We start from the raw sequence: 57,066 nt of genomic DNA on the forward strand, positions 1-57,066 counted from the left end.
CGCCCTTGGCGGAGCCGCCGGCCGAGTCACCCTCGACGATGAAGATTTCGGATTTCGCCGGGTCGCGTTCCTGGCAGTCGGCAAGCTTGCCGGGCAGAGAGGTGACGCCGAGCGAGCTTTTGCGGGTGATGTCGCGGGCCTTGCGCGCGGCTTCACGCGCCGCGGCCGCCTGGATCACCTTGTCGATGACCACCTTGCCCTCGGTCGGGTGTTCTTCCAGCCATGTGCCAAGCGCCTCGTTGACCAGGCCTTCGACCACGGGCCGCACCTCTGACGAGACCAGCTTGTCCTTGGTCTGCGAGGAGAATTTCGGGTCGGGCACTTTGACCGACAGCACCGCCGTCAGGCCTTCGCGGCAGTCGTCGCCGATCAGCGCCACCTTTTCCTTCTTGGTCAGGCCCGACGATTCGCCATAGCCGGTGATCTGGCGCGTCAGCGCGCCACGGAAGCCGGCCAGATGGGTGCCGCCATCGCGCTGCGGGATGTTGTTGGTGAAGGCCAGCACGTTCTCGTGGTAGCTGTCGTTCCACCACATCGCCACTTCGACGGTGATGCCGTCGCGCTCGGCCTTGATGGCGATCGGCTTGTCGATCAGCGGTTTCTTGACCCGGTCGAGATATTTGACGAACTCTTCCAGGCCGCCATCATAGTGCAGTTCGTGGCGCACGAGATCGGCATGGCGGGCATCGGTCAAAATGATGCGCACCCCGGAATTCAGGAAGGCGAGCTCGCGCAGCCGGTGCTCCAGCGTGCCGAAGTCGAATTCGACCATGGTGAAGGTTTCGGACGACGGAAAGAAGGTGATCTCGGAACCGCTGCGGCCCTCATAGGTGCCGGGCTGCTTGTTCTGCTCATAGCTGCCGGTGGCCTTGAGCGGCGCATCGGCATTGCCATGCGTGAAGCTCATCTCGAAAATCTGGCCGTTGCGGCGGATTTTCAGCTTCAGCCAGGCCGACAACGCATTGACCACCGAGACGCCGACGCCGTGCAGACCACCAGACACCTTGTAGGAATTCTGGTCGAATTTGCCGCCGGCATGCAGCTGCGTCATGATCACTTCGGCCGCCGAAATGCCTTCGCCAGTGTGAATATCGGTCGGAATGCCGCGGCCATTGTCGATAACGGTGACCGAACCGTCGGGATTTAGCGTCACCGTGACGAGGTCGGCATGGCCGGCCAGCGCCTCGTCGATGGCGTTGTCGACCACCTCATAGACCATGTGATGCAGGCCCGAGCCGTCGTCGGTATCGCCGATATACATGCCCGGCCGCTTGCGGACAGCGTCCAACCCCTTCAAAACCTTGATGGAATCGGCGCCGTATTCGGCCTCAGCGCCGTTGGCGTTGTCGCTTTGATCGCTCATGAAAACCTGTCTGATTGATGCCGCATGCTCAGCGCGAAAAAATGGCTTCGAATCACGCCGCTTTGATGTCCTAGATATAGGCGCCAAAGGCGGTTTTTCCAAGGTTTGCGGGCATTTCAGGGCTGAATCCCGAGCTGGCAGCCGGCTATTTTTTCGCGGCTTTCAATTTGGCCAGAAGACCGCGCAGATATTTGATCGTGGGTTTGTCCCTCGGCGCCAGTTTGCCTGTGCGGTCAAGCTCCAGCGTCAGGTCTAGCGCCTGCGACAACACAGCCTTCGGATTCTTCGCCACATAGGCATAGTTGATATAGGCCTGTACCAGATCGAATTGCCAGATCGCATTGTCCGGATCGGACAGGGCCAACCGCTGGCGGATGGCCAGGCTGGCTTCGAAGGCCTTCTTCGAGCCCTCATAGTGGCGCTGCTTGGTCTCCAGCAGGCCTATTTCCTCGAACGTGATCGACAGGTCGCGCTGCCAGTCGGAATTGCCCGGGTCGAGATTTGCCAACCGGTCGGCAATGACGAGACTGTCCTGGTAGTTCTGCAAAGCACCGGCGATATCGCCCTGGGCATCAAACACGCCGGCAATTTTTTCCAGACAGACCGACAGGTCGCGCTGCCAATCGGTGTTGCCTGGGTCGCTGGCGGCAAGGTCTCGCGCCGTGGCCAGCGCCTGCTGGTAGGCCTCCAACGCGAATGGCCAGTCCTTCTGGTCGCCGTAAGCATTGCCGATCTTGGCGTAACCGACCGACAGGTCGCGCTTCAAATCGGTGTCGTTTGAGTCGCGGCGCACCAGCGCTTCGGCGATTATTTGGCTCTTGTTGTAGGCGTCGAGCGCGCCCGCAGCGTCGCCACGCTCGCGCAGGACGTCGCCGATCCTGGTGTAGCTGACGGAGACGGCGCGCTGATGCCTGGGGTCGTCGGGGTTGTTCTGCGCCAGCGCCAGCCGAATTCTCAGGCTCTCTTCGAATGCAGTCTGGGCGCCATCCAGCTGGCCGGCGGTACGGGCAAGACCGCCGATTTCGTCGTAGGTAATGGTCAGGTCGCGCAGCAGATAGACGCTGTTCGGCTCGGCATCGGCCAATTGCTGCTTGATGGACAGGCTTTGCTGGTAGGCCTGGGCTGCCGCACCCAGGTCGCCTTGCGTGGCCAGCACATTGCCGATCTTGTCATTGGCCATGGCGAGATCGCCGAGCCAGTCCTTCTTGTCCGGCACGTCTGTGGTCAGGCCCTGCAACATGTCCCTGGCCGCCTCATAGTTTTGCAGGGAGGCCGGCAGATCGCCTTGCGCCATCTTGATGTTGGCGAACTTGATATGGCCGATGGCGAGGTCGCGCTTGACGCTCGGATCGGTTTCCTGGCGCGCTCGCTGCTCAAGATTGGCGACCAGCGCCGCAAAGGCGCGGCCGGCGGCGTCGGTGTTGCCGACCGTTGTGTAGAGGATGCCGAGCTCTTCCAGCGTGCGGCTTTGGCGGTCGGCCTGTTCCAGGCTGAGCGAGGTCTGCCCGGCTTCGCCATAGAGCGCCAGCACCGTTTCATAGTCCTTGATGGCGGTTGCATAGTCCAGGGTGGCACGCGCCGCGCCGCCCGAGAGAAATCGCGTCGCGGCTTCGGACAGGGTGCGGCTGACGAAATTGGCCTTCAACGCCTGGCGCGAGACATTGTCGACGTCGGCGGCCTTGGCGAGGATCACGCGTGCACCATCGAAAGCGCCGAGCGCCAACTGTTCCTCGGCCTGGCGGCGCAGTTCGGTCACCTGCGGGTCGTCGGCGGCCAGCGTCTTCATCTCGCCGCGCACCTTGACGAAGGCGTCGGCCGCCTCGCGCAGCTTGGCGTCCAGGCTTTCGCCGGAGAGATGGCTGGTGTCGGAACTGATCAGTGCGCCATAGAGCGGCGCCAGCGGCATGTCGGCATCGCTGGCGACCCGTTCGACCGCGCCGCGCATTTCCGGCGTCACATCGGCCATGGCAAGCAACAGCCGCTCGCGCTCCGGCAGTTGTTCCTTGGCCGCCGAGGCGAAGAACAGCTTCGGCAGCCCGCTCTCGACGTAGGGCAGCTGTTTTCCGCGCGAAAGGTCGTAGACCTCCTGCTGCACCAGCGTCAGCACCGAGCGGATTTCGAGCCCGTCGGTGCCGAGGTATTTGATCAGCGCCGCTGTAAAGGGCGAATTCGCACCGGTACCGTCGGCAGCCGTCTCGCCGGGCGCCGCCGAAAAGGCGAACAGGATGTTTTCCGCCTTGCCGACGCGTCCGAGGCCCGGCTTGATCTTGTCCACCAGGTCCTTGATCAGCGATGTGGCGCCACGCCCGTCGCCGTTGCCGCCTGTGAACGGATCGCTGCGGCAGGCGTCGAGCACGATCAGCCCGACCTTCGCCGTGGCGGCAACCGCATCGCGCACTTCCTCCAACGGCAGGCTGGTCTTCTCCAGCTGGTCGAGCGAGGAGGCATCGGCATCGACCGGCAGAAGACGGTTGTCGCCGGAGATTTCGACGCCATGGCCGGAGAAATACACCAGCGCCACGTCGGCGCCCATGGCGTCCTCGCGAAAATCGTCGAGAGCCCGGCGCATGCGCCTGAGATCACGATTGGTCTCGACCACGACCTCGAAGCCGAGCTTCTTCAGCGCCACTTCCATCACCTCGCCGTCATTGACAGGATTGGCCAGCGGCCGCACCAGCCGGTAGTCGTCCTCGGCAATGACCAACGCCACGCGCCGCTCCGCCACCGCTGTGGCGGTGGTCGCAAGCATCAACAGCAAGGCAAACAACAGGCGCAAATCGAACCGCCCCCGGCTCAGTCACCTGCCGACCATTCCACCTCTTTATGGCATGAGCAAGCCGGGGCCGGCTGCGTTACGCAGCCCGCATCGGCTTCAGCGCCTCGTTCCAGCGCGAGAGCTCGTCCAGCATGGTCTTGGTCCCACCCTCTACCTGCTCACTAGCCTGGAAGGAGCCGTCGCTCTCCAGCAGTTTCTGATACATCGGCAGCGCGACGCCTTCCGAGATGGGCATGACGCCCACCGCGGTCAGCAGCGGCTTCAGCGCCTGCGCGGCGCGCAGGCCTCCGGAAACCCCGCCATAGCTGAAGATGGCGGCAGGTTTGTATTTCCACTCGCGCGATAGATAATCGATCGCGTTGACGATCGCCGGAGCGACGAAATAATTGTATTCCGGCGCCACGAAGACAAAGGCGTCGGCGGCGTCGATTGCCTTCGACCAGGCCTTCGTATGGTCCTTCTCGTATTTGCCGAGTTTCGGATGGTGCGGTTCGTCCAGAACCGGCAGCTGGAATGCGGCAATGTCGGTCAGCACCGGTTCGAATTTGCCGTGCTCGCGGGCAAAATCCTCCAGCCAGTGGGCGAAGACCGGCCCGGCGCGGCCCGGCCGCGTGCTGCCGATTATGATGTTCAGCTTGTGCTTCAAGCGGACTCTCCTGGGCGATTGGCAGTAGCTGTTGGTAACTGTCACCTATGGCAGAGTGTCCAACCGGACAAGCCGCAACCGTTTCACCGGCGGTCACGATCCGATGAACACACCGTCTGTCGGGCACACCGGGCGCTGCAGCGTTTCAGTTTGCCGTTCGGTCACATGGACGCCCGGATTGCCAGCCACTACGTCTGAGCTATCAGCGGAGCACCTCATGGACACGCAGCCCGTCCCCTTCGTGCCGCCGGCGCCCAGGCCGCGCACGACGCCGCCTTCGACGCTGGAGATGATGCGGATCGTCTACCGCAATCCGCTCGAACTGTGGGGCGAGCACACCTACAACGAGCCCTGGATTTCGGCGAATGGCGTCGGCGGGCATCTGATCGTCGCCAACGATCCCGGCCTTATCCGCCACGTGCTGATCGACAACGCCAAGAACTACAAGATGGCGACGGTGCGCCAGATGATCCTGCGACCGATCTTGCGCGACGGACTGTTGACCGCCGAAGGCGAGGTGTGGAAGCGCTCGCGCAAGGCGATGGCGCCGGTGTTCACGCCGCGGCATATCTTCGGCTTCGCCGAGCCGATGCTGCGCCGCACGATGCAGTTCGTCGCCCGCTATGACGAAGGCGGCATGACCGATGTCGCCCATGACATGACGCTGCTCACCTACGATATCCTGGCCGAGACGCTGTTTTCGGGCGAGATTGCGGGCGAGCCCGGCAGTTTCGCGCAGGAGATCGACCGCCTGTTCGAAACCATGGGCCGTGTCGATCCGCTCGACCTGTTGCGCGCGCCCGAATGGCTGCCGCGGCTGACCCGCATCCGCGGCCGCAAGACCATGGCCTATTTCCGCAAGATCGTCACCGATACGGTCAAGATGCGCGAGGAGCGGCTGAAGCGCGACCCCGACACCGCGCCGCAGGATTTCCTGACGCTTCTGCTGCGCGCCGAAGGCCCCGACGGGCTGACGCGGGCGGAAGTCGAGGACAACATCATCACCTTCATCGGCGCCGGCCACGAGACCACCGCGCGGGCACTGGGCTGGACGATCTACTGCCTCGCCGAAGCGCCGTGGGAGCGTGAAAAGGTCGAGCGCGAGATCGAGGCCGTGCTGGCGCGCGAACCCGACCCAACGAAATGGCTCGACGCAATGCCGTTCACCCGCGCCGCCTTCGAGGAGGCGCTGCGGCTTTATCCGCCGGCGCCGTCCATCAACCGCGAGCCGATCGAGACGGAGACCTGGAACGATCTGGTGCTCCCCAAGCGCGCGGCCGTACTGGTGATGCCTTGGGTCGTCCACCGCCACAGAAAACTGTGGGACATGCCCGACGCCTTCATGCCCGAACGCTTCCATCCGGGAAACCGCGAGAAGATCGACCGCTTCCAGTATCTGCCGTTCGGCGCCGGTCCGCGCATCTGCATCGGCGCCAGCTTCGCCATGCAGGAGGCGATCATTGCGCTGGCCATCATGCTGTCGCGCTTCCGCTTCGACGTGACGGCCGAGACCAAGCCGTGGCCGGTGCAGAAACTGACGACACAGCCGCAGGGCGGCCTGCCGATGCAGGTCACGCGGCGCGTTTAACGGCCCAACGCCATGTTACGCGATGCCGGCGGGCTTGCGCTGGAACTGGCCTGCGGCGCGGAAGCGCCAGAGATAGCTGGGCAGGATGGTGCCGATAGACTGCGGCTGGATATCGAGGCCGGCAAGGTTCCGGTTGGCCTTGTTGGCCTCCTCCGACACGATGTTGGGCTGGCGCAGCAGCAGCACCTGGTCCTTGGTCAGCAACGGGTTGGGCAGCAGGCCGAGGATCGAGGCCTGCAGATTGGCCATCCACCACGGCACCGGTACCAGGAGCCGCTTGCGCTCGATGACGGTCAGCAGCTCTTCCATGCACTGCTTGAAGGTGAGCACTTGCGGCCCGCCGAGTTCATAGATCTGGCCGCCCTTGATCTTGCCCTCGACCGAACGCGCCACCGCTTCGGCGACATCGCCGACATAGACCGGCTGGAACTTGGTCTGGCCGCCGCCGATCAGCGGCAGCACCGGCGAATAGCGCGCCATGTCGGCGAAGCGGTTGAAGAAACTGTCCTCGGGTCCGAAATTGATCGACGGACGGAAGATGACGGCGTCCGGGATCGTCTCCAGGACGGCCTTTTCGCCGAGCGCCTTGGTGCGGGCATAGTCGGATTCGGCGTTGAGGTCGGCGCCCAGCGCCGAGATGTGGGTGAGCCCTGCGCCGACCGAGCGTGCGGCTTCGGCGACGGCGCGGGCGCCGAATTCGTGCACGGTGTTGAATTTCTGCCGGCCGCTTTCATGCGGGATGGCGACCAGATTGATGACATGGTCGGCGCCCTGCACGGCGCGGTCGACCGACCAGCGCACGCGCACATTAGCCTGCACCGGCTGGATCTGGCCGACATTGCCGAGCGGCTGCAGATGTCCCGCCAGATCGGGCCGGCGCACCGCCACCCTGATGCGGTAGCCGCGCTTGGCCAGCGCCCGCACGATGTGGCGGCCGACGAAGCCGGAGCCGCCGAAGACGACCACGAGCTTGGGGATCTGCAGGATTTCGGTCATGGCTGGCTCCGGCGCTCGAAAGCTTGGCTGAAGCCGTTTCATAGTCCGTTTTGGGCCAAAGGCAAAGGGTGACGCGTCGTCGCTGCCACCCTCTTATAGACCCTTCAGAACGCCTTGCCGATGCGCGCGTCGACCGACTGGCGGTTGCCGCCGCGGATAACGAAGAACAGCAGGATCGCCGCCCATAGAAGCGACTTTTCAGCGCCGGAAAAGCCCTGGCCGACAGTGATCCAGTGGAACCAGACGGTGACCAGCAGCACGATCATGCCGGCAAAGGCGGCGGGCCGAGTCAACAGGCCGATGGCGATCAGAATGCCGCCGAAGAATTCGGTGCAGGACAAAAGCAGCGACCAGAACGCGCCGGGATAGAAGCCGAGGCCTTCGACCATCTCGGCGGCGCCGAAAGGGTTGGTGATCTTCTGCGAGCCGTGAATGGTGAGAAACCCGCCGGCGACGACGCGCAGAAGGGTTTCGGCGCCATCATGCAGCGACGAATACAGGCGGCCAAACACCGGAACGATAAGTTTGCCGCGGGAAGCGTCGGTGGTTGCGGACATCGTAGCTCCTGTTGTTGTGACGATCCCTTGCAAACGCCCGATGGTTCCCGGCAAGTCAAGTTGACAAAAGTTAACTTCCGCCATCATGTTTTAGCACACAGAGCACGAACGCAGAAAACCCCGCCGAAGCGGGGTTTTCCGGGTGACGCAACGGTCGAGACAGAGCGCAACGGGGCGGATAAGCTGAGACGGCATACGCCCGCCCGGGCCCTAAACGCATCCGACAGAAGACACCGACCGGGCAAACCCGACCCGGCAGCTATTGGTCGTTGCGATCGGTAGAAAGGTTCAGCCAGGTCGCGTAAAATTCGTTGTCGCAGGACTGCTTCAGCCCGAGTAGCGCTCGGCGAATTCGGAAATGCGCTGCACCACGGCTTTGGAGGCATTGATGCCGCGCGCCTGCGCCTTCTCGGCCGCTTCGGCCCGCGCCCGGCCCGGCACGTGCACGCCAAAGCGCCGGCGCAGCCGGTCGAGCTGGTCCTTCATGCGCTGCTCGAAATCCGGGTCGAGCAGCTTGGGCTCGACAGCGAGCACGAACAGGCCGGTTCCGGGGCTGTCCGGTCCGCCGCTGAACCATGGCGCGTCGAGCGACCAGTTGGCGCCCGACAGGCCAGCCGCCAGCACTTCGACCATCAGCGCGATGTTGGCGCCACGCTGGCCGCCGAAGGCCAGCATGGCGCCCTTCATGGCAGCGGCCGGATCGGTGGTCGGGTTGCCGCTGGCGTCCAGCGCCCAGCCTTCGGGGATCTTCTTGCCGTCCTCGGCCGCCTTGCGGATGTTGACGAACGCGGTGGCGCTCGACGACTGGTCGATGACCAGCGGCGCGCCATCGGCGGCGGGTGCCGCAAACGACATCGGGTTGGTGCAATAGACCGGCTTGACCGAGCCCGAGCCTGCCAGCACCGCCGGCCCGTTGGTGGCGGCGAAGGAGACCAATCCCAGCTGCGCCAGACGCCCGGTGAAATAGCCTAGTGCGCCGCACGTATAGGCGTTCTTCTGCGAGAAGATGGCGACGCCGAACAGCTTTGCCGCCTTGGCGAGGTCGTCGATGGTGCGGTCGAAGCCGGTATGGGCGAGGCCGCCACGCGCATCGGAGAGATAGACGGCGAGCGCCGGCCTGGTGATCACCGGATCGGCATTGCCGTCGATGCGGCCGGCTTCCAGCGCTTCGAGGTAATCGATGAAATGGGTCAGCCCGACGGTCGAAAGCCCTTCCGCCTCGGCGGCAATGATCGAGGCGGTGAGCGACCTCGCCGCCTCCTCATTGGCGCCGGCGCCGAGCGCCGCCATCCGGCACAGCCCTGTTGCCTGGTCGAGAGAGAGTTGCATGGTGCGGACCCGATTGGTGGTGAGTGAGTAGGGAGTAGTCAGTAGGGAGTAGCGAAAGCAAGCAGTTTCCCGGTCATATGCTGACTACTCACCACTGCCTACTCACTATTCCCTAGCCCACCTTGTTCGGAATCCGCGCCTCGATCTTGCTGAATGCAAACACCAGTATGCCGGTGATGATCATGTAGATCAGCGCCAAAAGCAGCAAGGGTTCGTAGGTGAGGTAGGTGTCCTGCCGGACCTTGGACGAGACGGCGAAGATGTCGATGACGCTGATCGTCGCTACCAGCGGCGTCGACTTCAGCTGCAGCACGGTTTCGCCGGTCAGCGTCGGCAGCGCCCGGTAGATGGCCTGCGGCAGCCAGATGCGGCGGAAAATCTTCCAGCGGCTCATGCCGAAGGCGCGGGCTGCCTCGAGCTGCCCCTTGGGCACGCCGGCAAAGGCGCCGCGCATCACTTCACCCTCATAGCCGGCGAATGACAAGGTCAACGCCAGCACGCCATAGGGCCAGGCTTGCCTGAGATACGGCCACATCCAGGACTCGCGGATCCAGGGAAATTGCGGAAACAGCGAGCCCAGCCCGTAATAGAGCAGCCATAGCTGGATCAGCAGCGGCGTGCCCCTGATGACGGTGCAGAATGTCCTGGCGGGCGCGGAAAACCAGAAAGGGCCGGCGGCCTGCGCGAGCCCGAGCGGCACGGCGAGCAGGAAGCCGAGAAAGCAGGTGACGGCCAGGATCCACAGCGACCGCCAGATGCCGAGAAGCCCCATTTCGTAATATTGCGGCAGCCAATCCCAGCGCATGAAGAAGGCTGCGCCGAAAACCAGCGCGATCGCGACCAGGATCAGCACGATGCGATGCGGCTGCAGCCACAGCGACGTGCGCGCGGCAGCGTTGATGATGGTCGCTTCTCCGGCCATCAGCGCGCATCCTTGAGCGACGGCATACCGCGCCGCGACCAGGCCTCGAGGCGGCCGATGAGCAGGTTGGAGACCAGCGACAAGATGAGATAGAGCACGCCCGCGGCGAAAAAGAAGGTGAAATAGGCTTTGGTGACCCCCGCAGCCTGCCGCGTCGCCAGCGCCAGTTCGTAAAAGCCGACGACCGCCAGAAGGGCCGTATCCTTGGTGGCGATCAGCCACAGATTGGCGAGCCCGGGTATGGCGAAGGGCAGCATCGCCGGCAAGGTGATGCGCCGCAGCATGAGCCCGGGTGACATGCCATAGGCGCGGGCGGCTTCGATCTGGCCCTGCGGTATGGCTAGGATGGCGCCGCGGATCACTTCGGTCGAATAGGCACCCTGGACAAAGCCGAGCACGGCGATGCCCGCGGCAAGGCCGCTGATGTCGACGCGCTGGTAGCCCATTGCCGTCAGCGCCTGGTTGATCAGGTCCGTCCCGGCATAATAGAGCAGCAGGATCAGCACCAGTTCGGGCACGGCGCGCACGATGGTGGTGTAAACCGCCAGCAGGTCGCGCACGACCGGACCGCCGTAAAGCTTGCCAAAGGCGCCACCGGTGCCGATCAGGAGACCGAGGACCGTGGCGCCGAGCGCGATCTCGATCGAATGGAGCAGTCCAAGCAAGAGCGTGCCGCCCCAGCCCGGCGGATTGGGCGAAAGGAGCTCTATGATGCCGGCCGCCGAGGCCGAAAGAAGTGCGTCGATCAGCGTCGCCCCCGGATGCTGGCTCTAACCGCCGACGGCAGCGCCGGCGGCAAGCATGTCTGGGAAAGATCGGGCAGGGAGGCATGGCGCTAACGCCATGCCCCCTAGCTCATGCGAGGATCGTCAGTTCGACTGCGCGCCGCCACCACCGTAAATGTCGAAATCGAAGTATTTCTTCGATATCTCGTCATATTTGCCGTTCGAGCGGATCGCCTTGATGCCGGCGTTGATCTTGGCCTTAAGGTCGGTGTCTTCCTTGCGCACGCCGGCGCCCACGCCCGGTCCGAGCACTTCATCGTCCGGAGCCACCATGCCCTTCAGATCGCAGCAGGCCTTGCCCTGGTCCGACTTCAGAAATGCGTCGAGCGCGATCGAATCCGCCTGGACGGCGTCGAGGCGGCCTGCGGCCAGATCGTTGTTGGCTTCGTCCTGCGTCTGGTATTCCTTGATCTCGGCAGCCGTGGGCCCGAAATGCTTCTTCGCATAGGCCGAATGGGTGGTCGACACCTGCACGCCGAGCACTTTGCCCTTGAGATCGTCCGGCGTGGCGCCGAATTTCTGGTCCTTCGGCCCGATGATGGCGGTCGGCGTGTTGTAGTACTTATCCGAGAAGTCGATGGTCTTCTCGCGTTCGGCGGTGATCGACATCGAACTGGCGATGACGTCGATCTTCTTGGTCGTCAGCGCCGGGATGATGCCGTCCCAGGCGACAGGCGTGATGACGCAGTCGAGCTTCTCCTCGGCGCAGACGGCGTCGATGAACTCGATTTCCCAGCCAACCCATTTGCCGGAAGCGTCCGGCGAGGTGAAGGGCGGATAGGGCTCGGCGGCGACACCGATCTTGACCGGATCGGCCTTGGCCACGCCCATGGCGGCAACGCCGAGCAGCAGCGCTGCGGCGAATGTTTTCAGAACAGTCTTCATGTCACGACTCCCAGTTTGTTGTTGGTTCCCGGTTTTCTTCCGTCCCGGCTTGTCCTAGCCGATGTTGCGGATGAACTGCTTCAGCCTTTCGGATTTCGGTGCGCCGAATATCTGCTCCGGCGGCCCCTCTTCCTCGACCAGCCCGTTGCAGAGGTAGACGACATGGGTCGCGACCTCGCGGGCGAATTTCATTTCATGCGTGACCAGCACCATGGTGCGGCCCTCGCGCGCCAGGTCGCCGATCACCTTCAGCACCTCGCCGACCAGCTCCGGGTCGAGCGCCGAGGTCGGCTCGTCGAACAGCATGACGCGCGGGTTGATGGCCAGGGCGCGGGCGATCGCCGCGCGCTGCTGCTGGCCGCCCGAGAGATAGGCCGGATAGACGTCGCGCTTTTCGGCCAGGCCGACGCGCGCCAAAAGCTTTTCGGCTTCCCTGATCGCCACGTCGCGCCTGACGCCCAGAACATGCACCGGAACCTCGATGACGTTCTCGATCAGCGTCATGTGGCTCCACAGGTTGAAGTTCTGGAACACCATGCCGAGCTTGGCGCGGATGCGTTCGATCTGCCGGCGGTCGGCGGGCACGGTGTGGCCGTGGCTGTCGGCCTTGAGTTTGATCTCCTCGCCATTGACGCGGATGATGCCGCTGGTCGGGTTTTCCAGGCAGTTGATGCAGCGCAGCAGCGTCGACTTGCCGGAACCCGAGCCGCCGATAATGGCGATCACCTCGCCGTCGCGCGCCGACAGCGAAACGCCTTTCAGCACATGCAGATGGCCGAATTTCTTGTGCAGGTTCTCGACATGGATGGCTTCGGCGGCGCCGTCCTGCGCCTTGCCGGATTGGACTGCGGCGGTTCCCGCCGCGCTCACCGGGGAACCTCTGCCACAGGGTCCACGGCAGATCGTCGAACGTCTATCCGGCTAATCAACATACGCTGTAATGCCCACTCCAGACTTCAGCATGGACCCAACAGCGCGAGCCCGTCAATCCCGCTCATTACGGCACTTGCGGCCTTATTGTGCAAGTGTATAAATAGCCTCCGATGAAAATTTTTCCATTTTTTTCACCTTGAACACGGCATTGAAAAGGGCACTGATGAGCGCTTTCGGATCACAATCCATGGCGGCGCCGTTGCGGCGCGTGCTGATGCGGTCGGCGGCCAATGCCATGCGCGGTGCCGACCGGGCTACCTGGCACTATGGCCCGGGTTTCGACCCGGCGAAAGCGGCGGCGCAGCACGCGGCTCTCGCTGAGCTGGTGACGGCGTCCGGCGCCGAAATCGAATGGATCGATGACAAGGCCGACGGGCTGTCGGATTCCGTATTCACCCACGACCCGTCGCTGATGACCGACCGCGGCGCGCTGATCCTGTCCATGGGCAAGCCATTGCGCGCCCGGGAGCCATCGCTGCATGAGGAAACCTACACACGCCTGGGTATTCCCATCCTCGGCCGCGTCCAGGCTCCCGGCCAGGTCGAAGGCGGCGATTGCGTATGGCTGGATGCCAGCACGCTGGTGATCGGGCGCGGGGTGCGCTCCAACCAGGAAGGCATACAGCAGGTTTCCAACCTGCTGACGCCGCTCGGCATTTCCGTCTACGGCTTCGATCTGCCGCTGTGGCAGGGCGAGGAGGCGTGCCTGCATCTGATGTCGGTGATCAGCCCGCTGGCCGACGACCTGGCCCTGGTCTATTCACCGCTTTTGCCGGCGCCGTTCTATCAGTTGCTGAAGGCGCGCGGCATCCGGCTGGTGGAAGGCGACGCCGAAGAGTTTGCCGCGTCCAACGGCCTCAGCCTGAACGTGCTGCCGACCAGCCCGCACAAAGTCATTGCCGTCGCCGGCTTTCCCAAGACCAAGGCCGCGATGGAAGCCGCCGGCTGCACGGTTCAAATCTTCGAGGCGGATGCCCTCTGCATCGCCTGCGAAGGTGGGCCGACATGCCTGACGCGGCCCATCCTGCGGCAATGAATGAGCGCCGCAAGTTCCGCCGCGAGGGCGAGGAGCGGCGGCGGCAGGATTTGATCGACGCGACCCTGGACAGCGTGGCCGAACATGGGCTGGAGGGCGCCAGCCTGCGCACCATCGCACTGCGCGCCGGCGTCACCGCGGGGCTGATCCGGCACTATTTCCCCGGCAAGGAAGACTTGCTGCAGGAAGCGTACGCGGCGCTGATGGGCCGTATGACCGAGCAGGCGAAGGCAGCATTGCTCATGGAAGACGCCGCGCCGCGCCAGCGCCTTGCGGCCTTCGTTACCGCCAACCTCAACGCCCCGATCATCGATGCACGCGTGTTTTCGCTCTGGGCAACCTTCATCGGCCGCGCCGGCGCGGATCCGAGCCTGGCTCGCGCCCACCGCGAAGGCTATCTTGGCTTTCGCAACGAGGTGGAAGCAGTCGTTGCTGAAGTGCTCGGCGCCGAGCAGCGCAGGCCAAACGCAAATGAACTGCGCCGCCATGCCATTGCCATCAACGCGATCATCGACGGGCTCTGGATCGAAGGCTGTATGGCCGCAGAGATGTTCTCGCCTGGCGAATTGGCGGCGATCGGCGTCAAAGCCATAGAGGCCGAGCTCGGCCTCGCACCGCAAAAGGGAGAGAAGCCATGACCACCATCGGCGAAGCGCTGATCACGCTGCTCGAAGCGCATGGCGTCGACACCGTTTTCGGCATTCCTGGCGTCCACACTGTCGAGCTTTACCGCGGGCTGGCGCGTTCAAAGATACGCCATGTCACGCCGCGTCACGAACAGGGCGCCGGCTTCATGGCCGACGGCTATGCCCGTGCCAGCGGCCGGCCGGGCGTTGCCTTTGTCATCACCGGACCGGGGCTGACCAACACCATCACCGCAATGGGCCAGGCGCGCGCCGATTCGGTGCCGATGCTGGTGATTTCGGGCGTCAACGCGATGCCGACGCTGGGAAAGGGGCTGGGCTTCCTGCACGAACTGCCGGACCAGCGCGGCATGATGGAGAAGGTGGCGCTGTTTTCGCAGCGTGTCACCGAGGCCAGCGAATTGCCTGGCGCTTTGGCGCGGGCCTTCGCGCTGTTTTCGTCGTCGCGGCCGGGCCCCGTCCATATCGAGATCCCGACCGACGTCATGGTCAAACCGGCCGACGGCATCGCTGCTTCGCTCACCAATGCAGCGCCGCCGGCGCCGGATGGCGCAGCCATTGCCGAGGCAGCCAAACTGATCGCAGCCGCGCGCCGGCCGCTGATCCTTGCCGGTGGCGGCGCCAAGCGCGCCGAACAGCCACTGCAGCGCCTGGCCGAGCGGCTCGGCGCACCTGTCGTCCAGACCGCCAATGCGCGCGGTCTGCTGCACGCGCATCCGCTTTGCGTGCCGGCCAGCCCCAGCCTGAAGGCGGTGCGTGCGCTGATGGCAGACGCCGATCTGGTCATCGCCGCCGGCACCGAATTCGGCCCGACCGACTATGACGGTTACAGCGACGGCGGCTTCGTGCTGCCCGCCAATCTGATCCGCATCGATATCGGCGCCGACCAGCTCGCCCGCCGCCCGGTGAGCGTCGGCATCCAGGCCGATTGCGCGGAGGCGCTTGGTGCACTGCTAGGCGCGCTCCACCCTGATCATGCCGCAGCGAAGGACGGCGAGAGCCGCGCAGCCGCGTCGAGAAAGGCGGCCTTTGCCGAGCTCAGCCCGGCCTATGCCGCGCAGGTGCGTGCGGTGGAAACCATCCGCGACGCCCTGCCGGGCGCCATCATCGTCGGCGATTCCACGCAGCCGATCTACGCCGCCAATCTCTATTACGACCATGACCGGCCAGGCGGCTGGTTCAACGCCGCCACCGGTTTCGGCGCGCTCGGCTACGGGCCGCCGGCGGCGATCGGCGCAGCGCTCGCCATGCCCGGCGTGCCGGTGGTTTGCCTGACCGGCGACGGCGGCTTCCAGTTCACCTTGCCGGAGCTAGGCGCGGCGCTCGATGCACCCGCACCGGTCATCTTCGTCGTCTGGAACAACAGAGGCTATCGCGAGATCGAAACGTCGATGCTCGATGTCGGCGTCGAGCCGGTCGGCGTGTCCCCGGCGCCGCCGGATTTCTGCAAGCTGGCCGAGGCCTACGGCATATCAGCCGAGCGGCTTGCCGGTACTGCCGGTCTCGCCGATGCGCTCAAACGCGCACGCGCAACCAGACTGCCGCACGTCATCGAAATCACCATCGACTGACGCTTGACCGCGCGCTTTACGTCAATGCGCGGGTCAGAAGGGGGCGGTCGGCGACTTCGAGCGATGCAAAGACGCAACAACTGCCATGTCGAGATGTCGGTTGAGTGATCGTGCAAAAGGCGCGACGCTCTGCGTCGGCGCGGCACGACAAGCGACATAATCATAAGAAACGACAGGAGCGTCCAGGATGACGGAAACAGTTCAGGGCAAGCATATCGTGGTGACCGGTGGCACCGGGGCGCTGGGTGCCGCGGTCGTCGGCAAATTGCTGGGGGACGGCGCGATCTGCCATGTGCCGAATGCCCACGCGTCGGCCCCCTCGCATTTCCCCTTCGCGGCCCATGATCGCGTCCGGCTGGCGCACAATGTCGATCTCGCCGATCCTGCCAAGGTCGATGCCTTCTATGACAGCGTCCCCGAATTGTGGGCCTCCATCCATCTGGCCGGCGGCTTTGCCGCAGCCCCGGTCGAGAAGATCGAATCCGCATCCTTTGCCGAAATGATGGACACCAACGCCCGCACCGCCTTTCTGTGCTGCCGCGCGGCAGTGCGCTCCATGCTGGGCTCGAACACAGCGGGCCGCATCGTCAATGTCACGGCACGCGCCGGGCTCGACCCGCGCAGAGGCGCGGGCATGGTCGCCTATACCGCGAGCAAAGCGGCGGTGGCGGCGATGACCGTGGCGATGGCGGAAGAGCTGAAGCACAAAGGCATACTGGTCAACGCGGTGGCGCCCTCGACGCTCGATACGCCGGCCAACCGCGCCGACATGCCGGATTCCGATTTCGGCAAATGGGTCAGCCTCGAAGCCGCCGCCGAGGCAATCGCCTATCTGGCATCACCGGCCAATCTGGCAATGAGCGGAACGCTGGCGCCACTTTACGGCCGCGCCTGAAGTTCCGCCGCGCAGGCGACTCATTTGGTTTGGCTTCCGATGGCGGCCTTTGCCGACCTCGCCTGATCTACAGCGGAGGTTGGCCATTCAATCATGGCGACCGCCGACGCCTCCACGGCATTAGAAGACCTGCGACTACGTCAGGTTCGAGACGCCTGCCTCCACGACCTCGACTGCGTCGCCGATGGCGATCGCGCCGGCGTTGTTGGGAATCGCATTCTGGCCGAAGATGATGCCGCCCTTGGCGGAGCGGTGGAGTTTGCCAAGCGTCTGCAACGGCTCGCGCGGGTCCGGCTGCTCGCCGCTCAACGGATCTCGGGTGGTGATGACGCAGCGCGAGCAGGGCTTTGCGATCCGCAACTCCACCGTGCCGATGCGGATCGTCTTCCAGCTGTCTTCAGGCCATGCGCCTTCTGCGTCGACGACGATGTTTGGCCGGTACCGCGCCATTTCGATGGGCCTGGCAAGATGGCTGTTCAGATGGTTCAGCGAGCCCGTCGTGGCGATCAGCAGCGGAAAACCATCGGCAAAGCCGACGAAATCGCCGGGCTGGCCGAATTCCGCATCGACCGGCCGGTTTTGCGGATCGTCGAAATAAACGAGGCCGACGGGCCGGCCAAGAATAGCCGAGAGATAGGCGCCGGCGGCCGGATCGCCCGGCCGCGCGGCAACCATATCCTTCCAGATCTTGACTTGCCGGAGCGCGGTGCCGGGAGCCGGTGCCTCGACGAAGTGCGAGCCATGCCTGTCATGTTTCAACAGGATGCCCGTCCCGCGATGCTCGACGTCGATCGTCGTCATATCAGGTATCTGGCGAATGGTGAGGAACTGCCCATCCTTGTCGACGACCATCCAGCGGCGGTCGCCTTCCATGCCCATTGTCTCGATGTCGGCGCTCGGCACGGCATGGCCGCGCAGGCTCTTGACCGGATAGCGATAGAGTTCGACGACCTTCATCGCGCATGCTTCTCCGTTGCCCGAAGGGCCGGACTTCCGTGTTTACGTCTGCAACGACAGCCGAGCCTACAGCCGCGCATGCGGAATTGAAGGGGTGCCGCCGTCTTTGTCTTGTGCCAACCGCGTCGCCGAGCATGAAAAAACCCGCGAGCCTTGCGGCCCGCGGGTCTTCTTGTTCAAGCCGCGCGTGAGGCGCAGCCGAGGTTTACGCTTGCGCGAAGCGGCTTACGCGCTGCGCGCGAAGCGGCTTAGCTGCCCTGCTTCTTCAGCGCGGCGCCAAGGATGTCGCCCAGCGAAGCGCCGGAGTCGGTCGAGCCGTACTGTGCGACGGCTTCCTTCTCTTCGGCGATTTCCAGCGCCTTGATCGAGACCTGCAGCTTGCGGGTCTTCTTGTCGAAGGCGATGACGCGGGCGTCCAGCTTCTGGCCGACCGAGAAGCGCTCGGGGCGCTGCTCGTCACGGTCCCGGCTGAGGTCGTTGCGCTTGATGAAGGTCTCGATGCCGCTGTCGACCAGCCGCACTTCCAGACCGCCATCCTTGATGCCGGTGACTTCGCAGGTGACGACAGCGTTCTTGCGCAGTTCGCCTGAAGTCGCGGCTTCGCCGACCGTGTCCTTGGCCAGCTGCTTGATGCCGAGCGAGATGCGCTCCTTGTCGATGTCGACGTCGAGCACCTGCGCCTTGACCATGTCGCCGCGATTGTACTCTTCGATGACCTGCTCGCCCGGACGGGTCCAGTCGAGGTCGGAAAGGTGCACCATGCCGTCCACGTCGCCTTCGAGGCCGATGAACAGGCCGAACTCGGTCTTGTTCTTGACCTCGCCCTCGACCTGGCTGCCGACCGGATGGCTCGCGGCAAAAGCCTGCCACGGGTTTTCCAGCGTCTGCTTGAGGCCGAGCGAGATGCGGCGCTTGGCCGGATCGACCTCGAGCACGACAACGTCGACTTCCTGTGTCGTCGACAGGATCTTGCCGGGGTGCACGTTCTTCTTGGTCCACGACATTTCCGAAACGTGGATGAGGCCTTCGATGCCCGGCTCCAGCTCGACGAACGCGCCGTAGTCGGTGATGTTGGTGACGGTACCCTTGATCTTCTTGCCGATCGGGAACTTGGTGCCGATCTCGGACCACGGATCGCTCTCGAGCTGCTTCATGCCGAGCGAGATGCGGTGGGTTTCCTGGTTGATGCGGATGATCTGCACCTTGACCGTCTGACCGATGTTGAGGATCTCGGTCGGGTGGTTGACGCGGCGCCATGCCATGTCGGTGACATGCAGCAGGCCATCGATGCCGCCGAGGTCGACGAACGCACCGTAATCGGTGATGTTCTTGACGACGCCTTCGACAACCTGGCCTTCTTCGAGGTTCTGCACGATTTCCGAACGCTGTTCGGCGCGGCTTTCCTCGAGCACGGTGCGGCGCGACACCACGATGTTGCCGCGGCGGCGATCCATCTTGAGGATCTCGAAGGGCTGCGGGTTGTGCATCAGCGGAGAGACATCGCGGATCGGGCGGATATCGACCTGGCTGCGCGGCAGGAAGGCCACGGCGCCGTCGAGGTCGACAGTGAAGCCGCCCTTGACCTGGTTGAAGATGACGCCTTCGACGCGCTCACCCTTGGTGAACTTCTCTTCGAGCTTGACCCAGCTCTCTTCGCGGCGGGCCTTGTCGCGCGACAGGACGGCTTCGCCCAGCGCGTTTTCGATGCGCTCGACCATGACCTCGACCGTGTCGCCGACCTTGAGCGTCGAGTCCTTGCCCTTGACGCCGAATTCCTTCAGCGGCACGCGGCCTTCGACCTTGAGGCCGACATCGATGATGGCCATGTCTTTTTCGATCGCCAGGATCGTGCCCTTGACGACCTGACCTTCGCCGGAGTGGCCGGCGGTAAATGATTCTTCGAGCAGGCTCGCGAAATCGTCGCGAGTGGGATTTGCAGCTGACATATTTTCTCCTGGAGTGCCCCGCATCTCTTGCGGGACGGGCGCCGTGGGTTAGCGTTGCGTTGGCCTGCCGGCGTTCCGGGCTACAAAAGCCCTGGGCCGCCTAAGCGGCAATTCCGGCGCATGAAGAATGCTGGCAGGCTGGTTCGTGCCCGATATGGGTATTTTCTTCGCTTCCGGCAATCGGTGGCAGCGGGAAAACCCTGGATCAGGCTTTATCTCTCTTGGCCAAGGCGTCGTCGATGATCGCTTTGGCCGCCAGAAACGCGGCCTCTATAGCCATTTCGGAGGTATCAAGCAAGTGCGCGTCGGCGGCGGGCTTCAGCGGCGAGTCGGCCCTGCCCATGTCGCGCTCGTCGCGGCGCATGATATCGGCAAGGATTTCGGCGAAATTGGCAGTGCCGCCGATGCTCTCGATTTCCGCCAGCCGGCGCTGCGCCCGCACCTGCGCACTCGCCGTCACATAGAGTTTTACGTCGGCGTCAGGGCACACGACCGTGCCGATGTCGCGCCCGTCGAGCACCGCGCCCGGCGGCGTTTTGGCGAAATCGCGCTGCTTTTCGACCAGGATGCGCCGAACGGTAGGGTAAACCGCTACCTTCGAAGCCGCTTCGCCGACAGCATGCGCCGACAAGACCGCCCGGTCGAGCTTGGCTAGATTGACCTGGCGGGCAGCGGTTTCGGCGGCCGAGACATTGTCGAGCGGCAGCGCGTGCCGGATCAACGCATGGGCGACCGCGCGATAAGTGAGGCCGGTGTCGAGCAGGTTGAGACGGTAGTGGTCGGCCAGCCGGCGGGCCAGCGTGCCCTTGCCGGCGCCGGCCGGGCCGTCGATGGCGATGGTGAACGGCAATTCGCGACCTCGAAGATTTGCTGCTATCAGGATCGAAACTGGAACCCGCATCTTTCAGCTTCAGAGCTTCATTTCCAGCGTAAAAGCCACTGTGCAGATGATTTAGATTTTTCCGCACCAGGCGTAGCAGCGCGTCGCCAATCTTGGTGAATGCCGCATGCTTCTCTATCAACTGCCCAAAATCGTCGAAGTCGCGCGCTTGGAAATAAAATCGGCCCTGAAAAATTGAACTGCCTTCGGTCCGGGATGGGTTGTACTGTATCACAGATGAGCGGCTGAGATCGGGATCATACGTATCGTTGTATGGATTGTGCTTCCAAACAATTTCCTCCCTCAGTGCCTTGGGAACGAGATGAAAGCCCTCGACCTTACGGCCCGGGTGCACTCGTTCAAATTTTTCTTTCAGCGAGGGTGCGGGGGTCTTCGACTGGCTGTTGATCACCGCGAATACCCCCTTTGAAAGCACGATGGACTGAAGCTCAGTTTGATCTTTGTCTGACAACCAGAAATTGACCTGCCTGCCCATCATTGCCGCGATTCCGACATGCACTCTCATGCACGAATACTGCACATTGAGACAGGGAAAATCACCCAATCTCCGCGCCCAGCCCCGTCATCAGCCCCATGAACTCCGGGAAGCTCGTCGCGATCATTGCGGCGTCGTCGATGGTTACCGGCTTTTCCGTTGCCAGCCCCATCACCAGGAAGCTCATGGCGATACGATGGTCGAGATGCGTCTGCACCGTCGTGTCCTGGCCATTGGGATGGCCGCCCAGCCCCTTGCCGCCGGGCTTTCCGCGCACCGCGAGCGAAGCTTCGCCTTCGGTGCAGTCGACGCCGTTGAGCTTCAGCCCATTGGCAACCGCTGCCAGTCGGTCGGATTCCTTCACCCGCAGCTCTTCCAGCCCCTGCATCAACGTCTCGCCCTCGGCGAAGCTCGCGGCAACCGCCAGCACCGGATATTCGTCGATCATCGACGGCGCCCGCTCGGGCGGCACGGTGACGCCCTTGAGCTCGGAGTAGCGCACGCGCAGATCGGCAACATCCTCGCCGCCGGCATTGCGCGGGTTCAAGATGTCGATCTGGCCGCCCATTTCCTGCAACGTTAGAAGCAGGCCGGTGCGGGTGGGATTCATCAGCACGTTCTCGATGACGATGTCCGAATCCGGCACGATCAGTGCCGCGACCAGCGGGAAGCCGGCCGAGGAGGGGTCGCCGGGCACGGCGATGGTCTGCCCCGTCAATTTGCCCTGGCCCTCGATGAAGATGTGGCGCACGCCGCGCTCGTCGGTCTCGACCGAGAGATTGGCGCCAAATCCCCTAAGCATCTTTTCGGTATGATCGCGCGTCATCACCGGTTCGATCACGGTGGTGATGCCGGGCGTGTTGAGGCCTGCCAGCAGCACGGCCGACTTCACCTGCGCCGAGGCCATCGGCACGCGGTAGGTAATGGGTGCGGCGTGTTTCGGCCCATGCAGCGTGATCGGCATGCGGTCGCCCGGCGTCGCCTTCAGCACCTGCACGCCCATCTGGCGCAAGGGTTCGAGCACGCGGCCCATCGGCCGTCCCGACAGCGATGCGTCGCCGATGAAGGTCGTTTCCATGTCGTAAGTGCCGACGAGGCCCATTGTGAGGCGGGAGCCGGTACCGGCATTGCCGAAATCGAGCGGGCCTTCCGGCTGCAGCAGCGCGCCATTGCCGGTGCCGCGGATCACCCACTCGGCGCCGCGCTTCTCGATATGCGCGCCCATCGCCTTCATGGCGGCCGCCGTGCGCATCACATCCTCGCCTTCGAGCAGGCCGGTGACGCGGGTTTCGCCGGACGCGAGCCCGCCGAACATCATGGAGCGGTGCGAAATCGACTTGTCGCCCGGCACGCGAGCGGTGCCGGAAAGGGCAGATGATTTGCGGGCGGTGGCCGGCTTGGCAGCGGCGGCGTGAGACATGGAATTTCCCTGGACGGAATGCCGGCGCACCGGCGCTTTTCATTTGTTGCGGCGGTCTCGTATCACGGCGGGGGGAAATGGTCATCCCCATGGTCGCCGCTTGGCGCGAGGCCTTTCAGTGCTTGGTTTTGTGACGCCGGCTTTTCGCTTTGACAGCGCGGTAAACTGTGGTTAAGGGGACCACTCTTTTACTGACGAGGCTTGACGTGGCAAAAAACGAACTTGGCACAAAGCGTGTCGACCCTGAAACGGGCCGAAAATTCTACGACCTGAACAAGGACCCTATCGTCTCGCCCTATACGGGCAAGACGTATCCGCGTTCCTATTTCGAGGACGGCAAGATCGCCGCCCTCGAAGAGGAAGAGGAAGTGGCCGAGAAGGAAGTGGACGCCGAGGAAGAAGAAGGCGTTGAAGTCGTCTCGCTTGAAGAGGCCGACGAAGACGTCAAGGCCGGCGACGAGCTTCCCGACCTGGGCGACGACGAGGACGATGTCGATCTAGGCGACGATGAGGACGATACTTTCCTTGCGGACGAAGAGGAAGAAGACGACGATGTCGCCGACATGATCGGCGTCGGCGACGACGACGACGAAGTCTAAGAACGCTTCGAACGCATGCATTTAGCGGCGTTCACGGGCTATGACGAAAAAGCGGCCCTCGAAGGCTTGATCTTCAGGGAAGGCGGGGTTAGAAGCCGCCTGCACTAAACGGCGCGGTCCTGAAACCCGCGCCGGACCTCTCGCCGGCAACGGCGACGGCTGACTGCCGGAGTGGGGCCATAGCTCAGTTGGGAGAGCGCTTGAATGGCATTCAAGAGGTCGTCGGTTCGATCCCGATTGGCTCCACCAAACAGTCTGCAATGTTTCCATGCATTTAGCATCGCGGCTTGCTTAACGCTGTTACTGTGATTAGTTCCGGGGCACCGCAGTGTTTCACGTCGACGGATTCCACTGCGGGCACACTTTGCCGACAGGTGTGGCTTCCTAGCTACATACAAAGTTGCAGGCATATTCTACTAGTTGCCTGACATTCTGCTGGGGATTCCGATGAAAGCCTTTCTTTTCGCTTCACTTATCGCGCTTTCGGTGACCGCGCCGGCAATCGCCGCCGACACCATTACTGCTCCTGTGGACACCCCTGAATGGACCTGGCAAGGACCTTACGCTGGTATCTTCGGCGCGGGAACGCTGGAGCACTACAAGATCCATGAGCCGAACATTGGCGCCGGAGCTACCCACAGCCCCGGCTCGGCAACAATCGGCGGCTTTGCGGGCTATAACTTCCAGTCGGGCAAGATTGTCTACGGCGTCGAAGGCGAGCTTGGGTATCGCTTCAAGAAGAACACCTTCAACGACATTCCTGGCCCAGGCGTCCTCGACGCTTCCACCGGGTTGTTTGGCTCTGTAAAGGGTCGAGTCGGAATGGACATGGGAGCGTACATGCCGTTCGTCACGGCGGGGGTAACCGCCGCAAAGTTGAAGACGTTCTATCCAGGTGGTGACGCGGAGCGCGATGCCACCTTGGTAGGCGGCATCGTTGGAGCAGGTTTAGACGTCGCACTCACCCACAACGTGTTTTTGCGCGGAGAGTATGATTTCTCCTTCTTTGGCAAGAAATCGCTAGAATATTGCGGTGGCGGGTGCACACTCGAACACACGGTTCAGACGCACGACTTCCGCGTCGGCGTCGCGATGAAATTCTAGCTGTTAGCAGCACGAGCCTTGCTGAACTGGTCGCGTGTGCGACTTGCCGCAAAGGTCGACCTTAGCGGAATGGCGATCAGCGGTCTCGAGAACGGATTCAGGAAATCGCGTCCTCACGATATCGCGGCAGTCCGCAAAGCGTTTGAAGAGGCCGGAATCGTCTTCACCGTCGAAGGCACTCCCTCGCTAGCCCGCTCAGAAGGTGATAGCGGCCTCGCCACCGACAACAGACAGTGGCGCCGGCGGCAGAGCAAATAATAAGGGCGAAAAGCACGGGCGACCGATGAAGAACGTCCGGGTGCGACTGAACATCCTCGCTCCAAGGATGTTCTTGGGCCGCACGAAAAAGCCCGCCAGCTTGAGCTGGGGGCAATCGGTCTGGAGTAGCTGGAATGAGCCAGCATAGACGAACGAGCGGCGGGTTGGATGGTCCCTTTACCTGCCTGGCTTACCAGCCACCGCTCTCCAAGGCTCCCATAGACCTACGCCTGCTAAGTCGTCACGTCGAGCGCGTGAGTGGCCGTCACCTTGCCAACCTTGGCAATTGTCACGCAGATCGCCCGGACCAGGCTCGGTAGCGCAAGATAACACGAAATGCCGCCGGTGGCGCGAACGCGAAGGCCAAACCCGATCCGCTCGCTGTCGAATACAGAAGTCCGTGCCGTTCGGCTTCGTAGCGCCCACCACGCGCTTTGTGATTTTGACTGATTTGGCGCCTTCGGACATACTGTGGCACCGCTTGGAGGGTCGGGGCACCGCCAGGGCACCATAAAATAGACAACCCGGCGACACTCACGGAAGCACCGTAGCTGATTTGCGTTGAAACTAATAACTTCCCGGACACTGGCTGCAACGCACGGAAACAGAACGAAAGAAAGGCCCTATGAATGGCATTCAAGAGGTCGTCGGTTCGATCCCGATTGGCTCCACCAAACAGTCTCTTTCCGACGCTCGGTTTCGCGGCATTCATGCTTGTCGCCTGCCAGTCGGCGCCTGAACCATCATCGCCGCCGCCAGCGCCCGCACCTCAGCCCATGGCGCCTGCCGCGATCTCTGCTCCTGATGGTGCGGCGGTCCTCGATCCATCCGTGCGGGTTATGCCGCCCGGCGAAGGCGTCCCGGCCAAATATGTCGCGTTTTCCGGCATATGGGGCGGACAGCTGGACGGGATGTATGACGGCAAGCTCGCCGTGCTGACGATTACGCGCGGCGGCAATGTCACCGCCACCTATGCCTGGGGCGATGTCGCCGACAACAAACCGGGCGTGGCCGATGGCGAAGGCAAGATTTTCGGCAACACGTTGAAACTGCGGCGCCTTCCCAATGGCGCGGACGTCAGCGCGGTCATTCAGGCGGACGGAACGCTGGCCGTCACCTATGGGCTTGCCGACCGAACCTATACGGGCACGTTCACCAAGCAATAATCGCGAGAGCTAATCTTCCGGGGGAGCCACGGCTGGCCCCTTCCCTTGATCAGTGCAATCCGAATTCGCGCAGCAATTCTTCACGGTAGCGCACGAAGCGGCTCTCGCTGCGCTCGCGCGGGCGTGGCAGGTCGATGTCGATCAACCGCGCCGCGCCGCCTTTCTCCTTGGGCAGGATCAGCACCCGGTCAGCCAGATAGATCGCCTCCTCCAGATCGTGGGTGACCATCACCATGGTGACGTTCTCCTCGCTCCAGATGCGCGCCAGTTCCTCCTGCATGCCGATCTTGGTCATGGCGTCCAGGGCCCCCAGCGGCTCGTCGAGCAGGAGGATCTCGGGCTGCACGGTGAGCGCCCGGGCGATGCCGACGCGCTGCGCCATGCCGCCGGAAAGCTGGCTCGGAAAAGCATCGGCGAATTCGGCAAGGCCGACCAGGGCGACGTAGAAGCGGGCGCGTTCCTCGGCCTGCCTCTTGGGAACACCGCGCACTTCGAGGCCGAACGCGACATTGCCGAGCACGCTCAGCCACGGCAGCAGCCGCGGCTCCTGGAAGATCACGGCACGCTCGGCGCCGACGCCATGCACCGGCTGGCCGTCGATCGCGACACCGCCGCTGTCGGCCGCCTCCAGCCCGGCCAGAATACGCAGCAGCGTGGTCTTGCCGGAGCCGCTGGCGCCGACAATGACCAGGCATTCCCCCGAACGAATGTCGAGGTTGAGCGTCCGCAGCACGGCAAGCTGGCGCCCGCCGAGGCTGAAGGATTTGGACAGGTCGCGGATCGAGACCTCTCCGCCACGGTTGGAACCGGCCATCTTGTCTCTCAGCTATTTCAAAGCTCAGTTGATCTTGGTTTCGCCGGGCCGGTACAGGATGTCGGCGGCTTTCAGCTTGCCCTTGGCCAGACGGCCGTCGCGCTCCAGCACGGCGACCCAGAAGTCGATGTCGCGATCGGTCGCCTGCGCACCTTCGCGCAGACCAAAGCCGGTCCAGTAGCGGGCGAGATCGCCGTTTTCACCGCGCTTGTCGAGGATAGTGGCCAGCACCTTGCGGGCTTCGTCCGGGTTCTGGCGCGACCAGTCCGAGGCGCGCGCCGACTGTTCGACGAAGTTGCGCGCCGCATCCGGGTTGGCGGCAATGAAGTCGCGCCTGAGTACGACGAAGCCGCCGGCGAGTTCGCCGAGCACCTGCGTGTCGTCGAACACGCCGCGCACGCCGCCATTGGCGACCAGCGCGCCGGCAAAGGTCGCCTGCCAGTAGCCGAGGCCGGCAATGTCGACCTGGCGCGAGCGCAGCGTCTGCTCAAGCTGCGGGCCGGGCACGACAATGAGGTTGGCGGCGGTCGGCGGCAGGCCGACGCTGTGCAGGGCCTCACGCACCGTATAGTCGAGATGAGCGCCGAGCGTGTTGACCGAGATGGTCTTGCCGGCAATGTCGGCGATCGATTTGATCGGGCTGTCTTCCAGCACGTAGAAGACGCTCTTCACATCCTTGTTGATACCGTTGCTCGGATACGCCGCGACGAAGTCGTTGCCGCCCGAGATCGAGTTGATCACCGCCGCGGTGGCGGCCGAGCCGATGTCGACGCTGCCGGAAGACAGCGCAAACAGCGATTCCGGTCCACCCGAGGAATAGCCGACATTCTCCAGCTCGACGCCGAGCCCTTTGAAGTAGCCGAGCTCGTCGGCCAGCTCATGCGGGGAGATGCTGCCACGGCTGGCGAGGTAGCGGAACTTGACGGCTGCGGCTTGCGCAAAGGCCAGGCGCGGCAGGCCGGCGGCGATGAGGCCGGCGGCAAGCGGCGCGCCGGCAAGCAGCGAACGGCGGGTGATTTTCATGATCGGGTCCTTGTGAGGTAAACGGTGAGGGGCGGACTGCTCAGTTGACAGGATTGCTCCAGCGACAGAGCCGCCGCTGCAGGGTGACCAATGCCTGGTTGGCGATCAGGCCAAGCCCGGCGAGGATGACGATTGCCGCAAACATCAGCGGGATCTGGAAATTGTACTGCGCGTTCATCACCTGGAAGCCGATGCCCTTGTTGGCACCGATCATCTCGGACGCGATCAGCAGCAGCAGCGCCGTGGTGGCGCTCAGCCGCAAGCCGACGAAGATCGACGGCACGGCGCCCGGCAGTACGACGCGGCGAAACACGGTGAGCCGGCTCGCACCATAGACGCGCGCCATTTCAAGCAGCTTGGGATCGACTTCCTTGACGCCGCTGGTGGTGTTGAGCAGCAGCGGAAACAGCGTCGCCCAGAAGATGACGAAGATCTTCGAGGTCTCGCCAAGTCCCAAGAGCAGGATGAACACCGGATAGAGCGCCAGTGCAGAGGTCTGCCGGAACACCTGCAGGATCGGATCGAGCGCGGTTTCGACCGGGCGCACCTGGCCCATGAACAGGCCAAGCGGAATGGCGACGGCGACGGCTGCGGCAAAGGCGATGCCGGCGCGCTGCAGGCTGATGGCGATGTCGCCGAGCAGGCTGCCGCCGGCAAGCCCCTTCCAGAGCGCTTCGACGATCATGTCGATCGGCGGCAGCACCGCCGCGTTGACCCATCCGACGCTGCTCGCCACCTGCCAGAGCGCCAGGAAGCCGGCAAGCACGCCGTAGCGCTTCAGGAAGCGAACAGCAGCCCGGCCGCCGAGGCGCAGGAAGTCGGTGCCGAGCCCGGTTTCGCCACCACTGCGGCGAACCGTGATTTGCCGATCGATGTGCTGCAACGTCATTGCTTCACCCCTTCGATGCCAAGGTCATTCGGCGGCAAGGACGGTCGAGCGGGCGACGGTCCATGGATTTTCCGGGCGCCTGAGGCCGAGATTCTCGCGCAGCGTGCGGCCTTCGTAAGCCGTGCGGAACAGGCCGCGCCGCTGCAGCTCGGGAATGACCAGGTCGACGAAATCGTCGAGCGCGCCGGGCAGCCAGGGCGGCAGGATGTTGAAGCCGTCGGCCGCCTCGCTGGTGAACCATTCCTCCAGCTGATCGGCGACCTGCGTGACGCTGCCGACGATGGTGTAGTGGCCGCGCGCCGTCGCTACCCATTGGTAAAGCTGGCGGATGCTGAAATTGTGCTCGTCGGCAATCTGCCGGATCAGCGCCTGGCGGCTTTTCATGCCTTCGGTTTCCTTGCTCGGCGGCAACGGGCCGTCGAGCGGATAGCCCCTGATGTCGAGCGTCTGGCCGGCCAGCCCGTTGAGGAGCGCAACACCGTCCTCGGGCAGGATAAGGTCGTTGAGCTGTTGGTATTTGGCGCGGGCCTCGTCCTCGGTGCGGCCGACAAAGGGCGCGACGCCCGGCATGATCAGCACCTGGTCGGGATCGCGGCCGACTTCAGCCACGCGCGCCTTGATGTCGCGGTAGAATTCCTGCGCCGTCTCGAGCTTCTGATGGGCGGTGAAGATGACCTCGGCCGAGTGCGCGGCAAGCCCGCGTCCGTCTTCCGACTGCCCGGCTTGTACGACAACCGGATGCCCCTGCACCGGGCGCGGCACGTTGAGCGGACCCTTGACGCTGAAATGCTCGCCCTTGTGGTCGATGTCGTGCAATCTGTCCTTGTCGTAGAAACGGCCCGACTGCTTGTCGCGGATGAAGGCGTCATCCTCCCAGCTGTCCCACAGCGCCTTGACCGTCTCGACATGCTCATGCGCCCTGGCATAGCGCTCGGCATGGCTGGGCTGGACGTCGCGGTTGAAATTGCGTGCCGTTTCGTCGCCGGCCGAGGTCACCACGTTCCAGCCGGCGCGGCCGTTCGACAACAGGTCGAGCGAAGCGAATTTGCGCGCCAGCGTGTAAGGCTCCTCATAAGTGGTGGACGCCGTTGCGATGAAGCCGAGATGCGTCGTCAGCGGCGCCAGCGCCGCAAACAGCGTCACCGGCTCGAAGCCGGCGATCTTGGCGTTGCCGCCCTCGCGGGCGCCGAGGCCGACGGTCAGGTTGTCGGCCAGGAAATAGGCGTCGAACAGGCCGCGCTCGGCGGTCAGCGCCAGCTGCTTGTGGAACTCGAAATTGGTGGCGCCGTCGGCCGGCGCATCGGGATGACGCCAGGCGGCAATATGCTGTCCGCCGCCGGGCAGGAAGGCGCCGAGCTTGATCTGCCGAGGTTTGCTATCGGACTTGCTGGCTCGAGTCATTTGCAGGCGTCCTTCTGGTCTATGCGGGATGGAATGTTGCGTCGCGGATCGTTCGTTTTCAGGCGGCAAGGACGATGCTGTAGGGCACGCCGGCCACCCGGCATGCCTCGGCGACCGCCTGCCGGGCTCGCGCCTTGACTGCCTCTGACACCAGCACGCCATCTGCAAAGTCCTTGTCCGAGGCGTAGATCGCGGTCGGCAGGGTCTGCGCCTCGAAGAAGCCGAACAATGGCCGCAACTGGTGTTCGACGACAAGCGAATGACGCTCGCCGCCGCCTGTTGCCGCCAGGATGATCGGCTTGCCGCGCAGCGACGACGGGTCGAGCAGGTCGAAGAAGTGCTTGAACAGCCCGGTGTAGCTGCCCTTGAAGGTCGGCGAGCCGACCACCAGCACGTCGGCGCCGAGCAACTGCTCGACGATGCCGCGCGCCGCCGGATCGAGATCGCCAAGCTGTCTTGCAGGCGCAAAGGACGGGCCGAGATCCTCGACGTCGAAAACGCTCAAAGCCGAGCCGGCACGGCTCGCCACTTCACCGGCGATGTGGCTGACGAATGCCTTCGTCTTGGACGGACGGGTCAGGTTGCCGGACAACCCCACCACCAGCTTTTTTGACATCCGAGGCTCCTTCTCGCAAACGCACTATCCGCATTAAGCCTACCGATTTTGTAGAATTAAATGAGCGAGAAGATTTCAAAACCGGGCTCTGAAGCGAATGGAGTTTGCGGTACATCGCCTTTGGTTGGTTCATTTGGCCCCAAAAGCGCCGCGGCAGATGCTGACGCGGTCGCGCAAGGCATCGCCGGGGACCATGGCCTTGGTCCTTTGCGCACCGATGGGTATCGTCGCGAAACCGTCAAGGGCCGGCGGCATTGACACTGCGTTGTGTGAGTGTCGATTGAACCCGATCGCGTGGGCGACGAAGTAGGCAACTGGAATCAAAGAACAGGATGCGCGCATGAAGAAGATCGGCTTTCTTTCCTTCGGCCATTGGTCGCCCTCGTCGCAATCGCAGACGCGCTCGGCGTCCGACGCGCTGCTGCAGTCGATCGACCTGGCCGTCGCCGCCGAGGAGCTGGGCGCGGACGGCGCCTATTTCCGCGTCCATCATTTTGCCCGCCAGCTCGCTTCGCCGTTTCCGCTTCTGGCCGCGGTCGGCGCCCGCACCAGCCGCATCGAGATCGGCACCGCCGTCATCGACATGCGCTATGAGAATCCGCTGTATATGGCCGAGGATGCGGGTGCTGCCGACCTGATCGCCGGTGGCCGGCTGCAGCTTGGCATCAGCCGCGGTTCGCCGGAGCAGGTGATCGAGGGCTGGCGCTACTTCGGCTACGTGCCGCAGGACGGCAAAAGCGATGCCGACATGGCGCGCAATCATGCCGAGGTTTTCCTGAATGTGCTGCGCGGCGAAGGTTTCGCGCAACCCAATCCGCGGCCGATGTTCCCCAATCCTCCGGGAATGCTGCGGCTCGAGCCGTTCTCGGCCGGCCTACGCGACCGGATCTGGTGGGGCGCCGCTACCAACGCCACCGCCGAATGGGCGGGCAAGCTCGGCATGAACCTGCAAAGTTCGACGCTGAAGTTCGATGAGGGCGGCCAGCCGCTCCACATCCAGCAGGCCGAACAGATCCGCGCTTATCGTGCGGCGTGGAAGGAAGCCGGCCATACACGCGAGCCGCGCGTGTCGGTCAGCCGCAGCATCTTTGCGCTGGTGAACGACCGCGACCGCGCTTATTTCGGCGGCGGCAGCAGCGAAGATCATTTCGGCTATATCGAGCCTGAGAAGCTTGCCGTCTTCGGCCGCTCCTATGCCGCCGAGCCCGATGTGCTGGTCAAGCAGCTGAAAGAGGATGAAGCGATCGCCGAGGCCGACACGCTGCTTCTGACCGTCCCCAACCAGCTCGGCGTCGAGTACAACGCCCACGTCATCGAGGCGATCCTGAAGCACGTCGCGCCAGCTCTCGGCTGGCGCTGACAAGAGGCGCCAGCCGCCGGGCAAACAAAGAGATAGACCGTTTCGCCGGCAAACGGTGAAACGCTCTAAGGGAAGAGGCGGCTAGGCATCCGCCTTGAAGGTCTGCTTCTGCTGGCCGAGCCCCTCGATGCCCAGTTCCACCACATCGCCGGGCTTCAAGAACACCGGCGGCTTCATGCCCAGCCCAACGCCGGGTGGCGTGCCGGTGGAGATGATGTCGCCGGGGTGGAGCGACATGAACTGGCTGAGATAGGAAACGAGATAGGCGACGCCGTAGACCATGGTCCTGGTCGAGCCGTTCTGCATCGTCTTGCCGTTGACCGTCAGCCACATTTTGAGGTTCTGCGGATCGGCAACCTCGTCCTTGGTGACAAGCCACGGCCCGGTCGGACCAAACGTGTCGCAGCTCTTGCCCTTGGTCCACTGGCCCTGGCGCTCGGCCTGGAAGGCGCGCTCGGACACGTCATGGGCAACGGCATAGCCGGCGACATAATCCAGCGCATCGGCCTCGCTGACATATTTGGCTTTTCTGCCGATGACCACGGCGAGTTCAACCTCCCAGTCGGTCTTTTCCGAGCCGCGCGGGATCAGCACATCATCGTCGGGGCCGACAATGGCCGAGCTCGCCTTCATGAAGATGATCGGCTCCGGCGGCACGGTGGCGCCGGTTTCGGCGGCATGGTCGGAATAATTCAGGCCGATGCAGATGAACTTGCCCGTGCCGGCGACGCAGGCGCCGAGGCGCGGCTTGCCGGAAACCGCCGGCAGCGAGTTCGGATCGAGCTTCGACAATGTCTCGAGCGACGCCGGATCGAGCGCCTTGCCGGCAATGTCGGCGACATGACCCGAAAGATCGCGGATCGTTCCATCCGCATCGAGCAGGCCGGGGCGTTCGCTCCCTATCTCGCCATAGCGCAGCAGTTTCATCTTGCTCTCCAAATTGCGGCCCAAGGCCGTTTTCAACTCACTCTGCCAAAGCGACGAGGACTGGCCGACTCTGGCTAACGGATCCGACCTGGGGCAAGCCGGACTTTAGGACTGGTCGACCCGGAACCTGCGTATCGAGACTATGCTCAGATCGACCAGCCGCCGTCGATATTATAGGCCTGCCCCGAGGTGTAAGTGGCGCCGGCGAGGTAGACGGCAAGGTCGGCGATTTCCTCGGGCGTGCCGAGACGGCCCATCGGCTGGCGGGCAATGAAGGCTGCACGGGCCGCCTCGTAATCGCCCTGCGCATGCATGCGGTCCTGCAGCGACGGACTCTCGACGGTGCCGGGGCAGATGGCGTTGCAGCGAATGCCCTTGGCGACATAGTCCGCGGCAACCGCCTTGGTGAGACCGATCACGGCCGCCTTGGAGACGCCATAGGCGAAGCGGTTGGGCACGCCCTTGCCGGCGCCGGCGACGGACGACATGTTGATGATCGAGCCATCGCCGCGCTCCAGCATGCCGGGCAGTACCGCCCGAATGGTGCGGATCATGGCGCGGACATTGAGGTTGAAGGCGAAGTCGAGATCGGCATCCTTCATCTCGAGGATGGACCCGGAATGGACGAAGCCGGCGCAGTTGAACAGCACGTCGACGCGGCCGATTTCGGCGAAGCCGGATGCCACCGCATCGTCGTTGAGAACGTCGAGCTTGCGGGTCTTGATGCCGGAGGTCTTGGCGAGTTCGGCCAGCAGCGCCTCGTTGATGTCGGTGGCGTGCACGATGGCACCTGCCTTGGCGAAGGCCAGAGCGCTCGCTCTGCCGATGCCTTGCGCCGCCGCCGTGACGACAACGACCTTGCCTGCCAGATCCGCCATGCGTTTCTCCTCGCCCTCTTTGGCCACTTCCCGGCCCGATTTAATGCGGGCTGACCAGGGCGTCCTGTGCCAGACAGGCGCGACTATGCGGCCTGCACAATCCATCAGTCCAAAATAACAAATGTTTTTTCTGGTTAAAGAACACACGTCCGGGCGTCAAGCCCGAACGCGATCACCTTCGCGACGGCTGATGTAATGCACATCGCTTGCTCTGATGCAACAACATGTATGACAACCGGGCAACGAGTCACGTTGCCATGGTTCGCTCAAGCACAGCGCATTTCAGGCGGCATTAGTCGCCGTATGGCACCCAGACGTTCTTCACTTCGACGGCGCGGCGCAGCAGGGCATCGCCGGCGGCCTCGTCGGACGCCCAGTCGAGGCTGCGGCCGTTGCCGGTCCAGACGCGCTTGAGATTGCCGACGGAATCGGCCTCCGCCTTGGCGCAAGTGTCGGCATCGGCAAACAGCCAGAGCCCGTCGACATCGTCATGCTTGGCCAGCACGCCGGAAAGTTCGGCGCTGCGGCCGGTGACGATGTTGATGGCGCCTGCCGGAACGTCGGAATATTCGATCACCTGGTAGAGATCGGTGGCGAGCAGCGGGTATTTTTCCGACGGCACGGCCACCACGGTGTTGCCCATGGCAAGCGCAGGTGCGATCAGGGAGATCAAGCCGAGCAGCGGCGCGCTGTCCTGGGCGACGATGCCGAGGACGCCGACCGGCTCGTGCAAAGCGAGCGTGACGGCGCGGGCCGGTGGCTGATGCACCCTGCCCTCATACTTGTCGGCAAGGCCGGCATAGAGGAACAGGCGCTCGATCGATTGTTCCACTTCCTCCCGCGCGGCCTTGGCGTTGGCGCCGGTCAGTTCGGTCAAGCGTGCGGTAAATTCGCCGGTACGGCCGGACAGATTTTCGGCGAGGTAGTAGAGCACCTGGGAACGATTGTAGGCGGTCGCCTCCGGCCACGCCTTGCAGGCGCGGGCGGCGGCAACGGCGTCGCGGATGTCCTTGCGGCTGCCGAGACCGACTTCGCCGGCCAGCTTGCCCCTGGCAGTGGCGACAGAAAGCGAATAATTGCCATCGGGCCGCACCTGCTTGCCGCCGATGAACAGTTTGGCCGTACGATCGATGGCGCCGCCATCCGATTGCTCGACCGGCTGCGCCGAAGAGGTCGCCGGCTTGATCACGGGACCAAGCGGCAGTTTCACCGACAGATATTCGAACATGCCCTCGCGGCCGCCTTCACGGCCAAAACCGCTTTCGCGGTAGCCGCCGAAGCCGCAGGCTGCGTCGAACATGTTGGTACCGTTGACCCAGACGACGCCGGCCTTCAGCTGCGGCGCGACATGCAGCGCGAGGTTGATGTTTTCGCTCCACACCGAGGCGGCCAGCCCATAGCGCGTGTTGTTGGCAAGCTCGATCGCTTCCTCGGTGTTGCGGAAGGTCATGGTGGCCAGAACCGGACCGAACACCTCTTCCTGCGCCAATATATTTGCCGGCGAAACACCGGTGGCGAGCGTCGGCAGGTGGTAGTAGCCGGAAGACGGCAGCACCGCGTCGGGCTGCCAGCAGACGGCGCCCTGTCTGGCGCCTTCGGCGACCAGACCCTTGACGCGGTCCAGTTGGGTCAAGTCGACCAGCGGTCCGATATCGGTGTTCTTGTCGAGCGGGCTGCCGACGCGAAGCCGGCTCATCCTGACCTTGACCTTTGCGATCAACGCGTCGGCAATGCCTTCCTGCACCAGAAGCCGCGAGCCTGCGCAGCAGACCTGGCCCTGGTTGAACCAGATGCCGTCGACCAGTCCTTCGACGGCGCTGTCGAGATCGGCGTCCTCGAAGACGATGAAGGCCGATTTGCCGCCAAGCTCCAATGACAGCTTCTTGCCCGATCCAGCCGTGGCTTTCCTGATGATCTTGCCGACCTCCGAAGAGCCGGTGAAGGCGATCTTCTGGATGCCGGGATGGTTGACGATGGCGACGCCCGCTTCCGGCCCGCCCTGGACGATGTTGACGACGCCCTTGGGCACGCCGGCACGCTCGCAGATCTCGGCAAACAGGATGGCGGTGAGCGGCGTGAACTCGGCCGGCTTCAGCACCACCGTGCAGCCGGCGGCGAGCGCCGGCGCAATCTTCCAGGCCAGCATCAGCAGCGGGAAATTCCATGGGATGATCTGGCCGACGACGCCGACACCCTTGTGGCCTGGGAAATCCTTGTCCAGCGCCTGTGCCCAGCCGGTATGATGGATGAAATGGCGGATGGCCAGCGGCACGTCGATGTCGCGGCTTTCGCGGATCGGCTTGCCGTTGTCGATTGACTCAAGCACTGCGAACAGGCGCTGATGACGCTGCATCGCGCGGCCAATGGCGTAAAGCACTTTTGCGCGCTGGTAGCCCGAGGATGCCGACCATTTCGGTAAGGCCCTGGTGGCTGCGGCGACGGCTGCGTCGATATCGGCGGCGCCGGCATCGGAGATCTTGGCCAGCAGCTTGCCGGATGAGGGTTCGCTGGTCTCGAAGGTCTTGCCGCCGCCTGCTGCCTTCCAGCCGCCGTCGATGAACAGCGCCTTGCCGAAATCGCGTCCGGCAAGCCAGGCATCGGCCTCGGTGCGGGCTTCCGGCGCCGGGCCGTATTCCATGGCGTGATAGCGTTCGAGAATGTTCATGACGCGCTCCAGATAATCGTCTTGGCAGGCGCTCTGTGGCGCCCCCCTCTGTCCTGCCGGACATCTCCCCCACAAGGAGGGAGATTAGCCTTCGCGCCTGTCGGCTCTGAAACGTCGACAATTGGCGAAATCGCCGACGTTAGCCAATCTCTCCCCAATCGGGGGAGATGTCCGGCAGGACAGAGGGAGGCGCGAAGGAACTCGACGTTCAAGGCCTTCTCCGCCTCACGCCATCGCGTGGCGGTGATTGGCCGAATAATGCCCGGTCAGATGGTGCTCGAGCTGGCGCTCGATGTCGGTGAGCAGGCTCGAGGCGCCGAAGCGGAACAGGTCTGGCTCCAGCCATGGCCGGCCGAGCTCCTCCTTCATCAGCACCAGCCAGTCGAGCGAAGCCTTGGCTGTAGAGATGCCGCCGGCCGGCTTGAAGCCGATGAGAAAGCCGGTCTCCTCGAAATAGGCTCGGATGGCGCGCACCATGGCGAGGCCGACGGGCAGCGTGGCGTTGACGCTTTCCTTGCCGGTCGAGGTCTTGATGAAATCGGCGCCCGCCATCATCGCCACCATCGAGGCCAGCATGACATTTCGCAGCGTGGCGAGGTCGCCGGTGCCGAGGATAACCTTGAGATGCGCATCACTGCAGGCTTCGCGCATCGAGACGATCTCGTTGTAGAGCTCCTGCCATTTGGCGCCGAAGACCAGGCCGCGCGGGATGACGACATCGATCTCGTCGGCGCCGTCGCGCACCGAAGCCTCGATCTCCTGCAGGCGGGTCGACAGCGGCGCAAGGCCGTGCGGGAAAGCGGTGGAGACGGCGGCGACATGGATGCCGGTGCCGCGCACGGCATCAACAGCCGTCGCGACGAAGGGATGATAGACGCAGACCGCCGCCGGCCGGATTTTCTCGCCCTCGATGCCAAGCCCCTCGACGATGTCGCGACGGAACGGGTTGATCGCCTTGGCGCATAGGCGGCGCACCCGCTCTTCGGTGTCGTTGGAATTCAGAGTCGTCAAATCCATGCAGGAGACCGCGCGCAGCAGCCAGGCGGCCTGGTTGTCAGCCTTGATCGAGCGCCGCTTTGTGAGGCTGGCGACCCTGCGTTCCAGCGCTGAGCGGTTGACCGAGCGCACCGATTCCATGAAGCCGAGATCGAGCCGCATGCCGGTGTTGCGGGCAATACCGTGGCTTTGCGGCACGGGCGTGTTGGCGGCCGCACGTGCCGGCAGCGGCGTGACCTTGGACGCGCCGAGATCGGCTTCGCGGATTGTGCTGCTCATCTCCTGCCCTTTCGCTCGACGATTTTACGTCGTGGTGCGTGTCGTTGCTCCCGGACTTGGGCGACACACACCGAAGATAGCCCGTGAATCGATGCTTCACGAGTCCTTCAAGGGCTCATAACGGAAAAAGGCGGCAAAAGCAGCTGAATTTTGACCACATGGTCAAAACGTCAATTCAAGACGTGGCGCCGAGGCGCCGGCTGATGTCAGCCGACGAAAGCGCGCTCGACGACGAAGGTCGAGGGATGGCTGAGCGAGCCCTCATGGAAGCCGAGGCTTTCGGCCATTTCCTTGACGTCCTTCAGCATATGCATCGAGCCGCAGATCATGATGCGGTCCGTCTCCGGATTGAGCTTCTCGATGCCGAGGTCGGCGTAGAACTTGCCCGAGCCGATCAGCGCCGTGATGCGGCCCATGCGCGCCGATTCTTCGCGGGTCGTCGAATTGTAGAGGGTGACGCGGCCGCCGGTCAGTTCGCCGATCAGGGGATCGTTCTCGAGCGCGGCCACCAGTTCCTGGCCATAGGTCAGTTCGGCATTGTCGCGGCAGGTGTGGGTCAGGATGACCTGATCGAATTTTTCGTAGGTATCGGGGTCGCGCAGAAGGCTGGCGAAGGGCGCAATGCCGGTGCCGGTCGAGATCATGAACAGGCGCTTTGCCGGGGTCAGCGCGTCGACAACCAGCGTGCCGGTCGACTTCTGGCGCATGATGACGGTGTCGCCGACCTGGATCTTCTGCAGTTCGGAGGTCAGCGGACCATCCGGCACCTTGATCGAGAAGAATTCCAGCTCCTCGTCCCAGGCCGGGCTGGCGACCGAATAGGCGCGGTACACCGGCTTTTCGGCATTGGGCAGACCGATCATGACGAACTCGCCGGAGCGGAAGCGCAACGACTGCGGGCGGGTGATGCGGAACGAGAACAGGCGGTCGGTGTAATGCTTCACCGAGACGACGGTTTCGGCATAGACATTGGCCGGAATCGGGAACTGCAGCGGACGGGCGCCGGCGGTGTTGAGTGCGGATGTGGTGTTCATCGATCCAACTCTGTCTTGCCCAAGCCACTACGCGGGCGCCAAACCGTTTCCTGCGCGCCCAGACCCTTCAGGTCCCGGCGTGCCGTTCACACACTCCAAAGCAGTGAGCTCTTGTGTCCCAAATTTATTAGTATACAAACGATATTTGTGTCAAGATACCACGCTAAAACAGCTTTCCAAACTGCGGCATATTCGTAGTTCCGCCATTTCGGATTTCGACAATGAAAGAGAATTTTTCGGTGCAACAACCGGATTCCCTGGGTCACGTCGTTGCCGGCATCGATGTCGGCGGAACCTTCACCGACCTCATTTTGATCGACGGCAAAGATGGCGGAAAGGTGCATATCGCCAAGACGCCCACCACCGTCGACAACCAGGCTTTCGGCGTGGTTTCAGCGCTCGGCGCCACCGGCTTTGCCATAGACGGCATCGACCTCATCGTGCATGGCACGACCACCACCACCAATGCGGTTCTGGAACGCCGGCTGGCGAAAACCGGCATGATCACCACGCGCGGTTTTCGCGACGTGATCGAGCTTGGACGGCGCACACGGCCGCAGCCCTATGGCATGACCGGCACCTTCGTTCCGATCATCCCGCGCGATCTCCGGCTCGAAGTCTCGGAGCGCGTCGAAGCATCCGGCGCGGTGCGCACCCCGCTCGATGAGACCGAGATGCGCGACGCCGTGAAGACGCTGATCGTGGCCGGCTGCGAGTCCCTGGTCATCCATTTCCTGCATTCCTACGCCAACCCTTCGCATGAGCGGCGCGCGGCCGAAATCGCCGCCGAGCTTTGGCCGAACGGCTACATCACGACTGGCCATGCGCTGCTGTCGGAAGCCCGCGAATTCGAGCGCGGCGTGACCGCCGCGGTCAACGCCTCGGTGCAGCCGATCCTCGAGCGTTATGTCGAGCGGCTGCGCAAGGAATTGGCCGCCAAAGGTTACGCCCGCGACTTCCTGATCATGAACGGCAATGGCGGCATGATCTCGGCCCGTTTCGTCACCAGGGAATCGGCCAAGACCGTGATGTCCGGACCAGCCTCGGGTGTCATCGCCGCCGCCTATACGGGCAAGCGCGCCGGCTTTGAAAACCTCGTCACCTACGACATGGGCGGCACCTCGACCGATGTGGCGCTGATCCGCAATGCGGAGCCCGCCGTCTCGAACGAGATCGAGATCGAATATGCGATGCCGATCCACGTGCCGATGGTGGCGGTGCATACGGTCGGTGCCGGCGGCGGCTCCATCGCCCGGGTCGATGCGGCCGGGCTGATCCAGATCGGCCCGGAAAGTGCCGGCGCCAATCCCGGCCCGATCTGCTACGGTCGTGGTGGACCCGAGCCGACCATCACCGACGCCAATCTGGTGCTGGGCCGGCTGGCGCCGAAGAAGCTGCTGGCGGTCGAAAATCCGGTCACCGTCGAGCGGGTCACCGGGATCTTCGAAGACAGAATAGGCAAGGCCGCCGGCCTCTCCGGCGTCGAAGCGGCGGGCGCGGTGCTGCGCCTCGGCAACATGAAGATGGCCGGCGCCATCCGCATGGTCTCGGTGTCGCGCGGCCATGATCCGCGCGATTTCGCGCTGTTCGCCTTCGGCGGCGCCGGGCCGTTGCATGCCTCCGCCCTGGCGCGCGAACTCGGCCTGCCCCGCGTGCTGGTGCCGGCCCGTCCGGGCATCACCAACGCGCTCGGCTGCGTCGTCGCCGATCTGCGTCATGACTTCGTCAACACCATCAACCAGCCGGTCGCCGTGCTTGATGAGGCCCGGCTTCGCGAGGTGCTGGAACGTCACCGCTGGGAAGGCGAGGAACTGATCGGCAAGGAAGCGGTGAAGCCGGAAACGATCCGCGTTACGCACTCTGCCGACATGCAGTTTGTCGGCCAGACCCACATCATCAACGTGCCGTTGCCGTCTTCATCGGTGACAAGGCAGGAGTTGCAGGCGCTGTTCGAAAAAGCCTATTTCGCCCGCTTCAAGGTCGAGTTGCCGGAGATCCGCGCCAATCTGGTCAACCTCAACACGTCGGTGACGGGCGTGCGGCCGGCGATCGACCTGTCACGGCTGATCGACCCGGCCGGACGTACAAAGACGCTAGACGAGGCACTGCGCGAAACAAGGCCTGTCTGGTACGCAGGACGCTGGCACGATACGCCGATATACGCACGCGAAAAGTTGCCGCTCGATGCCGTCATCGAAGGGCCGGCGATCCTCGAACAGATGGATGCGACCACCGTGCTCGAACCCGGCGACCGCGCAAGATCGGACGCCGACGGCAACATCATCATCGACATTGGCGAGGCCTGAGATGCAAAAGCTCGACGCCATCACGCTTTCGGTTCTGCAGGCTGCATTGCAGCAGGTCTGCGACGAAATGGATCTTACTTTCTCCCGCGCTGCCTTCTCGCCGGTCATTGCCGAGGCCAATGACCGCTCCGACGGCATCTACTCCGCCGTCGACGGCTCGCTGATCGCACAAGGCAGCCAGGGCCTGCCGGTGTTCGTCGGCGTCATGCAGTATTCGACCAGGACGGTGATCGAGATGATCGCCAACGGCCGTTGCCTGCCGCCGGAACCCGGCGACATCTACATCGTCAACGATCCCTATCTCGGCGGCACGCATCTGATGGACGTGCGCTTCGCCATGCCGGTCTACCGCGACGGCAAGATATTTTGCTGGCTATCGAATACCGGCCACTGGCCCGATATCGGTGGCTCGGTGCCGGGCGGCTTCTCCGCTTCCGCCACAGCCGTCGAGCAGGAAGGCCTGCGGCTGCCGCCGGTCAAGCTGTTCAAGAAGGGCGTGCTGGACACGGAAATCTACGCCATCATCTGCTCCAACATCCGCGTCGCCGACCAGCGCATCGGCGATATAAGAGCGCAGGCCGCAGCACTGCTGATCGGTCAGGACCGGCTCAATGGAATCCTCGATCGTTACGGCGACGAAACTGTCGTCGGGGCGATCGCCGAACTGCGTCGCCGCGCCGCCGAGCAGATGCGCGCCAACATCTCCGCCATCCCCGACGGCACATACAGTTCGAAGGCCTTTGTCGACTCGGACGGCGTGGTCAACGAACCGCTGACCATCGCGCTCGCCGTCGAGAAGCAGGGCGACACGCTGACCTTCGATTTTACCGGCTCGTCAAAACCATGCGCGGGGCCGATGAACAGCGTGCTGGCGACGACATTGTCGTCGGTCTATCTCGCCATGCGCCATATTTTTCCTGATGTGCCGATCAGCGCCGGCGCCTTCGAGCCCCTGATCGTCAAGCGGCCGGAAGGCACCTTCCTCGACGCCAAATACCCGCGGCCGGTCTCGGGCTGCGCGGCTGAAGTCTCGCAGCGCATCGCCGAGGCGGTGTTCGCCGCGATGGTGCAGGCGCTGCCGGACAAGGTGACGGCCGCGCCCGCCGGCTCCAGCGGCAATTTCGCGCTGGGCGGCAACGATCCGGCGCGCGGCCGCGACTATGTGATGTATCAGATCTCCGGCGGCGGCTATGGCGGCAATTCAGGCCATGACGGGCTGACCAATGGCTGCTCGACCATCGGCATTTCCAAATCACCGCCGGTCGAGATCATGGAGCAGGCGTTTCCTGTGCTCTACCGCCACTATGCCTTGCGCGAAGGCTCGGGCGGCGCCGGCAAGCAGCGCGGCGGCTTCGGCCTCGCCTATGAGGTCGAGATATTGCGAGGAGAGGCGCGCGCGTCCTTCGTCATGGACCATGGCCGTTTCGGCCCGCAAGGCGCGCTCGGCGGCAAGGACGGCGCGGTGAACACGGTGACCGTGTTCCGCGACGGCGAGGCACATGTGCCGCCGCATCTGTCCAAGGAACAGGACATCGCGCTCAAGGCCGGCGACCGCGTGCGCGTCGGCACACCGGGCGGTGGCGGCTATGGCGATCCGCGTCAGCGCGACCCGAAACTGGTCGCCGAAGACATCAGGCTTGGTTACTACACCGATGAACAAGCCAAAGAGCTGTTCGGAACCTGACAGCCGACAGGCCCGAGCCGCGTCAGGTCTGCAGCTTGGCCTTCAGCGCATCGGCGAATTTTTGCGCGATCTTCTTGAAGCCGGCGGGATCGGGATGCAGTTCGTTGGCCCAGTCGGCCACCTTCAACGTTCCCTGCGTGTCGACCAGATGGAAATTGTTGTTGGGATCGTCGGCCAGGCGCTTCACCACATCGCGGAACGCCGCCAGCGCGTCGTGAACGATGACCGTGCCCTTGGCGACCGTCCAGTTGCAGAAATCGAGCGACGGTTTCAGCCACGGGCCGACACAGGACGGATGCGCTCCGTTCGGGATCGGGAAATCATAGCAATGGCCAAAGATCGGCACGCCTGGCGCGACGCGGTCGCGCAGCGCGAACAAATCGAGATAGCAGGCCTCGACCATGCCGAGCGCCTTGGTGAAGCGGTTCTTGTTCAGCCCGGGGGCGTGGCCGTCATTGAAGTCGAGGAAGATGCAGAACTGGTCGCCGGCAATGTCGTTGCCACCGGCAGAGAACAGGATGGCATCGGGCTTGCCGTCCAGCCAGTTGGCCTTGTTGCGCAGGGCGGCGATCATGCGCTGCTGCTTGGGCAGCGACATCTCGTCGGTCGCCGCATCGCCATGATGGGCAAGGTTGAGGATGGTCGGCGGCATCGAGCCGATGCGGCGCAGCTGCGCGATCACGTCGGTGTCGACGAACGGAAAGCCGTTGCCGGTGAGCGGATAGTCGAACCAGGAATCGCCCTGCGCCAGCATCACCAGCGGCCGGTTGGCGACGGCCGCCTCGAGATTGCCGGCGCTTTCCCTTGCGGTTTCGAGCCGCTCGATGTTGGCCTGGTGAACCTTGATGCGCTTGGCGATGTCGTCGTCTATGCGCCGCTGCGCGGCTTCCTGCACGAATTCCTGCTGGTCCATCCCCAGGTCCCTCCCACGACCGTCTACTTCCAGCTGAACATGCGTCCATGTCCATGATCGGTCTGTAATTTAGATCACAGTAAGATTCCTGGGGAAGGACGGCTTGCCGCGCCGTGATCGCCGCAGAGCATGTCGTTTCCGTCTCCGTGGGGCCTGCAAAAGACCATAGACTTCTATCCTTGTTTTCGCGCAATTCCGGACGGGAAACCGCCAACACCTTCCCTGGAATTGCTTAGTCAACGGAGATCAGGAACATGCGTCTTTTCGGTCGTTTCGTGCTTGCCGCTTCCGCCGCCCTGCTGCTTGGGACCGGTGCTGCCTCCGCCGAGAAACTCAGGATCGGGACCGAGGGCGCCTATCCGCCTTTCAACTATGCCAATTCGGACGGCACGCTGGGCGGCTTCGACATCGACCTCGGCAAGGCGCTGTGTGCCGAGATGAAGGCCGAGTGCGAATTCTCCGTACAGGATTTCGATGGTTCCATTCCGGCGCTGCAGGCCGGCAAGTTCGACGCCATCATCAACATCACCATCACGCCGGAACGGGCCGAGAAGGTCGAGTTCACCCACAAATATTACCAGACGCCGCCGGCCATCGCCGTGCCGAAGGATTCGACCATCGCCGGCACATCGCCGGACGATCTGAAGGGCAAGGTGCTGGGCGTGCAGAGCGCAACCATCCACCAGAATTTCGCCGAGCAGAAATACTCCGGCTCGACCGTGAAAGCCTATCCGACGGGCGACGACGCCCGCACCGACATGGCCAATGGCCGGCTCGACGCGATGATGGACGGCTCGATCATCCTGACCGAATGGCTGAAGAAGCCCGATGGCGCCTGCTGCAAATTGCTCGGCACGCTGACCGCCGATCCGGCCATTCACGGCCCCGGCGTCGGCATCGCCCTGCAAAAGGGCAACAAGGAACTTGCCGACAAGTTCAATGCCGCAATCGAGGCGCTGCGCGCCAACGGCAAGTACAAGGAAATCAACGACAAGTACTTCGCCTTCGACGTCTACGGGGGTTAATCCCTCAGCCAACCCGACCTCGGCAGCGCCACCCGGCGCTGCCGTTTTCATGAGATGACGGAGAAGTTTCTTGGTTGAGCGGCGCTCCCCTTTCTACACCAGCATCGTTGGCCTCGGCGCCACGATGGGCCGGGTCGGCGGCGACTTCGTCTCGGCCAAAACTTATTCCGGCATCGCCGACGAGCATCTGAACACGCGCAAGAATGTCGGCGTGCAGGATCTCAGCACCATGGGCAAGATGGACATCAAGGGGCCGGAAGCGGAGGCGCTGGTCAACCACGTTATCGTCAACGATGCGGCCGCGATGAGCCCCGGCCAGGTGCGCTATTCCACCGTCTGCCGCGACGATGGCGGCATCATGGACGACCTCACCGTGTTCCGGCTGGCGCCTGAGCATTTCATGCTGGTGACCGGCTCGGTCAACCGGCTGAAGATGCTGCCCTGGCTGCAGCATCATGCTGAAGCGCGAAAGGCCTATGTCACCGACATCACCGCGGCCGTCGCCTTCCCGACCATACAGGGGCCGCGCTCCCGCGAGCTGCTGAAAGCACTGGTTTCGGATGCCGATCTCGATGAGTTGAAACGCTGGGCGTTCACTTCAGGGCGCGTCGGCGAGACCAAAGTCCTGATCTCACGCACCGGGGTGACCGGCGAGCTCGGCTTCGAACTGTTCGTGCCGGCGGACGAGGCGACTTCCGTCTGGGACGCGCTGGTGCGGACCGGCGGCGATTTCGGCTTGAAGCCATACGGCGTGCTGGCCATGTTCACGCTCGGGCTGGAAAAGGCCTATCCGGCGCATGGCATCGACATGGACGAGAGCCGTACGCCCTTCCATGTCGGGCTCGATCGCTGGATCAAGTTCGACAAGGGCGAGTTCATCGGCCGCGAGGCATTGCTCAAAATTCGCGACAAGGGGCTCGACGAACGCTGGACCGGGCTGATTCTCGACGGTGACAAGCCGGCCGCGACGGATGCCAGGGTTTTCGCCGACGGCGAGGATGCCGGCGTCGTCACCTACAGCGATCACGGCTATTCCTTAGGCAAAGTTCTGGCGACGGCGCATTTGCGGCTGCCGTTCACCGCCATCGGGACCGAACTCAGCATCGACATTGACGGCAAGCCGACCCGCGCGGTGGTGGCGCCGATGCCATTCTTCGATCCTGAAGGCGCTCGGCTGCGGGCCTAAATCAGGCTAACTTCGCTAGCAGCCGCATAAACGTGGCCGCTTCCTTGGCCGTCAGCGGCGCCAGTGTCTCCTGGGTGATGGCGCGGGCCAACGGGATCAGCCGTTCGATAGCCTCGCGTCCCTCTGGCGTGAGGTTGACCAGCAGCCGCCTCTTGTCGACCTCGTGCTTGGTCAGGTCGACCAGGCCGCGCGCTTTCAGTCGGTCGATGACGCCCTTGACCGTCGCCGCGTCCATGGCGATCAGCGTGCCGAGCTGGTTCTGCGAGGTCTCGCCGACATCGTGCAGCTTGGCGAGTGCTGCAAATTGCGGCGGCGTCAGGTCGCTGATCTGGGCGGCAAAGATCGAGACATGGCGCTGATGCGCCTTGCGCAGGATGAAGCCGACCTGCTCCTGCAGGCGGTAGTCATGATCGTCAGGCTCTTCGGCCTCGACGAGCTTGAGAAGATTGTCCCCGCCGCTCATCGCAAGCCGTCCCAGGCCTTGATATCGCCAACCGCGAGGCCGCCCATGCGGTCATGCACGCGCGGGCCGCAGCTCATGGCGAGGCAAAACAGGATTTCGTCGGGGCGAGGCCCGTCGCTGAGGCCTACCTCCATGGCGTCGAAATGGCTGCGGACATAGGCGGCGTTGGTGTGGCCGAGCGGTACGTCGAGCCGCGAGCCGAAGGCGCCGACCTTGGTTGCCGACGGCACGATCGCCTTGGCGTCGCCGAGCCGCTCGCGCATGGCGTAGCCGCCAGGAACGTGCCACAGCGCGCCGTGCTCCAGCTCCCCCGACGAGCCGACAATGGTGCCCTTGCCGTAGGCGTCGATCTGCTTGATGTCGCCGCCCAATGCGGCAATGAGCTTGTCGGTGAGCAGCAGGCCAAGCGGCTTCAGATCGTCCATGGCGCTCTGCAGTTCTTCGACGTAGCGGCCGGCGAACGGGTTCTTCACCAGCGCCACGGCCGCCGCGCGGCGGCGCGGCGCAGCTGCGACCGGGCCGCCATCGTGAAAAATCTCTTCGGTCAGAACCGCAATCTTGCGGATCGGAAACTCAGGCATGGGCAACTTCCTTCCCTGGATTTTTGTTGGGCGCGGCAAGCGCCATGGAACCACTGATGCGCGCTTCCCCACCTAGAAACAGCGCCGATGCGGCAATCAGGCCGCGCCGGCGAAAATCTTCGGCGACGGCAAGGCCATTGTCCAGCGCCCGCTCCACATCGTCACGCGCGAGCATGCCGACGGCTTGTGTCACCAGCCGTGCGCCGAGATCGCTGTCGGGCGCCAGTTCCTGCGCGGCAATGCGCTTGATGGCGGGATTGCCGGGCAGGTCGACGGCGTTGGCAATGAGTGTCGCCGCCGCATCGGCCTCGGCGCCGGTGCGCGCCAGCACGGTGACGGCGTCGGCGATGCCAAGCGAGAACGAACGGCCGCGCCAGCCGCTGGTGGCGACGCCGCGCACGCCGTCCGCCGAGCGAATGGTGAGGCGGTCGGCCATGCCGTTGCCGGTGCCGGCGATCGCCAGGTTCATCGACTGGCCCTTGCCGATATGGAGGGCGCTGTCGCCGCCATCGTTGACATAGGCCCGGTCGAGCTTGCGACCGGCAAGCAATGCCGAGAGCATTTCGTCGGCTACCGATCCCGCGACGGCGGCCATCGGCGTGATGAAGCATTCCGCCAACGGCATGACGGCTGCTTCCATGCGCCGCGCGGTCGGGCCGGCGAAGGTGCGCGGCGCCAGGAAAAATGCCGGCAGCCGCAATTCGGGAAGCTCCTCGACCAACTCGATCAGGATCGTCTGGAAGCGCTCGATCGCCTGATCGTAGGCGGCACGACACTCAGCCGCCTCACCAAAGGCCTCGACGATCAGGTCGATCGGCCCGTGGTTGAGGTGCAGCCGCTTGCCGTCCTGCAGCCAGTGGACTTGCGGGCCTTGCATCAAGAGGCCCCGTTCGAGCCGACGCGGCGCAACTGCGCCAGCGGCGGCCATGGATTGTGGGCCTCGGCGCCTGAGCCGCGGCGCGGGTTGAGATATTCGCCGCCTTTGGCAACGATATCCTCGACGCTGCGTATCTCGGCCTCGTAGCCGCCCAGCCGGACATAGTCGTCGCGGCGTAGCGTGAATTCGATCGGCGCCACCAGCGCCGGCGTCGGCACATAGCCGAAGGCGCCTTCCGGCACGCGCATGACGTCGACCATCAGCGTGATGCCGCCGCCCGGCCAGACATAGACCGGCGCGCCGCCAACGGTAACATAGGTATTCAAGCCCTGCACCGAGCGGGTGAGATTGACCGGGTTTTCGGTGACGCCGGCGCGCAGCGAACCGCCGGCGCCGCCGATGAACAGCACGGTGCAGAGCGCCGGCTCGCAATTGTCCTCGATCAGGCCGACCGATTTCTGCAGCCGCTCGGGGAACGGTTTTTCCACCGGCTTCAACTCGTCGTCGAGCTCGTAATAGGCGAACTGCTCGCCGGTGGTCGACACCATCAGCAGCGACAGGCCGGGGCGGGCGCCCTTCTTGGCGTTCCATTCGCCGAGGATCGACAGCGGGTCGGAAATCGAGGTGCCGCCCCAGCCGAGGCCGGGCTCGGAAACCTTGAAATAGCGGCCCGGCGTCGAACGGCGGCCGATGATCTTGATGCCGGTATCCTGCCAGCCCAGCACCTTGCCGGCCTGATGCTCGGAGACGACGCCGGTGATATGGTCGTCGACCACCACCACCTCGTCGACAAGGCCGCGCCATTGCGTGGCGAACATGCCGATGGTGGCCGACCCGCAGCCGACCCGCATACGGTGTTCCTGCTTGCCGTCGATGACAGGTGGTTTGCCGGCTTCGACGATGATGGTGGCGCCGCCATCGATGGTCAGTTCGACCGGCTTGCGATTGCACAGACTGAGCATCGCGTCGCAGGTTGCCCGGCCTTCGGCCTTAGAGCCACCGGTCAAATGATGCACTCCGCCGAGCGACAGCATCTGCGAGCCGTATTCGCCTGTCGTGACGTGGCCGATCGGCTCGCCTTGCGCGCGCACGATTGCCGTTTCGGGACCGAGATGGCGGTCGGTGTCGATCTTCACCTTGACGCCGCAGTACGAAAAAATGCCTTCGGTGACCACGGTCACCAGATCGACCCCCTCGACCTCCTGGCTGACGATGAAGGGAGCCGGCTTGTAGTCGGGATAGGTGGTGCCGGCGCCGATTGCAGTGACGAAGCGGCGGCCGGTGTTGACCAGTTCGCCGTCCCATTGCTCGCCCTCGGCAGTGAAAGGCACGACCGCGGCGCCGCTCTCTGCCGCATGGTCGAGGATGGTCAGCGGGTCCATACGCACGATGCGGCCACCGACATTGCCGTAGCGGTCGCAGGCGCCGGTGCGGCCATCGGCGATGTAGCACATCACCGGACAGGCATCGCAGCGGATCTTTTCCGCCACCAGCTTTTCGCCCGGATCGTGGGTTTCGAAGCGTTCGGCAAGCTCGCTCATCGGCGTGCCTCCTTGTCGCGGATGCCATCTTTTTCGCGGATGGCGGCGCGGATGCGCGCCGGCGTCGCCGGAACCTTGGTGATGAGAACGCCGGTGGCGTGGCGTATGGCGTTGAGGATGGCGGGTGCGGTCGGGATCAGCACATGCTCGCCCAGGCCCTTGGCGCCGAACGGTCCCTCCGGATCGGGAACCTCGATCAATATGTGCTCGATCTCAGGCACATCGCCGATGGTCGGGATGAGATAGTCGTGCAAATTCTCGGTGCGACCGGGGATGTATTCCTCCATCAGCGCCATGCCGATGCCTTGCGCGATGCCACCTTCGATCTGGCCTTCGACCAGCAGCGGGTTGATAGCCTTGCCGACATCGTGCGCGGCGGTGATTTTCAAGAGCTTCACCGTGCCGAGCTTGAGATCGACTTCGAGTTCGGCGATCTGCGCGCCATAGCCATAGACGGCGTAAGGCTTGCCCTGGCCCTTGGCATCGAGCGGCAGCGTCGGCGGATCGTAGGTCTCCTCGGCGCGGAAGACGAAACCGCCCGCATCGACATCGAGGGCGGGGAGATCGATGCGCCGAGTGGCTTCGCCCTCGCGAATGACGATCACCGGACCGTCCAATTGCAGGGCAGCTTTCTCCGAGACATTGGCAAAACGCAGGATCTTTTCGCCCAAGGCGCGGCCGGCTTTTTCGGCCGCCTTGCCGGTGACAAAAGTCTGGCGCGAGGCCGATGTTTTGCCGGCGTCCGGGCTGATCGCGGTGTCGGCGCTTCTCAGCTTGAATTTTTCCAGCGGCAGGCCGAGTGCGTCGGCGCAGATCTGGGCGATGACGGTGTTGGAGCCCTGGCCGATATCGACGGCGCCCTGGTGCAGGATGACGTCGCCGTCTGGCGAGATACCGACCCTTATGGTCGACGGATTGGGCAGCGAGGTGTTGCCGCAGCCATACCAGCAGGACGCGATGCCGACGCCGCGCCTTTTGCTCGTATTGGCATTGTTGAATGTATCTGCGTCGACCTTCGCGCGAGCCCAATGCGGCCGCAAGGAGTCGAGGCACTCGAAGATACCGACTCCCGACTCCAGTCGCTGTCCGGTAACCGTTTCGGATCCGTTCCGAAGGCAGTTTCTCAGGCGAAAATCGAGCCGGTCCATGCCGAGCTTGCCGGCAAGCTCATCATAGAGCGTCTCCTGCATGATCGTCGCCTGCGGCACGCCGAAGCCACGGAAGGCGCCGGAAATCGGCCCGTGGGTGTGGATGGCGCGGCCTTCGGCGCGGTAATTCGGCGTCGCATAGGGACCGGAGGCATGCACCGGCACGCGGTTGGCGACAGTCGGCCCCCAACTGGCATAGGCGCCGGTGTTGAAATCGCCGGAAAAGATCATGCCGGTGACATGGCCTTCGGCGTCAGTGCCGATGGTCGCCTTCATCTCGGCGGGGTGGCGCTTGGTGGTCGACATCATCGATTCGGTGCGGGTGTAGGCAAGCGCCGCCGGCCGGCCGGTTTTCAGTGCCACAAGGCCGATGAGCGGCTGCAGCGACACGTCGAGCTTCGAGCCGAAGCCGCCGCCGGTCGCGGTCGGCACGATGCGCACCTTGTCGACGGCAAGACCGAGCACCTTTGCCGTTTCGTCACGGTCCATATAGGGGGCCTGGGTGCAGGCGACGACGACCAGCGTGTCGCCGTCCATGTAGGCATGGCCGGCTTCCGGCTCGATATAGGCGTGCTCGACATAGGAGGTGTCGATGGCACCGGACACCGTGTAAGCAGCCTCGCCAAGCGCCGTCTCGGGGTCGCCGCGCTCGACAAAGCCCTTGGTCAACAAATTGGCCGGGCGGTTCGCGTGGATGAGCGCAGCCCCTTCTGCCTGCGCGTCGCCGGGCTGCAGAAAATGCGGCAGCTCGGTCCAGCGGACCGGGAAATCCTGGAGGTCGAGATCGAGCATGGCCTCGCGCTCGCCGGCGACCAGCGCCACTGCCTCGCCGCGCAGCCGCGCAAAGCCTTCGGCCAGCGCCGGCTGGTCGGCAAACGGACCGATGACGCCGAAACAGTTTTTTCCCGGGATGTCGGCGGCGGTGAAGACGCCGGCGATGCCGGGATGCGACTTCACCCAGCCCTCCAGGTCGCCGAAGGCGAAGCCGGCATGATAATGCGGCGAGCGGACCACCAGCACAGCCAGCGCATCGGCGGGAAAGGCATCGCCGCCGAATTTTTCAGCGCCGGTGACTTTTGGCACGCCGTCGAGCCGGACCGGGGAGGCGCCTACAGCATTCCCTGTGGTTGGCATTCTACGTTCAAAGTTGAATTCCAACGAATGACGTTGGCGCTGCCCCTCACCCTTACCCTCTCCCCGTGAAGAACGGGGAGCGGGGAGCGTCGGCGCTGGAGCACTTCCCTTCTCGCCGTCACTATACGGGGTGAAGGTGCCGGCAGGCGGATGAGGGGCAGCGCCGTCGGTCGACGTCTCGAACCGTCCCGCATCCATCACTGCCGCAATGATCTTTCTGTAGCCGGTGCAACGGCACAGGATGCCACCCAGCGCATCCTGCACCTCGGTCTCGGTCGGATTCGGTGTGCCATCCAGCAGCGCCGTTGCCGCGACCAGCAGCGCCGGCGTGCAGATGCCGCATTGCGCGGCGCCATGTGCCAGGAAGGACGCCTGCAGCGCCGAGAGAAGGCCATCGGCGAGGCCTTCGACGGTCGTTACGGACGTCCCGGCTGCGGAGGCCGCCGGCATCAGGCAGGCGCAGACGGCGTCGCCGTCGACCAGCACCGTGCAGGCGCCGCAATCGCCGGCATCGCAGCCAACCTTGGTGCCCGTCAGCTGCAATTCGTCGCGCAAAACCTGCGACAGCCGGCGCAGCGGCGGCACATTGACCGAGACGGCGGCGCCATTGACGGCGAAGGCGATCTCGGCGCGCTCGATGCCGAGGCCCGGCACGAGGTCGGGCAGGGCTTCAATCATCTCGGAGTGGCTCATGCCGCCACCATGCTGTTGTCGTTCGTCAGCCCGCAGGCTCCCAGCACGGCGCGAGCGACAAGCTCGCGCGCTGCGTCGAGCCGGTATTCGGCGCTGCCGCGCACGTCGGCAATCGGCGAGAGCTCGGCCATCGGCGCGGACAGGAGAGCATCGGCGAGTGCCGGGCCGACAGGCTTGCCCACCAGCACGGCTTCGACAGCGGCGAGCCGCCTGGCGACGGCCGAGCAGGACCCGACCGCGACAGCGGCTTCCATGACTATGCCACTCTCGGCAACGAGGCGCGCCGCCACCATGGCGATGGAGATGACGAGGTAACGCCGCGCACCGAGCTTGACGAAGGCCGACGTGCCGGCAGAGGCCCGCTTCGTGATGCGGATGGCGGTGACCAGTTCGCCCGGCAGCAAAGCGGTGCGGCGGTTGCCGAGAATGAACTGCTGCAGCGGCAGATGACGCGTCGCGGCTGCAGAGCGCAGCTCGACCTCGGCGTCCAGCACCAGCAGTCCCGGAACGCCATCGGCGGCAGGCGAAGCATTGCAGAGATTGCCGGCGATCGAGGCGACATTCTGGATCTGCAGGGAGCCCACTTCGCGCGCGGCCTGCTTCAGCGCATCGAAAGCCGCCGGCAATGGATGGCGGACAAGGTCGGTCCAGGTGGTGCGGGCGCCCAAAACCCAATGGGTTTCGGTCTCGGCAATGCCGCGCAGCGAGACCAGGCCGTTAATATCGAGAACATTGTCGCGGAACGGTTTGGCGCCCTGCGCCGGATAGAAATCGGTGCCGCCGGCAAGCACGCGCCAGGCGCCCTCGCCCAGCAGAGCGAGCGCCTCGTCGAGCGTGGCGGGTTTCGCGTAACGGATCACGCTTTGCCTTCCAAAAAAATAGGCCTTCCCATTGGGACCTTCAAAAGGTGGGGTCTTCCCGAACCCCGCCAATGTCTGATCAGGCCAAATTCATTCGTATGCAAATGATATCAAGCTGGCGGAAATTGTCAAAGCCGGAGTTTAAGGGAACCCGGCCGCCATGCATTTGTTACGTCCGCGCATGATCCCCAAAAATCGGAATCGATTTTCGGAAAGGATCCTGCGCAAAGTAAAGTGCTACAGCGTCCTTTGCGCGTCCGAAGGGGACGCGCGGCGCTGTAGGAGGTTGACGCAGGCGGCCATCCGGTCGAGTTTCTGCATCCGGTCGCATCAGCGGCGTATTTCACTCGATCCCCCGTTCGAGACGTAGAAGAGGAGAGGCGCCATGGCCGACGAAGCGCTTGTTGTCATCGACCTGCAAAACGACTTCTGCCCCGGCGGCGCACTGGCGGTTGCCGGCGGCGACGAAATCGTGCCGCTGGTCAACGATCTGATCCGGCATGCCGAGCATGTCGTGCTGACTCAGGACTGGCACCCGGCCGGACATTCGAGCTTTGCCTCCAGCCATCCGGGGGCGCAGCCCTTCAGCGCAATCGAGATGCCCTATGGGCCGCAGACTCTGTGGCCCGACCATTGCATCCAGGGCAGCCTCGGTTCGGATTTTCACTCGGGGCTCGCCTGGACCAAGGCCGAGCTGGTGATCCGCAAGGGGTTCCGCCCCGATATTGACAGCTACTCCGCCTTCTTCGAGAACGACCACAAGACGCCGACCGGGCTCGCCGGCTACCTCAAGGAGCGCGGCATCGGCACCGTGACCCTGGTTGGCCTGGCGACCGACTTCTGCGTCGCCTTCTCGGCCCTCGACGCGGTCAAGCAAGGCTTCAAGACGACGGTGCGGCTCGACGCGTGCCGCGGCATCGATCTCAACGGTTCGGTCGAGGCGATGCTGAAGAGGATGCGCGATGCCGGGGTGAGGCTCGAAGACCCGATCTCGGAGTGACTGGATCGTGACGCATCGAGGGGGCTGCACACAGTTGGGGAAGGCTTTCGCGGCAGGTGTACTCGCTTCCGCTGCGTCTCCGCAAATGGCCTTCGCGGCCGAGGCCCGCGGTCTGCCCGATGCTGCCATGTCGCTGTGGTGGGCGCTGCCTTTCGCTGGCCTGCTGCTCTCGATCGCCACCGGACCGCTGCTGTTCCACCATGTCTGGGAGCATCATTACGGCAAGATCGCCGCCGGCTGGGCAGCGCTGGCGGTCATCCCGCTGATGGTTGCATTCGGCGTTCCGGTAGCCGGTGAAGCCGTGCTGCACACGCTGCTCACCGAATACATGTCGTTCATTATCCTGCTGTTCGCGCTCTACACCATTTCGGGCGGCATCCTTGTGGCCGGCAACATCCATGGCACGCCGCTGGTCAATGCCGGGCTGCTGCTCGTCGGGGCAATGCTGGCCTCGGTGATCGGCACCACCGGCGCCTCGATGATCCTGATCCGGCCGATGCTGCGCGCCAACGACAACCGGCAGTTCAACGCCCATGTCGTCATCTTCTTCATCTTCCTGGTGTCCAACATCGGCGGCTCGCTGACGCCCTTGGGCGACCCGCCATTGTTCGTCGGCTTCCTGCGCGGCGTCGACTTCTTCTGGACGACGGCGAACCTCTGGCGCGAGACGCTGTTCACCGGCGGCTTGGTGCTGTTTGTCTTCCTGGCCATCGACATCATGCTGCATCGCCGTGAAGGCGGCGCGCCGAAGATCAAGGATCCGACGCCGGATACAAAGGTGCGCCTTCGCGGCCTGGCCAATCTGCCGCTGCTGGCTGGCGTCATCGCGGCCATCCTGCTGTCCGCAGCATGGAAGCCGGGCGTGAGCTTTTCAGTGCTGGGCGTCAGCCTCGAACTGCCGAACCTGGCGCGCGACGCCATTATCCTGGGGCTCGCCGGACTGTCGCTTGTCGTGTCACTCAAGAGCCATCGCGAGGCCAACGGCTTCACCTGGGGCCCGATCGCGGAGGTGGCGAAACTGTTTGCCGGCATCTTCATCTGCATCGTGCCGGTAATTGCCATCCTTCGCGCCGGCCATGACGGCGCGCTGGCGCCGCTGGTGGCGCTGGTGACGTCGCCCACCGGCCAGCCCAATGATCTCGCCTATTTCTGGCTGACCGGCGGGCTGTCGTCCTTCCTCGACAATGCGCCGACCTATCTGGTGTTTTTCGAACTCGCAGGCGGCGACGCGCGGCACCTGATGACGGAGGCGGCCTCGACGCTGGCTGCGATCTCGGCCGGCGCGGTGTTCATGGGCGCCAACACCTATATCGGCAATGCACCCAACTTCATGGTCTACGCCATTGCCCGACACCGCGGTGTGAAGATGCCGGGCTTCTTCGGCTACATGGCATGGTCAGGGCTGGTGCTGATCCCGATCTTTTTGATCGCCGGGTTCCTGTTTTTCGGCTGATCAGCCGACGCCGACATAGCGCCTGACTGCCGATGGGTCGGCGCGCAATTGCTCGACATCGACGGTCTCGCGGTTGCGGCCGTTCTCGATGAAGCAGACGCGGTCGGCGACGGACAGCACGGCGTCGACGCGCTGTTCGACCAGAATGGTGGAGACACCTAGCTCACGCAGCTTCACCACCGTCTCGCGGATTTTGGCGATCATCGACGGCATCAGCCCCTCCGTCGGCTCGTCTAGCAACAGCACCTGCGGCTCCAGACAAAGCGCGCGGGCCATGGCCAGCATCTGCTGTTCGCCACCGGACAAAGTGCCGGAGCGCTGCCGCAGCCGCTGGCGCAGCAGCGGGAAGAGGTCGAGCACGCTCTCGCGCGTCGCTCTTCCCTTGCCGCGCGCCATCAGGCCGATCTCGATGTTTTCCGCCACCGTCATCTCGGCGAACAGCCGCCTGCCCTGGGGCACATAGGCGACGCCGGCCTTGGGCACCTCATGCGCCGGCAGGCCGGTCAACTCCTTGCCGGCGAGCCGGATCGAACCGGCGCTCGACCGAACCAGCCCCATGATCGCTTTCAGCGTCGTCGTCTTGCCGGCGCCGTTGCGACCGAACAGGCACAGCACCTCGCCCTTGTTGAGCACTAGGTCGAGCCCATAGAGCACCTGAACCTCGCCATAGAAGCAGTCGAGCCTGGAGATAGTCAGCGCTTCAGTCTCGTGGGCTTCAGTCTTGTGGGCCTCAGTCTTGGGGGCCTCAGTCTTGGGGGCTTCGCTCATGGCGCCGTCCCCAGATAGGCTTCCTGCACCTGTGTGTTGGCGCGAACCTGTTCGGGCGTGCCTTCGGCCAGGATCTTGCCGGCGTTGAAGACCGTAATGCGGTCGGCCAGCTGCATGACGACCGGCATGTTGTGCTCGATCAGGAGCACGGTGGCGCTCTTGGCAATCTCGCGCACCAGTCCGATGAAATTGTCGATCTCGCTGTCGGCCAGCCCCTGCGTCGGCTCGTCGAGGATCAAAAGCCGCGGCTTAAGCGCCAGGCCTATCGCGACTTCCAGCAGGCGCTGGTGGCCGTAGGAAAGCTGGCCGGCCGGCATATGGGCGCGGCCGGCCAGTCCGGTGCGTTCCAGCGCGGCCATGACGCCGGTGCGCACCGCACCTTTCGAGCGGGCATCGGTCAGCGTGCGCTGCACCGGCAGCGCGACATTATCGTAGGCAGAGAGGTTGGCGAAGACGCTGGTGATCTGGAAGGTGTAGGCGATGCCCCGGCGCACCCTGAGATAGGCCGGCTGGCTGGTGATGTCGGCGCCGTCGAAGACGATCATGCCGGACGATGGCTGAATGCGGCCGCTGACCAGGCTGACGAAGGTGGTTTTGCCGGCGCCATTGGGGCCGATGACGGCGCGGATCTCGCCCGGCATCAGCTGAAAATCGACACCGTCGACGGCGCGCAGGCCGCCGAAACTGCGCGCCAGGCCTTTGGTGGTCAGCAACGGCATCATGGGAGCCACCCGAGCCAGCGCTGGCGGATGGTGCCCAGAATGCCTTTGGGGAAAAACAGCACCAGCAGGATGAGCGCA

Annotated in this window: 50 protein-coding genes and 1 tRNA gene (2 of these 51 only partly in view); 16 read left to right on the forward strand and 35 right to left on the reverse strand. The window is 64.0% G+C overall.

The annotated features are described in order from the left end of the window. From gyrB to NKJ57_RS10040, 3 genes are all read right to left on the reverse strand, one after another. Positions 1-1,363: the 5' portion of a DNA topoisomerase (ATP-hydrolyzing) subunit B gene (gyrB, locus tag NKJ57_RS10030; protein WP_023671333.1), read on the reverse strand. 1,109 nt of this gene lie to the left of the window's left edge; the window shows 1,363 of its 2,472 coding nt (coding positions 1-1,363); the start codon lies at positions 1,361-1,363; the stop codon falls past the left edge of the window. A 145-nt stretch (positions 1,364-1,508) separates the two neighbouring features. Beyond that, positions 1,509-4,139: a caspase family protein gene (locus tag NKJ57_RS10035; protein WP_352510596.1), complete on the reverse strand. Its 2,631-nt coding sequence runs from the start codon at positions 4,137-4,139 to the stop codon at positions 1,509-1,511. A 76-nt stretch (positions 4,140-4,215) separates the two neighbouring features. Further along, positions 4,216-4,785, reverse strand: a complete 570-nt coding sequence (locus tag NKJ57_RS10040; protein WP_352510597.1) for an NADPH-dependent FMN reductase — start codon at positions 4,783-4,785, stop codon at positions 4,216-4,218. A 217-nt stretch (positions 4,786-5,002) separates the two neighbouring features. Between NKJ57_RS10040 and NKJ57_RS10045 the strand changes: the two genes are divergently transcribed. Next, positions 5,003-6,373, forward strand: a complete 1,371-nt coding sequence (locus tag NKJ57_RS10045) for a cytochrome P450 (RefSeq protein ID WP_023742604.1) — start codon at positions 5,003-5,005, stop codon at positions 6,371-6,373. 15 nt (positions 6,374-6,388) lie between these two features. On the opposite strand, the gene NKJ57_RS10050 is transcribed toward NKJ57_RS10045, so the two are convergent. The 8 genes from NKJ57_RS10050 to NKJ57_RS10085 form a co-directional block, all read right to left on the reverse strand. Next, the gene (locus NKJ57_RS10050) at positions 6,389-7,369 is read right to left on the reverse strand and encodes a complex I NDUFA9 subunit family protein (RefSeq protein WP_023693143.1); all 981 of its coding nucleotides are present in this window, start codon (positions 7,367-7,369) and stop codon (positions 6,389-6,391) included. Positions 7,370-7,473: 104 nt separating this feature from the next. Continuing rightward, positions 7,474-7,926, reverse strand: a complete 453-nt coding sequence (locus tag NKJ57_RS10055; RefSeq protein ID WP_023689223.1) for a DoxX family protein — start codon at positions 7,924-7,926, stop codon at positions 7,474-7,476. A 327-nt stretch (positions 7,927-8,253) separates the two neighbouring features. After that, positions 8,254-9,255 (reverse strand): Ldh family oxidoreductase, encoded by a 1,002-nt coding sequence (locus NKJ57_RS10060; RefSeq protein WP_352510598.1) that lies wholly within the window; start codon positions 9,253-9,255, stop codon positions 8,254-8,256. 112 nt (positions 9,256-9,367) lie between these two features. Continuing rightward, positions 9,368-10,177, reverse strand: a complete 810-nt coding sequence (locus NKJ57_RS10065) for an ABC transporter permease (RefSeq protein ID WP_023815970.1) — start codon at positions 10,175-10,177, stop codon at positions 9,368-9,370. Then, positions 10,177-10,890, reverse strand: coding sequence for an ABC transporter permease (locus NKJ57_RS10070; protein ID WP_196813869.1), 714 nt, complete (start codon positions 10,888-10,890; stop codon positions 10,177-10,179). Before NKJ57_RS10070 ends, NKJ57_RS10065 begins: the two co-directional genes overlap by 1 nt. A gap of 156 nt (positions 10,891-11,046) precedes the next feature. Next, positions 11,047-11,847 carry a transporter substrate-binding domain-containing protein gene (locus tag NKJ57_RS10075; RefSeq protein WP_023671323.1) on the reverse strand — a complete coding sequence of 267 codons (801 nt, stop codon included), beginning with the start codon at positions 11,845-11,847 and terminating at the stop codon, positions 11,047-11,049. Positions 11,848-11,901: 54 nt separating this feature from the next. Then, on the reverse strand, positions 11,902-12,717 hold the full coding sequence (locus tag NKJ57_RS10080) for an ABC transporter ATP-binding protein (protein WP_023671322.1): 816 nt from the start codon (positions 12,715-12,717) through the stop codon (positions 11,902-11,904). 144 nt (positions 12,718-12,861) lie between these two features. Further along, positions 12,862-13,017 (reverse strand): hypothetical protein, encoded by a 156-nt coding sequence (locus tag NKJ57_RS10085; RefSeq protein WP_196815015.1) that lies wholly within the window; start codon positions 13,015-13,017, stop codon positions 12,862-12,864. On the opposite strand from NKJ57_RS10085, the gene NKJ57_RS10090 reads away from it, so the two are divergent. The 4 genes from NKJ57_RS10090 to NKJ57_RS10105 all read left to right on the forward strand — a co-directional run bounded on the left by NKJ57_RS10090 (position 12,944) and on the right by NKJ57_RS10105 (position 16,926). Further along, on the forward strand, positions 12,944-13,816 hold the full coding sequence (locus NKJ57_RS10090) for a dimethylarginine dimethylaminohydrolase family protein (RefSeq protein ID WP_023725952.1): 873 nt from the start codon (positions 12,944-12,946) through the stop codon (positions 13,814-13,816). The two genes, NKJ57_RS10085 and NKJ57_RS10090, sit on opposite strands and share 74 nt — an antisense overlap. Further along, positions 13,786-14,454 carry a TetR family transcriptional regulator C-terminal domain-containing protein gene (locus NKJ57_RS10095; RefSeq protein WP_023745831.1) on the forward strand — a complete coding sequence of 223 codons (669 nt, stop codon included), beginning with the start codon at positions 13,786-13,788 and terminating at the stop codon, positions 14,452-14,454. Before NKJ57_RS10090 ends, NKJ57_RS10095 begins: the two co-directional genes overlap by 31 nt. Next, on the forward strand, positions 14,451-16,031 hold the full coding sequence (locus tag NKJ57_RS10100) for a 5-guanidino-2-oxopentanoate decarboxylase (RefSeq protein WP_023739671.1): 1,581 nt from the start codon (positions 14,451-14,453) through the stop codon (positions 16,029-16,031). The genes NKJ57_RS10095 and NKJ57_RS10100 overlap by 4 nt, the downstream gene beginning before the upstream one ends. A gap of 187 nt (positions 16,032-16,218) precedes the next feature. Continuing rightward, positions 16,219-16,926, forward strand: a complete 708-nt coding sequence (locus tag NKJ57_RS10105) for an SDR family NAD(P)-dependent oxidoreductase (protein WP_352510599.1) — start codon at positions 16,219-16,221, stop codon at positions 16,924-16,926. Positions 16,927-17,061: 135 nt separating this feature from the next. On the opposite strand, the gene NKJ57_RS10110 is transcribed toward NKJ57_RS10105, so the two are convergent. From NKJ57_RS10110 to aroA, 4 genes are all read right to left on the reverse strand, one after another. Continuing rightward, positions 17,062-17,883: an MOSC domain-containing protein gene (locus tag NKJ57_RS10110; protein WP_352510600.1), complete on the reverse strand. Its 822-nt coding sequence runs from the start codon at positions 17,881-17,883 to the stop codon at positions 17,062-17,064. 248 nt (positions 17,884-18,131) lie between these two features. Beyond that, a complete protein-coding gene (gene rpsA, locus NKJ57_RS10115) occupies positions 18,132-19,829 on the reverse strand; it encodes a 30S ribosomal protein S1 (protein WP_023703671.1) in 1,698 nt (565 codons plus the stop codon). 205 nt (positions 19,830-20,034) lie between these two features. Beyond that, positions 20,035-20,730, reverse strand: a complete 696-nt coding sequence (gene cmk, locus NKJ57_RS10120; RefSeq protein ID WP_352510601.1) for a (d)CMP kinase — start codon at positions 20,728-20,730, stop codon at positions 20,035-20,037. A 536-nt stretch (positions 20,731-21,266) separates the two neighbouring features. Beyond that, positions 21,267-22,625 (reverse strand): 3-phosphoshikimate 1-carboxyvinyltransferase, encoded by a 1,359-nt coding sequence (gene aroA / locus NKJ57_RS10125; RefSeq protein WP_352510602.1) that lies wholly within the window; start codon positions 22,623-22,625, stop codon positions 21,267-21,269. Positions 22,626-22,831: 206 nt separating this feature from the next. Here aroA and NKJ57_RS10130 point away from each other — a divergent pair, with 206 nt between their 5' ends. The 4 genes from NKJ57_RS10130 to NKJ57_RS10145 all read left to right on the forward strand — a co-directional run bounded on the left by NKJ57_RS10130 (position 22,832) and on the right by NKJ57_RS10145 (position 25,752). Then, complete coding sequence (locus NKJ57_RS10130; protein ID WP_023683538.1) at positions 22,832-23,224, forward strand: TIGR02300 family protein; 393 nt, start codon at positions 22,832-22,834, stop codon at positions 23,222-23,224. Between the two features lie 173 nt (positions 23,225-23,397). Next, a tRNA-Ala gene (locus tag NKJ57_RS10135) sits at positions 23,398-23,473 on the forward strand. Positions 23,474-23,671: 198 nt separating this feature from the next. Next, the gene (locus NKJ57_RS10140) at positions 23,672-24,328 is read left to right on the forward strand and encodes an outer membrane protein (protein WP_023688264.1); all 657 of its coding nucleotides are present in this window, start codon (positions 23,672-23,674) and stop codon (positions 24,326-24,328) included. A gap of 1,034 nt (positions 24,329-25,362) precedes the next feature. Beyond that, positions 25,363-25,752 (forward strand): hypothetical protein, encoded by a 390-nt coding sequence (locus tag NKJ57_RS10145; RefSeq protein ID WP_023683541.1) that lies wholly within the window; start codon positions 25,363-25,365, stop codon positions 25,750-25,752. A 49-nt stretch (positions 25,753-25,801) separates the two neighbouring features. Here NKJ57_RS10145 and NKJ57_RS10150 read toward each other — a convergent pair whose 3' ends face one another. Genes NKJ57_RS10150 through msuE form a run of 5 tightly spaced genes read right to left on the reverse strand, consistent with a single transcriptional unit; the run spans position 25,802 to position 30,495 of the window. Further along, on the reverse strand, positions 25,802-26,566 hold the full coding sequence (locus tag NKJ57_RS10150) for an ABC transporter ATP-binding protein (RefSeq protein ID WP_023671311.1): 765 nt from the start codon (positions 26,564-26,566) through the stop codon (positions 25,802-25,804). A gap of 24 nt (positions 26,567-26,590) precedes the next feature. Beyond that, positions 26,591-27,589: an ABC transporter substrate-binding protein gene (locus NKJ57_RS10155; RefSeq protein ID WP_023671310.1), complete on the reverse strand. Its 999-nt coding sequence runs from the start codon at positions 27,587-27,589 to the stop codon at positions 26,591-26,593. 40 nt (positions 27,590-27,629) lie between these two features. Next, a complete protein-coding gene (locus NKJ57_RS10160) occupies positions 27,630-28,478 on the reverse strand; it encodes an ABC transporter permease (RefSeq protein WP_023683543.1) in 849 nt (282 codons plus the stop codon). A gap of 24 nt (positions 28,479-28,502) precedes the next feature. Further along, positions 28,503-29,879, reverse strand: a complete 1,377-nt coding sequence (locus NKJ57_RS10165) for an LLM class flavin-dependent oxidoreductase (protein ID WP_352510603.1) — start codon at positions 29,877-29,879, stop codon at positions 28,503-28,505. 58 nt (positions 29,880-29,937) lie between these two features. Then, complete coding sequence (msuE, locus tag NKJ57_RS10170) at positions 29,938-30,495, reverse strand: FMN reductase (protein ID WP_352510604.1); 558 nt, start codon at positions 30,493-30,495, stop codon at positions 29,938-29,940. A gap of 340 nt (positions 30,496-30,835) precedes the next feature. Here msuE and NKJ57_RS10175 point away from each other — a divergent pair, with 340 nt between their 5' ends. Then, positions 30,836-31,855 carry an LLM class flavin-dependent oxidoreductase gene (locus NKJ57_RS10175; RefSeq protein ID WP_352510605.1) on the forward strand — a complete coding sequence of 340 codons (1,020 nt, stop codon included), beginning with the start codon at positions 30,836-30,838 and terminating at the stop codon, positions 31,853-31,855. Positions 31,856-31,936: 81 nt separating this feature from the next. Here NKJ57_RS10175 and NKJ57_RS10180 read toward each other — a convergent pair whose 3' ends face one another. From NKJ57_RS10180 to NKJ57_RS10200, 5 genes are all read right to left on the reverse strand, one after another. Further along, on the reverse strand, positions 31,937-32,782 hold the full coding sequence (locus NKJ57_RS10180) for a fumarylacetoacetate hydrolase family protein (protein ID WP_352510606.1): 846 nt from the start codon (positions 32,780-32,782) through the stop codon (positions 31,937-31,939). 146 nt (positions 32,783-32,928) lie between these two features. Beyond that, entirely contained in the window at positions 32,929-33,660 is a 732-nt protein-coding gene (locus tag NKJ57_RS10185; protein ID WP_023695912.1) for an SDR family oxidoreductase, read from the reverse strand. 292 nt (positions 33,661-33,952) lie between these two features. Continuing rightward, positions 33,953-36,325, reverse strand: a complete 2,373-nt coding sequence (locus tag NKJ57_RS10190) for an aldehyde dehydrogenase family protein (RefSeq protein WP_352461884.1) — start codon at positions 36,323-36,325, stop codon at positions 33,953-33,955. A 225-nt stretch (positions 36,326-36,550) separates the two neighbouring features. Then, positions 36,551-37,600 carry a deoxyribose-phosphate aldolase gene (gene deoC, locus NKJ57_RS10195; RefSeq protein ID WP_023683550.1) on the reverse strand — a complete coding sequence of 350 codons (1,050 nt, stop codon included), beginning with the start codon at positions 37,598-37,600 and terminating at the stop codon, positions 36,551-36,553. Between the two features lie 206 nt (positions 37,601-37,806). Then, a complete protein-coding gene (locus NKJ57_RS10200) occupies positions 37,807-38,634 on the reverse strand; it encodes a ferredoxin--NADP reductase (protein ID WP_023683551.1) in 828 nt (275 codons plus the stop codon). Between the two features lie 221 nt (positions 38,635-38,855). On the opposite strand from NKJ57_RS10200, the gene NKJ57_RS10205 reads away from it, so the two are divergent. Further along, complete coding sequence (locus NKJ57_RS10205) at positions 38,856-40,940, forward strand: hydantoinase/oxoprolinase family protein (RefSeq protein WP_352510607.1); 2,085 nt, start codon at positions 38,856-38,858, stop codon at positions 40,938-40,940. Between the two features lies 1 nt (position 40,941). Then, positions 40,942-42,624, forward strand: a complete 1,683-nt coding sequence (locus NKJ57_RS10210) for a hydantoinase B/oxoprolinase family protein (RefSeq protein WP_352510608.1) — start codon at positions 40,942-40,944, stop codon at positions 42,622-42,624. A gap of 22 nt (positions 42,625-42,646) precedes the next feature. Here the strand turns inward: NKJ57_RS10210 and NKJ57_RS10215 are convergent, their stop codons facing one another. Then, a complete protein-coding gene (locus tag NKJ57_RS10215; RefSeq protein ID WP_023671297.1) occupies positions 42,647-43,537 on the reverse strand; it encodes an SGNH/GDSL hydrolase family protein in 891 nt (296 codons plus the stop codon). Positions 43,538-43,791: 254 nt separating this feature from the next. Here NKJ57_RS10215 and NKJ57_RS10220 point away from each other — a divergent pair, with 254 nt between their 5' ends. Both NKJ57_RS10220 and NKJ57_RS10225 read left to right on the forward strand, forming a co-directional pair. Beyond that, positions 43,792-44,562, forward strand: a complete 771-nt coding sequence (locus NKJ57_RS10220) for an ABC transporter substrate-binding protein (RefSeq protein ID WP_023671296.1) — start codon at positions 43,792-43,794, stop codon at positions 44,560-44,562. Between the two features lie 70 nt (positions 44,563-44,632). Further along, positions 44,633-45,748 (forward strand): aminomethyl transferase family protein, encoded by a 1,116-nt coding sequence (locus tag NKJ57_RS10225; protein ID WP_023736892.1) that lies wholly within the window; start codon positions 44,633-44,635, stop codon positions 45,746-45,748. Position 45,749: 1 nt separating this feature from the next. Here NKJ57_RS10225 and NKJ57_RS10230 read toward each other — a convergent pair whose 3' ends face one another. Genes NKJ57_RS10230 through NKJ57_RS10255 form a run of 6 tightly spaced genes read right to left on the reverse strand, consistent with a single transcriptional unit; the run spans position 45,750 to position 53,045 of the window. Continuing rightward, complete coding sequence (locus NKJ57_RS10230) at positions 45,750-46,211, reverse strand: MarR family winged helix-turn-helix transcriptional regulator (RefSeq protein WP_023714550.1); 462 nt, start codon at positions 46,209-46,211, stop codon at positions 45,750-45,752. Next, entirely contained in the window at positions 46,208-46,792 is a 585-nt protein-coding gene (locus NKJ57_RS10235) for an amino acid synthesis family protein (RefSeq protein ID WP_023714549.1), read from the reverse strand. The genes NKJ57_RS10230 and NKJ57_RS10235 overlap by 4 nt, the downstream gene beginning before the upstream one ends. Continuing rightward, the gene (locus NKJ57_RS10240) at positions 46,785-47,669 is read right to left on the reverse strand and encodes a UPF0280 family protein (protein ID WP_352510609.1); all 885 of its coding nucleotides are present in this window, start codon (positions 47,667-47,669) and stop codon (positions 46,785-46,787) included. Before NKJ57_RS10240 ends, NKJ57_RS10235 begins: the two co-directional genes overlap by 8 nt. Further along, the gene (locus NKJ57_RS10245) at positions 47,669-49,210 is read right to left on the reverse strand and encodes a hypothetical protein (protein ID WP_023739686.1); all 1,542 of its coding nucleotides are present in this window, start codon (positions 49,208-49,210) and stop codon (positions 47,669-47,671) included. Before NKJ57_RS10245 ends, NKJ57_RS10240 begins: the two co-directional genes overlap by 1 nt. Further along, positions 49,207-52,170, reverse strand: a complete 2,964-nt coding sequence (locus NKJ57_RS10250; protein WP_502902018.1) for a molybdopterin-dependent oxidoreductase — start codon at positions 52,168-52,170, stop codon at positions 49,207-49,209. The genes NKJ57_RS10245 and NKJ57_RS10250 overlap by 4 nt, the downstream gene beginning before the upstream one ends. 11 nt (positions 52,171-52,181) lie before the next feature. Next, positions 52,182-53,045, reverse strand: coding sequence for an FAD binding domain-containing protein (locus tag NKJ57_RS10255; RefSeq protein WP_023732660.1), 864 nt, complete (start codon positions 53,043-53,045; stop codon positions 52,182-52,184). Between the two features lie 385 nt (positions 53,046-53,430). On the opposite strand from NKJ57_RS10255, the gene pncA reads away from it, so the two are divergent. Then, positions 53,431-54,045, forward strand: a complete 615-nt coding sequence (gene pncA, locus NKJ57_RS10260) for a bifunctional nicotinamidase/pyrazinamidase (protein ID WP_023714546.1) — start codon at positions 53,431-53,433, stop codon at positions 54,043-54,045. Between the two features lie 85 nt (positions 54,046-54,130). Then, positions 54,131-55,498, forward strand: coding sequence for a sodium:proton antiporter (locus tag NKJ57_RS10265; protein ID WP_352510611.1), 1,368 nt, complete (start codon positions 54,131-54,133; stop codon positions 55,496-55,498). On the opposite strand, the gene NKJ57_RS10270 is transcribed toward NKJ57_RS10265, so the two are convergent. The 3 genes in view from NKJ57_RS10270 to NKJ57_RS10280 are tightly spaced (each overlapping or abutting the next) and all read right to left on the reverse strand, a layout consistent with a single transcriptional unit that may run on beyond the window. Beyond that, positions 55,499-56,266, reverse strand: coding sequence for an ABC transporter ATP-binding protein (locus tag NKJ57_RS10270; protein WP_352510612.1), 768 nt, complete (start codon positions 56,264-56,266; stop codon positions 55,499-55,501). After that, a complete protein-coding gene (locus NKJ57_RS10275; RefSeq protein WP_352573698.1) occupies positions 56,263-56,988 on the reverse strand; it encodes an ABC transporter ATP-binding protein in 726 nt (241 codons plus the stop codon). The genes NKJ57_RS10270 and NKJ57_RS10275 overlap by 4 nt, the downstream gene beginning before the upstream one ends. Next, positions 56,985-57,066, reverse strand: partial view of a branched-chain amino acid ABC transporter permease gene (locus NKJ57_RS10280; RefSeq protein ID WP_352510614.1) — the 3' end only. It continues 881 nt past the right edge of the window; 82 of the gene's 963 nt are visible here — the last part of the coding sequence; its start codon lies off the right edge, out of view; its stop codon occupies positions 56,985-56,987. The genes NKJ57_RS10275 and NKJ57_RS10280 overlap by 4 nt, the downstream gene beginning before the upstream one ends.

Source organism: Mesorhizobium sp. M0077 (assembly GCF_040322955.1).
Taxonomy (GTDB): Bacteria; Pseudomonadota; Alphaproteobacteria; order Rhizobiales; family Rhizobiaceae; genus Mesorhizobium.

Excerpts from the sequence above, each read along its gene's own strand:
- NKJ57_RS10045 (WP_023742604.1), top strand. The coding sequence starts at position 5,003 with ATGGACACGCAGCCCGTCCCCTTCGTGCCGCCGGCGCCCAGGCCGCGC.
- NKJ57_RS10050 (WP_023693143.1), bottom strand. The coding sequence starts at position 7,369 with ATGACCGAAATCCTGCAGATCCCCAAGCTCGTGGTCGTCTTCGGCGGC.
- NKJ57_RS10055 (WP_023689223.1), bottom strand. The coding sequence starts at position 7,926 with ATGTCCGCAACCACCGACGCTTCCCGCGGCAAACTTATCGTTCCGGTG.
- NKJ57_RS10060 (WP_352510598.1), bottom strand. The coding sequence starts at position 9,255 with ATGCAACTCTCTCTCGACCAGGCAACAGGGCTGTGCCGGATGGCGGCG.
- NKJ57_RS10065 (WP_023815970.1), bottom strand. The coding sequence starts at position 10,177 with ATGGCCGGAGAAGCGACCATCATCAACGCTGCCGCGCGCACGTCGCTG.
- NKJ57_RS10075 (WP_023671323.1), bottom strand. The coding sequence starts at position 11,847 with ATGAAGACTGTTCTGAAAACATTCGCCGCAGCGCTGCTGCTCGGCGTT.
- NKJ57_RS10090 (WP_023725952.1), top strand. The coding sequence starts at position 12,944 with ATGAGCGCTTTCGGATCACAATCCATGGCGGCGCCGTTGCGGCGCGTG.
- NKJ57_RS10085 (WP_196815015.1), bottom strand. The coding sequence starts at position 13,017 with ATGGCATTGGCCGCCGACCGCATCAGCACGCGCCGCAACGGCGCCGCC.
- NKJ57_RS10095 (WP_023745831.1), top strand. The coding sequence starts at position 13,786 with ATGCCTGACGCGGCCCATCCTGCGGCAATGAATGAGCGCCGCAAGTTC.
- NKJ57_RS10100 (WP_023739671.1), top strand. The coding sequence starts at position 14,451 with ATGACCACCATCGGCGAAGCGCTGATCACGCTGCTCGAAGCGCATGGC.
- NKJ57_RS10105 (WP_352510599.1), top strand. The coding sequence starts at position 16,219 with ATGACGGAAACAGTTCAGGGCAAGCATATCGTGGTGACCGGTGGCACC.
- NKJ57_RS10110 (WP_352510600.1), bottom strand. The coding sequence starts at position 17,883 with ATGAAGGTCGTCGAACTCTATCGCTATCCGGTCAAGAGCCTGCGCGGC.
- rpsA (WP_023703671.1), bottom strand. The coding sequence starts at position 19,829 with ATGTCAGCTGCAAATCCCACTCGCGACGATTTCGCGAGCCTGCTCGAA.
- cmk (WP_352510601.1), bottom strand. The coding sequence starts at position 20,730 with ATGCGGGTTCCAGTTTCGATCCTGATAGCAGCAAATCTTCGAGGTCGC.
- aroA (WP_352510602.1), bottom strand. The coding sequence starts at position 22,625 with ATGTCTCACGCCGCCGCTGCCAAGCCGGCCACCGCCCGCAAATCATCT.
- NKJ57_RS10140 (WP_023688264.1), top strand. The coding sequence starts at position 23,672 with ATGAAAGCCTTTCTTTTCGCTTCACTTATCGCGCTTTCGGTGACCGCG.
- NKJ57_RS10145 (WP_023683541.1), top strand. The coding sequence starts at position 25,363 with ATGGCGCCTGCCGCGATCTCTGCTCCTGATGGTGCGGCGGTCCTCGAT.
- NKJ57_RS10150 (WP_023671311.1), bottom strand. The coding sequence starts at position 26,566 with ATGGCCGGTTCCAACCGTGGCGGAGAGGTCTCGATCCGCGACCTGTCC.
- NKJ57_RS10155 (WP_023671310.1), bottom strand. The coding sequence starts at position 27,589 with ATGAAAATCACCCGCCGTTCGCTGCTTGCCGGCGCGCCGCTTGCCGCC.
- NKJ57_RS10160 (WP_023683543.1), bottom strand. The coding sequence starts at position 28,478 with ATGACGTTGCAGCACATCGATCGGCAAATCACGGTTCGCCGCAGTGGT.
- NKJ57_RS10165 (WP_352510603.1), bottom strand. The coding sequence starts at position 29,879 with ATGACTCGAGCCAGCAAGTCCGATAGCAAACCTCGGCAGATCAAGCTC.
- msuE (WP_352510604.1), bottom strand. The coding sequence starts at position 30,495 with ATGTCAAAAAAGCTGGTGGTGGGGTTGTCCGGCAACCTGACCCGTCCG.
- NKJ57_RS10175 (WP_352510605.1), top strand. The coding sequence starts at position 30,836 with ATGAAGAAGATCGGCTTTCTTTCCTTCGGCCATTGGTCGCCCTCGTCG.
- NKJ57_RS10180 (WP_352510606.1), bottom strand. The coding sequence starts at position 32,782 with ATGAAACTGCTGCGCTATGGCGAGATAGGGAGCGAACGCCCCGGCCTG.
- NKJ57_RS10185 (WP_023695912.1), bottom strand. The coding sequence starts at position 33,660 with ATGGCGGATCTGGCAGGCAAGGTCGTTGTCGTCACGGCGGCGGCGCAA.
- NKJ57_RS10190 (WP_352461884.1), bottom strand. The coding sequence starts at position 36,325 with ATGAACATTCTCGAACGCTATCACGCCATGGAATACGGCCCGGCGCCG.
- deoC (WP_023683550.1), bottom strand. The coding sequence starts at position 37,600 with ATGAGCAGCACAATCCGCGAAGCCGATCTCGGCGCGTCCAAGGTCACG.
- NKJ57_RS10200 (WP_023683551.1), bottom strand. The coding sequence starts at position 38,634 with ATGAACACCACATCCGCACTCAACACCGCCGGCGCCCGTCCGCTGCAG.
- NKJ57_RS10205 (WP_352510607.1), top strand. The coding sequence starts at position 38,856 with ATGAAAGAGAATTTTTCGGTGCAACAACCGGATTCCCTGGGTCACGTC.
- NKJ57_RS10210 (WP_352510608.1), top strand. The coding sequence starts at position 40,942 with ATGCAAAAGCTCGACGCCATCACGCTTTCGGTTCTGCAGGCTGCATTG.
- NKJ57_RS10215 (WP_023671297.1), bottom strand. The coding sequence starts at position 43,537 with ATGGACCAGCAGGAATTCGTGCAGGAAGCCGCGCAGCGGCGCATAGAC.
- NKJ57_RS10220 (WP_023671296.1), top strand. The coding sequence starts at position 43,792 with ATGCGTCTTTTCGGTCGTTTCGTGCTTGCCGCTTCCGCCGCCCTGCTG.
- NKJ57_RS10230 (WP_023714550.1), bottom strand. The coding sequence starts at position 46,211 with ATGAGCGGCGGGGACAATCTTCTCAAGCTCGTCGAGGCCGAAGAGCCT.
- NKJ57_RS10235 (WP_023714549.1), bottom strand. The coding sequence starts at position 46,792 with ATGCCTGAGTTTCCGATCCGCAAGATTGCGGTTCTGACCGAAGAGATT.
- NKJ57_RS10240 (WP_352510609.1), bottom strand. The coding sequence starts at position 47,669 with ATGCAAGGCCCGCAAGTCCACTGGCTGCAGGACGGCAAGCGGCTGCAC.
- NKJ57_RS10245 (WP_023739686.1), bottom strand. The coding sequence starts at position 49,210 with ATGAGCGAGCTTGCCGAACGCTTCGAAACCCACGATCCGGGCGAAAAG.
- NKJ57_RS10250 (WP_502902018.1), bottom strand. The coding sequence starts at position 52,170 with ATGATTGAAGCCCTGCCCGACCTCGTGCCGGGCCTCGGCATCGAGCGC.
- pncA (WP_023714546.1), top strand. The coding sequence starts at position 53,431 with ATGGCCGACGAAGCGCTTGTTGTCATCGACCTGCAAAACGACTTCTGC.
- NKJ57_RS10265 (WP_352510611.1), top strand. The coding sequence starts at position 54,131 with ATGGCCTTCGCGGCCGAGGCCCGCGGTCTGCCCGATGCTGCCATGTCG.
- NKJ57_RS10270 (WP_352510612.1), bottom strand. The coding sequence starts at position 56,266 with ATGAGCGAAGCCCCCAAGACTGAGGCCCCCAAGACTGAGGCCCACAAG.
- NKJ57_RS10275 (WP_352573698.1), bottom strand. The coding sequence starts at position 56,988 with ATGATGCCGTTGCTGACCACCAAAGGCCTGGCGCGCAGTTTCGGCGGC.